Origin of the sequence: Demequina litorisediminis (genome assembly GCF_030161615.1) — a bacterium.
GTDB classification, from domain to species: domain Bacteria; phylum Actinomycetota; class Actinomycetes; order Actinomycetales; family Demequinaceae; genus Demequina; species Demequina litorisediminis.
On the sequence record NZ_BSUN01000001.1, the window covers coordinates 776,594 to 830,342 of the forward strand.

The 53,749-nt window shown below is 69.5% G+C and carries 63 protein-coding genes and 18 pseudogenes; 37 read left to right on the forward strand and 44 right to left on the reverse strand.

Translation table 11 applies throughout. From position 1 onward, the window contains the following. Positions 1–25 precede the first annotated feature (25 nt). The gene (locus tag QQK48_RS04720; protein ID WP_284329306.1) at positions 26–538 is read left to right on the forward strand and encodes an S-layer homology domain-containing protein; all 513 of its coding nucleotides are present in this window, start codon (positions 26–28) and stop codon (positions 536–538) included. Positions 539–611: 73 nt separating this feature from the next. Here the strand turns inward: QQK48_RS04720 and QQK48_RS04725 are convergent, their stop codons facing one another. Beyond that, complete coding sequence (locus QQK48_RS04725; protein WP_284327651.1) at positions 612–2,048, reverse strand: helix-turn-helix domain-containing protein; 1,437 nt, start codon at positions 2,046–2,048, stop codon at positions 612–614. 125 nt (positions 2,049–2,173) lie between these two features. Here QQK48_RS04725 and QQK48_RS04730 point away from each other — a divergent pair. Both QQK48_RS04730 and QQK48_RS04735 read left to right on the forward strand, forming a co-directional pair. Next, positions 2,174–3,966, forward strand: a pseudogene (locus QQK48_RS04730) (phosphoenolpyruvate carboxykinase (GTP)); the annotation flags it as partial. 81 nt (positions 3,967–4,047) lie between these two features. After that, a complete protein-coding gene (locus QQK48_RS04735; RefSeq protein ID WP_284329307.1) occupies positions 4,048–4,386 on the forward strand; it encodes a DUF952 domain-containing protein in 339 nt (112 codons plus the stop codon). 215 nt (positions 4,387–4,601) lie between these two features. Here the strand turns inward: QQK48_RS04735 and QQK48_RS04740 are convergent, their stop codons facing one another. After that, positions 4,602–5,498, reverse strand: a complete 897-nt coding sequence (locus QQK48_RS04740; protein ID WP_284327652.1) for an EamA family transporter — start codon at positions 5,496–5,498, stop codon at positions 4,602–4,604. Positions 5,499–5,660: 162 nt separating this feature from the next. On the opposite strand from QQK48_RS04740, the gene QQK48_RS04745 reads away from it, so the two are divergent. Next, positions 5,661–6,110, forward strand: coding sequence for a CGNR zinc finger domain-containing protein (locus QQK48_RS04745; protein ID WP_284327653.1), 450 nt, complete (start codon positions 5,661–5,663; stop codon positions 6,108–6,110). A gap of 36 nt (positions 6,111–6,146) precedes the next feature. On the opposite strand, the gene QQK48_RS04750 is transcribed toward QQK48_RS04745, so the two are convergent. The 3 genes from QQK48_RS04750 to QQK48_RS04760 are packed head-to-tail and all read right to left on the reverse strand — an operon-like array spanning position 6,147 to position 7,466. Further along, positions 6,147–6,983 (reverse strand): DUF4097 family beta strand repeat-containing protein, encoded by an 837-nt coding sequence (locus QQK48_RS04750; RefSeq protein ID WP_284327654.1) that lies wholly within the window; start codon positions 6,981–6,983, stop codon positions 6,147–6,149. Beyond that, positions 6,980–7,180, reverse strand: a complete 201-nt coding sequence (locus tag QQK48_RS04755; RefSeq protein WP_284327655.1) for a toxin-antitoxin system HicB family antitoxin — start codon at positions 7,178–7,180, stop codon at positions 6,980–6,982. Before QQK48_RS04755 ends, QQK48_RS04750 begins: the two co-directional genes overlap by 4 nt. Beyond that, positions 7,164–7,466, reverse strand: a complete 303-nt coding sequence (locus tag QQK48_RS04760) for a hypothetical protein (protein WP_284327656.1) — start codon at positions 7,464–7,466, stop codon at positions 7,164–7,166. The genes QQK48_RS04755 and QQK48_RS04760 overlap by 17 nt, the downstream gene beginning before the upstream one ends. A gap of 352 nt (positions 7,467–7,818) precedes the next feature. On the opposite strand from QQK48_RS04760, the gene QQK48_RS21250 reads away from it, so the two are divergent. Beyond that, positions 7,819–7,905 (forward strand): hypothetical protein, encoded by an 87-nt coding sequence (locus QQK48_RS21250; RefSeq protein WP_431308398.1) that lies wholly within the window; start codon positions 7,819–7,821, stop codon positions 7,903–7,905. 2 nt (positions 7,906–7,907) lie between these two features. Here QQK48_RS21250 and QQK48_RS04770 read toward each other — a convergent pair whose 3' ends face one another. Beyond that, the gene (locus QQK48_RS04770) at positions 7,908–8,447 is read right to left on the reverse strand and encodes an SDR family NAD(P)-dependent oxidoreductase (RefSeq protein ID WP_284327658.1); all 540 of its coding nucleotides are present in this window, start codon (positions 8,445–8,447) and stop codon (positions 7,908–7,910) included. Continuing rightward, positions 8,414–8,674: an SDR family NAD(P)-dependent oxidoreductase gene (locus tag QQK48_RS04775; protein ID WP_284327659.1), complete on the reverse strand. Its 261-nt coding sequence runs from the start codon at positions 8,672–8,674 to the stop codon at positions 8,414–8,416. Before QQK48_RS04775 ends, QQK48_RS04770 begins: the two co-directional genes overlap by 34 nt. Positions 8,675–8,798: 124 nt before the next feature. Between QQK48_RS04775 and QQK48_RS04780 the strand changes: the two genes are divergently transcribed. Next, a complete protein-coding gene (locus QQK48_RS04780) occupies positions 8,799–9,647 on the forward strand; it encodes an MmyB family transcriptional regulator (protein WP_284327660.1) in 849 nt (282 codons plus the stop codon). Positions 9,648–9,657: 10 nt separating this feature from the next. Here the strand turns inward: QQK48_RS04780 and QQK48_RS04785 are convergent, their stop codons facing one another. Then, entirely contained in the window at positions 9,658–10,158 is a 501-nt protein-coding gene (locus QQK48_RS04785; protein ID WP_284327661.1) for a P-loop nucleotide/nucleoside kinase family protein, read from the reverse strand. Positions 10,159–10,161: 3 nt separating this feature from the next. Further along, entirely contained in the window at positions 10,162–10,551 is a 390-nt protein-coding gene (locus tag QQK48_RS04790) for a DUF2510 domain-containing protein (RefSeq protein ID WP_284327662.1), read from the reverse strand. A 222-nt stretch (positions 10,552–10,773) separates the two neighbouring features. Here QQK48_RS04790 and QQK48_RS04795 point away from each other — a divergent pair, with 222 nt between their 5' ends. From QQK48_RS04795 to QQK48_RS04805, 3 genes are read left to right on the forward strand one after another with little or no spacing between them, the layout of a single operon-like run. Further along, positions 10,774–11,163: an iron chaperone gene (locus QQK48_RS04795; protein ID WP_348523455.1), complete on the forward strand. Its 390-nt coding sequence runs from the start codon at positions 10,774–10,776 to the stop codon at positions 11,161–11,163. A 53-nt stretch (positions 11,164–11,216) separates the two neighbouring features. Continuing rightward, positions 11,217–11,666, forward strand: coding sequence for a pseudouridine synthase family protein (locus QQK48_RS04800; protein ID WP_284327663.1), 450 nt, complete (start codon positions 11,217–11,219; stop codon positions 11,664–11,666). After that, positions 11,602–12,072, forward strand: coding sequence for a pseudouridine synthase (locus QQK48_RS04805; protein WP_284327664.1), 471 nt, complete (start codon positions 11,602–11,604; stop codon positions 12,070–12,072). Before QQK48_RS04800 ends, QQK48_RS04805 begins: the two co-directional genes overlap by 65 nt. Here QQK48_RS04805 and QQK48_RS04810 read toward each other — a convergent pair. The 4 genes from QQK48_RS04810 to QQK48_RS04825 form a co-directional block, all read right to left on the reverse strand. Continuing rightward, positions 12,069–12,281: a GNAT family N-acetyltransferase gene (locus QQK48_RS04810; protein WP_284327665.1), complete on the reverse strand. Its 213-nt coding sequence runs from the start codon at positions 12,279–12,281 to the stop codon at positions 12,069–12,071. The two genes, QQK48_RS04805 and QQK48_RS04810, sit on opposite strands and share 4 nt — an antisense overlap. After that, positions 12,251–12,583: a GNAT family N-acetyltransferase gene (locus tag QQK48_RS04815; protein WP_284327666.1), complete on the reverse strand. Its 333-nt coding sequence runs from the start codon at positions 12,581–12,583 to the stop codon at positions 12,251–12,253. Before QQK48_RS04815 ends, QQK48_RS04810 begins: the two co-directional genes overlap by 31 nt. A gap of 10 nt (positions 12,584–12,593) precedes the next feature. After that, complete coding sequence (locus QQK48_RS04820; protein ID WP_284327667.1) at positions 12,594–12,734, reverse strand: hypothetical protein; 141 nt, start codon at positions 12,732–12,734, stop codon at positions 12,594–12,596. 67 nt (positions 12,735–12,801) lie between these two features. Continuing rightward, positions 12,802–13,017, reverse strand: a complete 216-nt coding sequence (locus QQK48_RS04825) for a hypothetical protein (RefSeq protein WP_284327668.1) — start codon at positions 13,015–13,017, stop codon at positions 12,802–12,804. 224 nt (positions 13,018–13,241) lie between these two features. Here QQK48_RS04825 and QQK48_RS04830 point away from each other — a divergent pair, with 224 nt between their 5' ends. The 4 genes from QQK48_RS04830 to QQK48_RS04845 all read left to right on the forward strand — a co-directional run bounded on the left by QQK48_RS04830 (position 13,242) and on the right by QQK48_RS04845 (position 15,355). Beyond that, entirely contained in the window at positions 13,242–13,772 is a 531-nt protein-coding gene (locus QQK48_RS04830; RefSeq protein WP_284327669.1) for a phosphotransferase family protein, read from the forward strand. 46 nt (positions 13,773–13,818) lie between these two features. Further along, entirely contained in the window at positions 13,819–14,193 is a 375-nt protein-coding gene (locus QQK48_RS04835; RefSeq protein WP_284327670.1) for a phosphotransferase, read from the forward strand. Positions 14,194–14,370: 177 nt separating this feature from the next. Beyond that, positions 14,371–14,694: a hypothetical protein gene (locus QQK48_RS04840; RefSeq protein WP_284327671.1), complete on the forward strand. Its 324-nt coding sequence runs from the start codon at positions 14,371–14,373 to the stop codon at positions 14,692–14,694. A gap of 52 nt (positions 14,695–14,746) precedes the next feature. Further along, positions 14,747–15,355 (forward strand): class I SAM-dependent methyltransferase, encoded by a 609-nt coding sequence (locus QQK48_RS04845; RefSeq protein ID WP_284327672.1) that lies wholly within the window; start codon positions 14,747–14,749, stop codon positions 15,353–15,355. Positions 15,356–15,870: 515 nt separating this feature from the next. Here QQK48_RS04845 and QQK48_RS04850 read toward each other — a convergent pair. From QQK48_RS04850 to ychF, 3 genes and pseudogenes are all read right to left on the reverse strand, one after another. After that, positions 15,871–16,193 (reverse strand): annotated as a pseudogene (locus QQK48_RS04850) (HigA family addiction module antitoxin). Between the two features lie 77 nt (positions 16,194–16,270). After that, a complete protein-coding gene (locus tag QQK48_RS04860) occupies positions 16,271–16,450 on the reverse strand; it encodes a type II toxin-antitoxin system RelE/ParE family toxin (RefSeq protein ID WP_284329460.1) in 180 nt (59 codons plus the stop codon). Between the two features lie 33 nt (positions 16,451–16,483). After that, positions 16,484–17,571: pseudogene (ychF, locus tag QQK48_RS04865) on the reverse strand (redox-regulated ATPase YchF). A gap of 118 nt (positions 17,572–17,689) precedes the next feature. Here ychF and QQK48_RS04870 point away from each other — a divergent pair. Next, entirely contained in the window at positions 17,690–17,857 is a 168-nt protein-coding gene (locus QQK48_RS04870) for a hypothetical protein (protein ID WP_284327673.1), read from the forward strand. A gap of 169 nt (positions 17,858–18,026) precedes the next feature. Here QQK48_RS04870 and QQK48_RS19135 read toward each other — a convergent pair whose 3' ends face one another. The 10 genes and pseudogenes from QQK48_RS19135 to QQK48_RS21255 all read right to left on the reverse strand — a co-directional run bounded on the left by QQK48_RS19135 (position 18,027) and on the right by QQK48_RS21255 (position 23,605). Continuing rightward, the gene (locus tag QQK48_RS19135) at positions 18,027–18,242 is read right to left on the reverse strand and encodes an ABC transporter ATP-binding protein (RefSeq protein WP_348523456.1); all 216 of its coding nucleotides are present in this window, start codon (positions 18,240–18,242) and stop codon (positions 18,027–18,029) included. Then, on the reverse strand, positions 18,236–18,556 hold the full coding sequence (locus tag QQK48_RS19140) for an ATP-binding cassette domain-containing protein (RefSeq protein ID WP_348523457.1): 321 nt from the start codon (positions 18,554–18,556) through the stop codon (positions 18,236–18,238). The genes QQK48_RS19135 and QQK48_RS19140 overlap by 7 nt, the downstream gene beginning before the upstream one ends. A 104-nt stretch (positions 18,557–18,660) precedes the next feature. Further along, positions 18,661–18,972: pseudogene (locus QQK48_RS19145) on the reverse strand (ATP-binding cassette domain-containing protein); the annotation flags it as partial. Beyond that, the gene (locus QQK48_RS19150; RefSeq protein ID WP_431308290.1) at positions 18,860–19,492 is read right to left on the reverse strand and encodes an ATP-binding cassette domain-containing protein; all 633 of its coding nucleotides are present in this window, start codon (positions 19,490–19,492) and stop codon (positions 18,860–18,862) included. The gene QQK48_RS19150 and the pseudogene QQK48_RS19145, both read right to left, overlap by 113 nt. Positions 19,493–19,532: 40 nt before the next feature. Then, positions 19,533–19,778 (reverse strand): ATP-binding cassette domain-containing protein, encoded by a 246-nt coding sequence (locus QQK48_RS19155; protein ID WP_348523458.1) that lies wholly within the window; start codon positions 19,776–19,778, stop codon positions 19,533–19,535. Between the two features lie 30 nt (positions 19,779–19,808). Continuing rightward, positions 19,809–20,711, reverse strand: a complete 903-nt coding sequence (locus QQK48_RS04880) for an ABC transporter permease (RefSeq protein ID WP_348523459.1) — start codon at positions 20,709–20,711, stop codon at positions 19,809–19,811. After that, entirely contained in the window at positions 20,704–21,315 is a 612-nt protein-coding gene (locus QQK48_RS04885; protein WP_348523755.1) for an ABC transporter permease, read from the reverse strand. The genes QQK48_RS04880 and QQK48_RS04885 overlap by 8 nt, the downstream gene beginning before the upstream one ends. A gap of 142 nt (positions 21,316–21,457) precedes the next feature. Then, positions 21,458–21,628, reverse strand: a pseudogene (locus QQK48_RS19160) (ABC transporter permease); the annotation flags it as partial. Positions 21,629–21,717: 89 nt separating this feature from the next. Then, the gene (locus QQK48_RS04890; RefSeq protein ID WP_284327674.1) at positions 21,718–21,879 is read right to left on the reverse strand and encodes a hypothetical protein; all 162 of its coding nucleotides are present in this window, start codon (positions 21,877–21,879) and stop codon (positions 21,718–21,720) included. Between the two features lie 58 nt (positions 21,880–21,937). Further along, positions 21,938–23,605: pseudogene (locus QQK48_RS21255) on the reverse strand (peptide ABC transporter substrate-binding protein). A gap of 269 nt (positions 23,606–23,874) precedes the next feature. Between QQK48_RS21255 and QQK48_RS04900 the strand changes: the two are divergent. Beyond that, complete coding sequence (locus QQK48_RS04900) at positions 23,875–24,465, forward strand: hypothetical protein (protein ID WP_284327675.1); 591 nt, start codon at positions 23,875–23,877, stop codon at positions 24,463–24,465. After that, positions 24,375–25,343 carry a DNA recombination protein RmuC gene (locus tag QQK48_RS04905; RefSeq protein WP_431308291.1) on the forward strand — a complete coding sequence of 323 codons (969 nt, stop codon included), beginning with the start codon at positions 24,375–24,377 and terminating at the stop codon, positions 25,341–25,343. Before QQK48_RS04900 ends, QQK48_RS04905 begins: the two co-directional genes overlap by 91 nt. A 230-nt stretch (positions 25,344–25,573) precedes the next feature. On the opposite strand, the pseudogene QQK48_RS04910 reads toward QQK48_RS04905, so the two are convergent. Next, positions 25,574–26,556: pseudogene (locus tag QQK48_RS04910) on the reverse strand (4-hydroxy-3-methylbut-2-enyl diphosphate reductase). 22 nt (positions 26,557–26,578) lie between these two features. On the opposite strand from QQK48_RS04910, the gene xseA reads away from it, so the two are divergent. From xseA to QQK48_RS04955, 10 genes and pseudogenes are all read left to right on the forward strand, one after another. After that, positions 26,579–28,069: an exodeoxyribonuclease VII large subunit gene (gene xseA, locus QQK48_RS21260; RefSeq protein ID WP_431308292.1), complete on the forward strand. Its 1,491-nt coding sequence runs from the start codon at positions 26,579–26,581 to the stop codon at positions 28,067–28,069. 377 nt (positions 28,070–28,446) lie between these two features. Continuing rightward, a complete protein-coding gene (locus QQK48_RS04925; RefSeq protein WP_348523462.1) occupies positions 28,447–28,680 on the forward strand; it encodes a hypothetical protein in 234 nt (77 codons plus the stop codon). Beyond that, on the forward strand, positions 28,677–28,850 hold the full coding sequence (locus QQK48_RS19180) for a PfkB family carbohydrate kinase (protein WP_348523463.1): 174 nt from the start codon (positions 28,677–28,679) through the stop codon (positions 28,848–28,850). Before QQK48_RS04925 ends, QQK48_RS19180 begins: the two co-directional genes overlap by 4 nt. 4 nt (positions 28,851–28,854) lie before the next feature. Then, complete coding sequence (locus QQK48_RS04930; RefSeq protein WP_348523464.1) at positions 28,855–29,610, forward strand: PfkB family carbohydrate kinase; 756 nt, start codon at positions 28,855–28,857, stop codon at positions 29,608–29,610. Between the two features lie 103 nt (positions 29,611–29,713). Next, positions 29,714–31,118: pseudogene (locus QQK48_RS04935) on the forward strand (class II fumarate hydratase). A gap of 239 nt (positions 31,119–31,357) precedes the next feature. Then, a pseudogene (locus QQK48_RS19185) lies at positions 31,358–32,023 on the forward strand (NAD(P)/FAD-dependent oxidoreductase); the annotation flags it as partial. 127 nt (positions 32,024–32,150) lie between these two features. Further along, positions 32,151–32,456, forward strand: coding sequence for a hypothetical protein (locus QQK48_RS19190; protein ID WP_348523756.1), 306 nt, complete (start codon positions 32,151–32,153; stop codon positions 32,454–32,456). Positions 32,457–32,714: 258 nt separating this feature from the next. Beyond that, positions 32,715–32,924, forward strand: coding sequence for a hypothetical protein (locus QQK48_RS04945; protein WP_284327677.1), 210 nt, complete (start codon positions 32,715–32,717; stop codon positions 32,922–32,924). A gap of 515 nt (positions 32,925–33,439) precedes the next feature. Next, complete coding sequence (locus QQK48_RS04950) at positions 33,440–33,616, forward strand: hypothetical protein (RefSeq protein ID WP_284327678.1); 177 nt, start codon at positions 33,440–33,442, stop codon at positions 33,614–33,616. Then, positions 33,606–34,175, forward strand: coding sequence for a siderophore-interacting protein (locus QQK48_RS04955; protein WP_284327679.1), 570 nt, complete (start codon positions 33,606–33,608; stop codon positions 34,173–34,175). The genes QQK48_RS04950 and QQK48_RS04955 overlap by 11 nt, the downstream gene beginning before the upstream one ends. Before the next feature lie 43 nt (positions 34,176–34,218). Here QQK48_RS04955 and QQK48_RS04960 read toward each other — a convergent pair whose 3' ends face one another. From QQK48_RS04960 to QQK48_RS05000, 8 genes and pseudogenes are all read right to left on the reverse strand, one after another. After that, complete coding sequence (locus QQK48_RS04960; protein ID WP_284327680.1) at positions 34,219–34,536, reverse strand: enterobactin/ferric enterobactin family esterase; 318 nt, start codon at positions 34,534–34,536, stop codon at positions 34,219–34,221. Beyond that, a complete protein-coding gene (locus QQK48_RS04965; protein WP_284327681.1) occupies positions 34,499–35,122 on the reverse strand; it encodes an enterobactin/ferric enterobactin family esterase in 624 nt (207 codons plus the stop codon). The genes QQK48_RS04960 and QQK48_RS04965 overlap by 38 nt, the downstream gene beginning before the upstream one ends. Further along, positions 35,088–35,513: an enterochelin esterase domain-containing protein gene (locus tag QQK48_RS04970; RefSeq protein WP_284327682.1), complete on the reverse strand. Its 426-nt coding sequence runs from the start codon at positions 35,511–35,513 to the stop codon at positions 35,088–35,090. Before QQK48_RS04970 ends, QQK48_RS04965 begins: the two co-directional genes overlap by 35 nt. Next, a pseudogene (locus QQK48_RS04975) lies at positions 35,510–36,305 on the reverse strand (ABC transporter ATP-binding protein). The gene QQK48_RS04970 and the pseudogene QQK48_RS04975 overlap by 4 nt, the downstream one beginning before the upstream one ends. After that, a complete protein-coding gene (locus tag QQK48_RS04985) occupies positions 36,305–37,219 on the reverse strand; it encodes a FecCD family ABC transporter permease (protein WP_284327685.1) in 915 nt (304 codons plus the stop codon). Before QQK48_RS04985 ends, QQK48_RS04975 begins: the two are co-directional and overlap by 1 nt. Then, positions 37,125–38,384, reverse strand: coding sequence for a FecCD family ABC transporter permease (locus tag QQK48_RS04990; RefSeq protein WP_284327686.1), 1,260 nt, complete (start codon positions 38,382–38,384; stop codon positions 37,125–37,127). The genes QQK48_RS04985 and QQK48_RS04990 overlap by 95 nt, the downstream gene beginning before the upstream one ends. A gap of 5 nt (positions 38,385–38,389) precedes the next feature. Further along, entirely contained in the window at positions 38,390–38,914 is a 525-nt protein-coding gene (locus QQK48_RS04995; protein ID WP_284327687.1) for an ABC transporter substrate-binding protein, read from the reverse strand. After that, a complete protein-coding gene (locus tag QQK48_RS05000) occupies positions 38,850–39,431 on the reverse strand; it encodes a hypothetical protein (protein WP_284327688.1) in 582 nt (193 codons plus the stop codon). Before QQK48_RS05000 ends, QQK48_RS04995 begins: the two co-directional genes overlap by 65 nt. A gap of 202 nt (positions 39,432–39,633) precedes the next feature. Between QQK48_RS05000 and QQK48_RS05005 the strand changes: the two genes are divergently transcribed. Continuing rightward, positions 39,634–39,954 carry an AraC family ligand binding domain-containing protein gene (locus tag QQK48_RS05005; RefSeq protein ID WP_284327689.1) on the forward strand — a complete coding sequence of 107 codons (321 nt, stop codon included), beginning with the start codon at positions 39,634–39,636 and terminating at the stop codon, positions 39,952–39,954. 16 nt (positions 39,955–39,970) lie between these two features. Beyond that, the gene (locus QQK48_RS05010; RefSeq protein ID WP_284327690.1) at positions 39,971–40,339 is read left to right on the forward strand and encodes a helix-turn-helix transcriptional regulator; all 369 of its coding nucleotides are present in this window, start codon (positions 39,971–39,973) and stop codon (positions 40,337–40,339) included. A 118-nt stretch (positions 40,340–40,457) separates the two neighbouring features. Here QQK48_RS05010 and QQK48_RS05015 read toward each other — a convergent pair whose 3' ends face one another. The 3 genes and pseudogenes from QQK48_RS05015 to QQK48_RS05025 form a co-directional block, all read right to left on the reverse strand. Next, positions 40,458–41,765 carry an NtaA/DmoA family FMN-dependent monooxygenase gene (locus QQK48_RS05015; protein ID WP_284327691.1) on the reverse strand — a complete coding sequence of 436 codons (1,308 nt, stop codon included), beginning with the start codon at positions 41,763–41,765 and terminating at the stop codon, positions 40,458–40,460. Between the two features lie 182 nt (positions 41,766–41,947). Continuing rightward, positions 41,948–42,209: pseudogene (locus QQK48_RS05020) on the reverse strand (metal-sensitive transcriptional regulator). Between the two features lies 1 nt (position 42,210). Beyond that, entirely contained in the window at positions 42,211–42,372 is a 162-nt protein-coding gene (locus QQK48_RS05025; RefSeq protein ID WP_284327692.1) for a DUF8730 family Cys-rich protein, read from the reverse strand. Between the two features lie 123 nt (positions 42,373–42,495). Between QQK48_RS05025 and QQK48_RS19195 the strand changes: the two are divergent. The 4 genes and pseudogenes from QQK48_RS19195 to QQK48_RS19210 form a co-directional block, all read left to right on the forward strand. After that, a pseudogene (locus QQK48_RS19195) lies at positions 42,496–42,963 on the forward strand (FAD-dependent oxidoreductase); the annotation flags it as partial. A gap of 97 nt (positions 42,964–43,060) precedes the next feature. Beyond that, positions 43,061–43,798 carry an FAD-dependent oxidoreductase gene (locus QQK48_RS19200; protein ID WP_348523466.1) on the forward strand — a complete coding sequence of 246 codons (738 nt, stop codon included), beginning with the start codon at positions 43,061–43,063 and terminating at the stop codon, positions 43,796–43,798. Beyond that, entirely contained in the window at positions 43,773–43,997 is a 225-nt protein-coding gene (locus QQK48_RS19205) for a hypothetical protein (RefSeq protein ID WP_348523467.1), read from the forward strand. The genes QQK48_RS19200 and QQK48_RS19205 overlap by 26 nt, the downstream gene beginning before the upstream one ends. Positions 43,998–44,003: 6 nt before the next feature. Continuing rightward, entirely contained in the window at positions 44,004–44,135 is a 132-nt protein-coding gene (locus QQK48_RS19210; RefSeq protein WP_348523468.1) for a hypothetical protein, read from the forward strand. A 152-nt stretch (positions 44,136–44,287) separates the two neighbouring features. Here QQK48_RS19210 and QQK48_RS05035 read toward each other — a convergent pair. The 6 genes and pseudogenes from QQK48_RS05035 to hemE form a co-directional block, all read right to left on the reverse strand. Beyond that, positions 44,288–45,487: pseudogene (locus QQK48_RS05035) on the reverse strand (ferrochelatase). Next, a pseudogene (gene hemQ, locus QQK48_RS05040) lies at positions 45,484–46,160 on the reverse strand (hydrogen peroxide-dependent heme synthase). The pseudogenes QQK48_RS05035 and hemQ overlap by 4 nt, the downstream one beginning before the upstream one ends. 147 nt (positions 46,161–46,307) lie before the next feature. Next, entirely contained in the window at positions 46,308–46,940 is a 633-nt protein-coding gene (locus QQK48_RS05045; RefSeq protein WP_348523469.1) for an FAD-dependent oxidoreductase, read from the reverse strand. After that, on the reverse strand, positions 46,928–47,398 hold the full coding sequence (locus tag QQK48_RS05050; RefSeq protein ID WP_284327694.1) for a hypothetical protein: 471 nt from the start codon (positions 47,396–47,398) through the stop codon (positions 46,928–46,930). The genes QQK48_RS05045 and QQK48_RS05050 overlap by 13 nt, the downstream gene beginning before the upstream one ends. A gap of 31 nt (positions 47,399–47,429) precedes the next feature. Further along, positions 47,430–47,594 (reverse strand): annotated as a pseudogene (locus QQK48_RS21265) (FAD-dependent oxidoreductase); the annotation flags it as partial. After that, a pseudogene (hemE, locus tag QQK48_RS05055) lies at positions 47,587–48,680 on the reverse strand (uroporphyrinogen decarboxylase). The pseudogenes QQK48_RS21265 and hemE, both read right to left, overlap by 8 nt. A 72-nt stretch (positions 48,681–48,752) precedes the next feature. Between hemE and QQK48_RS05060 the strand changes: the two are divergent. From QQK48_RS05060 to QQK48_RS05080, 5 genes and pseudogenes are all read left to right on the forward strand, one after another. Continuing rightward, entirely contained in the window at positions 48,753–50,054 is a 1,302-nt protein-coding gene (locus QQK48_RS05060) for a glutamyl-tRNA reductase (RefSeq protein ID WP_284329310.1), read from the forward strand. 252 nt (positions 50,055–50,306) lie between these two features. Next, complete coding sequence (locus tag QQK48_RS05065) at positions 50,307–51,281, forward strand: FecCD family ABC transporter permease (RefSeq protein WP_284327695.1); 975 nt, start codon at positions 50,307–50,309, stop codon at positions 51,279–51,281. An 83-nt stretch (positions 51,282–51,364) separates the two neighbouring features. Then, a pseudogene (locus QQK48_RS05070) lies at positions 51,365–52,195 on the forward strand (FecCD family ABC transporter permease); the annotation flags it as partial. A 129-nt stretch (positions 52,196–52,324) separates the two neighbouring features. Further along, positions 52,325–53,121 (forward strand): annotated as a pseudogene (locus tag QQK48_RS05075) (ABC transporter ATP-binding protein). Continuing rightward, positions 53,118–53,633 (forward strand): hypothetical protein, encoded by a 516-nt coding sequence (locus QQK48_RS05080; RefSeq protein WP_284327696.1) that lies wholly within the window; start codon positions 53,118–53,120, stop codon positions 53,631–53,633. The pseudogene QQK48_RS05075 and the gene QQK48_RS05080 overlap by 4 nt, the downstream one beginning before the upstream one ends. Positions 53,634–53,749: the final 116 nt, after the last annotated feature.

Below are 53,749 nucleotides of genomic sequence, written 5' to 3' on the forward strand. Positions count from 1 at the left end.
GTCGGATCAGTTCTACACGGAGATCGTGTGGCTGGCGAAGAAGGGCATCACCACCGGTTGGCCGGACGGCACCTTCCGGCCTCGCGACAACATCTCACGCGAGGCCATGGCCGCCTTCCTCTACCGGGCCTCGGGCGACAGCCACTGGTACGAGGGCGCGGCCCTGTTCACCGATGTCCCCAGGTCCGCCAAGTTCTACCGCGAGATTGACTGGCTGGCTACCGAGGGCATCACCACCGGAAACGACACCGGGTATGGCTGCCGCGAGTACCGCCCGAAGGACGCCATCTCACGCGAGGCCATGGCGGCCTTCCTGTACCGCTACGACACCGGCAAGGGCACGCCGCTGTACTCGACGAACTGCAACCCGCCCGCGTCGACGCCGTCGCAGCCGTCGATGCCTGCCGACAAGGACTGCGCGGACTTCGCCACCCATGCGCAGGCCCAGGCGTGGTTCCTCAAGTACTACCCGTATTACGGCGACTTCGCGCGGCTCGACGCGGACGGCGACATGTCTGCCTGCGACACCTTGCCCTAACAGTGGTTCCCACGACGCATGGCGCGTCACCCCGCATGGGGTGGCGCGCCATGCGTCGTTCAGGGGCGGCGTCCTAGGCGTCCAGACCGGCGTGAGACTCGAGAAACTCGTACAGTTCACGGTCGTCCACTCCCGGGTAGGTGCCATGCGGGAGAGGCGCGAAGAGGTGGCTTCGTACGCGAGGACTCGCCCAGCCCTTGCCCTCCCAGCGCTCCGCGAGGCCATCCTCGGGGCGCCGGCAGCACGCCGCATCGGGACAGGCTGACGTCTCCCTCCACGGCGTCTCGCGCCCGCGGAACCACCGCGACTCCCGGTACGGCACCCCGAGGGTGATCGAGAAGTCGTCGGGGTTCCCCGTCCCGGTCTGCGTGGACTCAAAGAACGTTCCGGCGGGGGTGTCCGTGTACTGGTAGTGCTCCGTGGTTCTGGTGCGCCGCGCGAACGCCCGGCGAGCGCTCCAGAAGCGACACACCACTTCGCCCTCCGTGGATCCCGTGGCGTCGAGCGGCAAGGGGAGCCCGTCGTTCTCGTAGGCGCCGGTCACGGTCCCGTCGCCGCTGACGCGCACATAGTGAAGGGTGAGGCCGAGGTGCTCGGTGGCGAGGTTGGTGAACCTCAGCGCGGCCGCCTCGTGCGTGACCCCGAACGCGTCCCGCAGGTCCTCGATGGCGATGTTGTGCTCACGCTTCGCCTCCACGAGGAACGCCACCGAGGCCGCCCTCGGCATCAGGCATGCCGCGGCGAAGTAGGCGGCCTCCAGTCGTTGGCGCAGAAAGTCGCCGTAGTCCTCGGGCGGCCGATGCTCGAGCACCTGATGCGCGATGGCTTGCAGCGCGAGGGAGCGGAGCCCGTGGCCCCCGGGGATGGAGGCAGGCGGGATGTAGATGCGCCCCCTGTCCATGTCGACCACGCACCGCGCGGAATGCGGGAGGTCATCGGTGTGGACGATGCTGAGGCCCACCTGGTCGGCCATCTGTGCCACCGTCCGATGCGTGAGGGCACCCGCGTGGTGGCCCACGCGGGTGGTCGCCTCCTGGGCGAGCACCTCGACCTCGGGCAGGTAGTTGTTCACCTCTCGCATGTCGTGGCGCAGGCGGGTATTCGCCTGCCGCGCCTGCTCGGGAGTGGCGATGGCCCGGCGCGCGCGGCGGTCCAGTTCGCGGTGAAGCCCCACCACGGCTCGCAGCGTCTCATCCGTCATCGCTCGGGTGGGCCGAAGGTGCGGCAGCCCGAGTTCGCGGTAGGCGGGAGCCGCCTGCGCCCGCTCGAGCTCGATCTCCAGGGCGGCGCGGGCGCTGGGAGGCGAGGGATCGAGCAGGGCGGCCGCGCTGACCCCGAGCGCCTCCGCGATCGCCTCGAGGAGAGACAGCCGCGGCTCGCGCCTGCCGTTCTCGATGAGCGACAGGTGGCTGGACGCGGTGCCCGTCGCATCGCTCACCTGATCCAGCGTGAGGCCCGCCTCCGCGCGAAAGTGCCGAATGCGCCGTCCCAGCGTGGTCAGATCCGCCATCACTTCACGGTAGGCCAAGAATCGCGAAAATTCATGGTCAACGATCACGACAGTCGACCACGAGGGCTGCTTACGGTGAAGACACGGCCCATCTTCACCAGTACGGAACTCAACGAGGAGTGACCATGACCGTGACCGCCGCCGACGTCTTGACCTCGGCTCCCGCATCGGCCCCCTCCAGCGTGACCGCGTGGGTCGAGCGCCTCGCCAGCCACCTGCTCCCGGACAAGGTCCACTGGTGCGATGGGTCCGAGGAGGAACGGCAGGGCCTCACGGCCGTCCTGGTCGCGGCGGGCACGCTCGTTGCCCTCAACCCCAGCCTGCGGCCCGGCTCCTACCTCGCGCGCTCGCATCCCGACGACGTCGCCAGAGTCGAGTCACGCACCTTCATCTGCTCGCGCGTGCGGGCCGATGCGGGCCCCACCAACAACTGGGTGGACCCGGAGCAGATGCGCGCCACCCTCGACACGCTCTTCGCGGGCGCCATGCGCGGGCGCACCATGTATGTGATGCCGTTCTCGATGGGGCCGGTCGGCAGCGATCTCGCCCGGCTCGGCGTGCAGGTCACCGACTCCCCTTACGTGGTGCTCTCGACCGCGACGATGACCCGCATGGGCGAGGCAGCGCTCGCGCAGATCGGCCCCGACACCCCCTGGATCCCGGCCGTGCACACGGTGGGCGCCCCGCTGGTGGACGGGCAGCCCGACGCGCCGTGGCCCTGCAACCCCACCAAGTACATCGTGCACTTCCCCGAGTCGCGCGAGATCTGGTCCTACGGCTCCGCCTACGGCGGCAACGCCATCCTCGCAAAGAAGGCCTTCGCGCTGCGCATCGCGTCCGTGCTGGGGCGCGACGAAGGCTGGCTCGCCGCCCACATGCTGCTCCTCAAGGTCACCACCCCCGCGGGGCGCGCCTTCCACGTCGCCGCAGCCTTCCCCAGTGCGTGCGGCAAGACCAACTTCGCGATGCTTCAACCCACCATCCCCGGCTGGATCGTCGAGACCATCGGCGATGACATCGCGTGGCTCGCGCCCGGCCCCGACGGCAGGCTGCGCGCCATCAACCCCGAGGCCGGCTTCTTCGGCGTCGCCCCCGGCACGGGACCCGACACGAACCCCGTGGCGGTGGACATGCTGTCGCATGACGTGATCTTCACCAACGTGGCGCTGACCGACGACGGTGACGTGTGGTGGGAGGGCCTCACGGACCAGCCGCCCGCTCACCTCATCGATTGGCGGGGTCGCGACTGGACGCCCGACTCCCCCACGCCGGCCGCCCACCCCAACTCGCGCTTCACCGTCGCGGCCGCGCAATGCGCCACCATCGCCGAGACGTGGGACGACCCCGCAGGCGTGCCGGTCGACGCCATCGTCTTCGGGGGCGGCGCGCCACCAACGTGCCGCTCGTCGCCCAGGCTCGGGACTGGGAGCATGGCGTCTACCTTGGCGCGACGCTCGCGTCAGAGCGCACCGCGGCGGCCGAAGGCACCGTCGGCGAACTTCGCCGCGACCCCTTCGCCATGCTGCCGTTCTGTGGCACCGACATGGCCGACCACTGGCGGCATTGGCTCGACGTCGGCGCCCGCCTGGGGGCTACCGCGCCGGCCATCTTCCAGGTCAACTGGTTCCGCAAGGGGGCAGACGGCCGCTTCCTGTGGCCGGGATTCTCCGAGAACGCGCGGGTGCTGGCGTGGATCGTCGGCCGCGTGGAGGGCGCCCTGGACGGCGTCAACTCACCCCATGGCGTTGTCCCGGTCGACGGTGACATCGACCTGCGCGGCGCCGCGGTCTCGCCCGAGGACTGGGCAGCACTGTTCGCCATCGACCGCGCGGCGCTCGCCGAGGAGGCCGACGACACCGACGCGTTCCTCACGCGGTTTGGCGCCACGGTTCCTGCGGCCGTGCGCGCGCAGCACGCGGAGCCTTCGCCAGCGCATCGGCTAGACACCGGTGCACCACGCGCTCGCACCGTCTCCCACGAGGCCTGCCACACTGGCACGGTGACGATTCTTCATGTGACGCGCCGCACCGACTGGGAGGCGGGCCGCGACGCCGGCGCCTACGAGCTCTCGGGCCGCGACCTCACACTCGCGGACGAGGGGTTCATTCACTTCTCGTATCCGCACCAGTGCGCGGCCACCGCGGCGCGCATCTGGCCCGACCAGCCCGCGGACCTCGTGGTCCTCGTCGTGGACGAGTCGAAGGCACGCGCCGCGGGCGTCGAGGTGATCGATGAGGGATCCGCAGAACTGTTCCCCCACCTGTACGGCGCCCTCCTCCCCGCGTGGGTGGATGACGTGCTTCCCGCCACCTGGGTGGAGGGCGCCTTCACCTGGTGAGCGTCGGGTAGCACTGCTCCCCGGCAGTACGCCGTCGGATCGGCACGACAACACCCAGGGAATAGAAAGTGGCGGCCCGGGCGGCGCGCAAGGAGGGGAGTGCGCCGGCCCGGACCGCCAGGTCTAGGGGGTGGTGTCAGACAGCCACGGGTGCGGGGGGATCGGAGACCGCGGGCGGCTCGAGGAGCGACTCGAGAGGAGTCTCGGCCGGTCGTTCACCGAGCCTTGACCACCACCACGCCCGCCACCACCAGGAGGGCGCCGCCAATCTGCATCGGCCCCGGCACCTGCCCCAGCAGGAACCAGGCGAACAGCGCGGCCGCGAGGACCTCGGTCAGCGCCACGAACGAGCCCAGGCGGCTGCCCAGGCGGCGGTTGGCGGCGATACCCGCCACATACGAGACGCTGGCGGTCACGATGCCGAGCACCAGCACGACGGCCCACCACGGGACCGCGAAGGGCACGAACTCGACGGTTCCGGTGGCGAAGGTGACGGGCAGGACACCCGCGAGCGCGGCGATCGAGAGGATCGCGAGCGCGCTCAGCATGCCGCCCGCCGCGAGGGTGAGGGGCGGAAGACCGTTGGAATCGTCTCCGGAGAGGATGAAGTAGACCGAGGCGCCGACCATGGCGCCCAGTGCCCACAGGATGCCCACGATCGAGATCTCGCCACCGCCGAGGACGTCCAGCAGCAGCACGAGACCGGCGAAGGCGATGCCTGCCCCGCCCAGAGTGAGTCGGGTGGGGCGATGTCCGTGGCGCAGCCACATGAACAACACCACCACCACGGGCGCGAGGTACTCGATGAGCAGCGCGACCGAGACGGGCAGGTGTTGCACCGCCATGAAGTAGAAGAGTTGAGCGCCGGCCACCGCGAAGGCACCGTAGGCCACGATGGTCGCCCACGAGCGACGCACCAGTTCCCAGCGACCGCGAAGCGCGATGATGCCGGGGATCAGCAGGACGGCGGCAGCAATGGCGACGCGCACAAGCGTCGCAGCACCCGCGGTCCAGCCGAGGTCCATGAGCCCGCGACCGAGCGACCCTGACAACCCAAAGGATGCCGATGCCACGAGCGCGAAGGCAAGGCCGGAGCCGAGTCGCGGCGCCACAGTGGGCGCGATCGTGTCATGAGTCAAAGTCGCCATGACTGATGACAGTAGACCCCAAGTGGTAATGTGTCAAAATGGTCTTCGCAAGTGACACAGCCGAGGCGCTGGAGTCCGGCGTCTTCCTTGCCAACTCCGAGCCTGAGCCCGATACCCTCACGGAACTTGGGCAGGCTCGAGGCGTTCTTTGACGACTTCCACTACACCGGCCACCGCCCCACCGCGGCGGACCTCGAACCGGTCCGAGCGATCCGCACGCGCCTGCGCGAAATGTTCAAGGCGAGCCGCGACGGCGCCGTTCCCCTGGTGAACGCCATCCTGTCCGAGCAGCAGGCACTTCCCCAGGTGGTGCGCCACGGTGACGTCGACTGGCACATCCACGCCACCAACGAGGACCGGCCGTTCCACGAACGCATCCTCGTGGAGACCGCCATGGGCATGATCGACGTGATCCGCGCCGACGAGATGCGGCGCTTCGATCGCTGCGCCATGGAGGACTGCGACGGCGTGGTCTTCGACCTGTCGCGCAACCGCTCGCGCAAGTACTGCACCACCACGTGCACCAATCGCGCCGCCGTTCAGGCCTACCGGGCGCGCCAGGCCGACGAGGACTGACGCGCCGGCGTCCTACCTCGCGACCTACCCTGCGCCCTACCCTGCGCGGTAGACGTTGATGGAGCCGTAGCCGGTTCTGGCATGCAACTCCACGGTGCGCTCGCCCTGCGCGGGGCCGTGATCGGCATCGAGTTCGGTCCGCACCTCGCCGTGCGACGAACTCGCGTCGAGCCACACCGCGGCGCCCCTGCGCACCCCCACCTTGACGGAGCCGTGCGTGGCCTCAAAACGAGAGACGCCCTCCACGAGCGCGTCCACCTTGATGGACCCATTGGTGGAACGCGCCACGACTCCCCCGGTGGCGCTTCCCACCTGGATCGAGCCGTTCGTCGTCTCGAGGCTCGCGGCACCCGCCACGTCCTCGACCCGCACGGAACCGTTGGTGCTGCGCACGGCGAGGGTGCCGCCCACGCGGCCCACTTTCGCGGCGCCGTTGGTGAGTTGCACCTGCGCGGCGCCCACCACGTCACCCACCTGAACGGAGCCGTGTCCGCCTGTCACCTCGAGGGCATCGGCCCGCTCCACCCGGATGGCGCCATACGTGGCGCCGAGGCGAGCCGTGCCGAGCCGTCCGACCAGCCGCACCTCGCCGTACTTGGTGGAGGCGTCCACGTGAAGCCCTTCGGGGCCTTCGACGATGACGTCGACCGCGTCGGGCCTGCCCAGCATGGAGGTACGGACAGGCACCGTCACCACCACAATGTCGCCGATGCGCTCCACGTTGGCGTTCTCGGCCGCCTCCCTGTCGCCGGAGCGCAGCCGGTTGGACGGGTTGACCACGACCGACACCTCGGCGCGGCCGGCGACACCCACGACCTCGATCCGCCCGGCCGGGATCTCGACCCTGACGCCGGTGATCTCACGCGCGGTCATCGGACCCACCCCTGGTAGGACGCGGCGGAGCGGCCACGTCGCGACTGCGGTCCGGGGTTGACCGCCGCGGCGACCGCCCTCACCAGCCACGTATTCAGCGACAGTCCCTCCGCAGCGGCGGCGCCCTCGGCCTGCTGCTTGAGGGCGTCGGGAAGTCGCAGGGTGGTGCGCGAGGTCGCCTCATCGTCCGCGGCCACCTCGGGAGCGGCCGATGCGGCGGGCGCAGGCTTCCGTCTCGGGCTCGGGTCGCGTGACCACAAAGGCGACGTCCCTGCCCCTGACGCGGAGGTCGACGGAGCCGGGCGCGAGGTCGCGGGTGATCTCGCCCGCGGCTTCCGAGAGCGCCTCGACGAGCACCAGTCGCGCGGCGGCGTCGAGTGCGGCGGCGAGGCGTTCGGCCGTCTCACGCGTCTCGTCGGTGCCCGCTCCCGCCGCGGCAATCAACTGACGCTGAAGCTCTTCGGTGTAGTGCACAAGTTCCATGACGTCATGGTGACACCACTTCGACACCATCGCAAACGCAGTGCGACGCAGCGGCGCCGCGACACGCCGGGTCACGCGCACCCGCCGGCGTCACGTACACTCGTCACAGGACCTAGGTCCTACCCCCGCACGCGAGTGTGGCCGCCGGGGCTCATCACCCCGGATCATGCATCGGCGGCCGCACCGCGCAGCGCGATCCATCGCCTACAGTGCGACAGTGGTCCTCTTCCTCAGCCTCGTGCTCCTCATCAACGCCGTCTTCTCGTTCACGGTGTGGCCCCCGTTCCTCTAGCGCATCGCCGCGGACGAACGCTCCACCGATGCCGCGGGTGCACGCACACGGTTCTTCACCGTGCATCTGGTGCTGATCTCGACCGCACTCGTGCTCGCCGCCGTGGCCTTCGTCGCCGCGGTCATCGGTTTCGCGTCTCTCGCGTAGGACTACAGGCGGTACCCGCCCGAGGCCTCGATACGCTGGGCCGTCACCCACGCGGCACCGCTATCCAGCACGCCAGCGATGACGCCCGCGATGTCATCCGCCGTCGCCGACCGCCCCAGCGCCGTGCCGTCGGCAAACACCCGGCGCACCTGCTCGTTGCCCTCCCAGCCAGAGAAGGCGGTCTCGACGGGACCCGGCGCCACCTGATTGACGCGGATCCCGCGCGGGCCGAGCTCCTGTGCCCAGTAACGAGTCAGCACGTCCACCGCTCCCTTCATGGCCGCGTAGGCGTCGCGACCCACGTGCACAAAGCGCGTGAGGCCCGTACCCAGCAGCACCACCGCGCCGCCGTCCGCGAGCAGCGCGCCGCCGTTCTCTGGTGCCGTCAGCGCCTGGGTCAGGAGATAGACGCCGCGCACATGAGTCGCGTACAAGGCGTCCAGCGTGTCTGCGTCGGTGGTCGCCAGCGTGGTGTCCGCTCCCTGGCCCGCGTTGTTCACGACCGCCGTCAGGGGTGCGCCCGCCCACTGCTCGGCAAGCACCGACCTGAGCGCATCCGCGAACGGAGCGATGGACGCGGCGTCCGCGACGTCGAGCCGACCGCGGCGGCGCGGCGTCCCATTGCCACGATCTCGGCGACCACGGCATCGGCCTCCTGCCCGTGCGAGCGGTAGGTCAGGATCACGTCGTAGCCGCGCCTGGCAAGTTCCAGCGCAGTTGCGCGGCCGATACCTCGGTTGGCTCCGGTGATCAGGGTGATCTCAGTCATGGCTTCCTCCTCGATGGGTTGGTGATACCCACCCTGAGGCGGCCCGGCTGCAGCAACCAGGCGGCGCTCACCCTGGGGATGACGTCCCCAGGGTGAGCGCGCGAGCGCGCCGCATACTGGGGACATGGACCTCTCCGGACTCGGCACGTTTCTGCGCACCCGCCGCGACCGCCTCACACCCGCCGCCGTGGGCCTGGTGCCCGGCCCGCGACGCCGTGTGCCTGGATTGCGGCGCGACGAGGTCGCGGTGCTCGCGGGGGCATCGGTCGAGTACTACACGGAACTCGAGCAGGGCTCGAAGGCGCAGCCGTCGGAGCAGATGCTCGCGGCGCTCGCCCGCGCCCTGAGGCTCTCCGTTGACGAGCGCGACCACCTGTTCCGCCTCGCTGGCCGCCCCGTGCCCGCACGCGGGGACGACGCCCACGTGGACCCCGCCATGCTCGCGCTGCTCGACCGGCTCGATGACACTGCCGCCGCGGTCGTGAACGACCTGGGTGAGGCCCTGGTCACCAACCGGCTCGCCGTCGCCCTCATGGGCGAAAAGGTCGGCATGGTGTGGCCGCGCTCTTCGCAGATCTACCGCTGGTTCGTCACCCCTGAGGTGGGGCGCTGGATGCATCCGGAGCACCAGCACGCGCGGCTGTCAGAATCGCTCGTCGCGGACCTGCGCGTCGCCGCCGGCAGGCGCGGCCCCGACGACCCGCGCCTGGCAAGGCTCGTCGCCGACTGCGCCGAGGCATCGGCCGAGTTCCGTGACCTGTGGGAGGCGCACGAGGTGCGCCTGCGACGAGCAGACGCCAAGGTGTTCGTGCACCCGAGCATCGGCGAGTTTGACCTGCTGTGCCACAGCCTGCACACCGACGACGGCTACCAGCGGCTCCTGTGGTTTAGCCCGCGCGAGGGCACCGATGCCGCCGAGAAGATGGCGCTACTTGCGGTGGTGGGCGTCGAGGACGTGGTGACGCCGGGGTGAGTGTGGCGGCTCACCCGCGCAGTGCACCGAGCATCGCCTCCGCGTCGGCAGCCCTGATGACGTCCGTCTCGTCTGGCTCCGGCCACTCGAAGCCTGCCGCAAACTCCGTCAGCAGGCTGGCAGGCACCTCGATCGCGTCCGGTCCGGGCTGACCGTCCGCCCTCGCGGCCAGGCGCACCTCGAGCGCGGGGCGCGGAACATCCAGGAACGCTACCGTCACCGCGGCGCCTGCGGTGGCCGCGAGCGCGCGGAACTCCTCGCGCATGGCACGCGACCAGAACGCGTAGTCGACCACCACGTCGACGCCTCGCGACAGGGCATCGATGAGGCGCGCGCGGTGCGCGTCGACGATCCGGTCACGCACGTCGCGCGGGAGCGGATGCACCGTGAAGCCTTCAGCCCACGCGTCCACGTCGATCGACAGCCGGAGCCAGCCGTCGGACTCCAGTGCACGCGCGACGGTGGACTTGCCTGCCCCCGCGAGGCCACACATGAGGACGCAGCGCGCCATGGCTCAGGTAAGGCGCTCGAACACCATCGTCGCCTGAATGCGGTCACCCCCACCGAAGCCCTGCGAGCCCCCGCCGACGTGGTGATGGTGTGCAGCCGGTAGCCGAGCGCCGCCTGCTGATTGATGACGCCTTCGAGCCTCGGTGAGGTTGTTCGAGCCCGAGCCCCACATCTTCTCCTTGAGAACCACCTGGAGGACCACGTAGTTGGCGCCCGCGGCGCCGGGACGGGGCTGCGCGCCAGCGGCAGCATCGGCCTGCGCGCGACCGATCATGCCCGAGACTCCGCCGCCCTCAGGCGCCTTGTCACGGGTGGTCTCGGTCCAGGCCTCCCCGTCCCACCAGCGCTCCTTGCCAGAGCCGTCGTCGTACCAACCTGCGACTGCGTTTGCCATGCTTCCCCCACAAGTCCTGGCCGCCCCTCGTGGGCAACCCTCGGAGCCTACCGACCGCCGCGGCCGCGCGCGACGTAGCATCTGGGTCAGGACGATACGAGGGAGATGTCATGGCCGAGAGCGGATGGACCGAAGCGGAAAAGGCCGCGATGAAGGAGCGCGCCGACGAGCCTCAGGTCGGAACGCGGGGGCAAGAAGAAGGCCGATGCCCTGGCTGACCTCATGGCCAAGGTGGCCGAGATGCCCGACGCGGAACGCCTCATCGCCGAGCGCATTCACAGCCTGGTCACGGCGGCTGCGCCGGACCTCGAGCCGCGCACCTGGTACGGGATGCCCGCCTGGGCGAAGGACGGAAAGGTGTTGTGCTTCTTCCAGCCCGCCACCAAGTTCGAGTCGCGCTACTCGACGTTCGGCTTCCAGGATGTCGCCGCGCTCGACGACGGCGTCATGTGGCCGGCATCGTTCGCGCTCACCGCACTGGGGCCGGCCGAGGAGAAGCAGATCACGGAGCCTGGTCACGCGCGCGGTGGGGTGACGAGCGCGGCCCCGCGCCGCGTGGCGGTCCGTACGATGGGCGGCGTGCTGACCCACGTCCTCCCGGCATCGGCCTGATGCCGCGCTCGCCGCTACCCCAGCGACACGGGCTCGATGCTGCATGGGTACGCATGCCGGGCCCCGCCGAGGCCACCCAGGAATGGGCCACGGTGGGTGAGTTTCTCCACGACCGCCTGCCCGCTCGTGCCGAGGTGGCACGGATGCTTGGCGCGGGCGAGTTCGTCGATGAGGCGGGCATCCCGCTGTGGGGCGACGAGCCGTTCCGGCCTCACCGTTTCGTATGGTTTCACCGGCCAGTGGTGGCCGAGCAGGAGATTCCGTTTCCCCTGACCGTGCTCGACCACGACGAGAACATCGTGGTGGTGGACAAGCCACCGTTCATGGCGACCACTCCGCGCGGCGCCCACGTCACCCAGAGCGCGCTGGTGCGCCTGCGGGTCCAGTTGGGGCTTCCTGGTGGCGCCCGCGCATCGGCTCGACCGGCTCACGTCCGGCGTGCTGGTGTTCACCACCCGACGCGAGGTGCGGGGCGCCTACGCGGGGGTCTTCCAGTCGCGTGACGCGGCGAAGACCTACGAGGCGATCGCGCCGTTCGACCAGGCGCTCACCTTGCCGATGCGCCTCGTGGGCCGCATCGAGAAGGCACGCGGCAGCCTCCAGGCCGCACTGGTGCCGGGCGAGCCGAACGCCGAGACGCTCGTGGAACTCGCCGAGGTTCGCGGGTCCTGGGCGAGGTATCGCCTTTCCCCCGTCACAGGCAAAACGCATCAGTTGCGCTTGCAGATGGCCGATGCCGGGTTGCCGCTCGTGGGCGACCCCCTGTATCCCGTGGTCGCGGCCGATGCGCCGGACGACTACAGCGCTCCCCTCCAGTTGGTGGCGAGGAGGCTGCGTTTCACCGACCCGCTCGACGGCACAGCGCGCGACTACGAGAGCCGCTTCTCGCTGACGTGGCCCCCTGGCTAGGTGGTCAGCCGGACCATGCGAGCCACCTCCATCGGGTGGCCCGCGAGCGGGTGATCCTCCACGACGCCGTCGAGTTCGAAGCCGTGCGAGCGGTAGAACGCGATCGCGTGACGGTTGCCCGTCCATACCCAGAGGTACGCGTCGTGGGTGCCGATGGCTGCGGTGAGCAGGCGCGACCCTAGCCGTTCGCGGTGGTGTGAGCCGAGCACGTAGATGCCCTCGGCTCGCGCGCCACGGGCGCGTCCGCGTCACGCCCGGGACCGGCGTTCGCGAACCCGACCACGGCATCGGCCGCCGTGGCGACGTGCGTCGTCGAACCTTCGCGCGCCAGGATGCCTTCCCACCGCTCGACTCGCGCCTCAAGGTCGAGACCGGCCAATACGGCGGCGGGGACGGCGTCGGCATAGGTCTCGCGCCAGGACTGCACGTGCATGCGAGCAATCTCGGGGGCGTCGGCCACGGTGGCGCGGCGGATCACGGTGGCGGGAGCGCCGTCGACGGGGAGCCTCATGCGGGCAAGGCTAAGCGGTGGTGGGGACCGTTGACGAACTCCCCGCGTAGTCCATGCCCGGCGCGTCTGCCGGTCGCGCGGTGAAGCCGCCGCGCTCGTAGAACGGTGCCCGGTCCCGCGCGGCGAACAGGCTGGACGTCCTCGACGCCACGGGCGCGTGCTTCCTCGACCAAGCGGGCGAGGATGCGCGCGCCGATGCCCCTCCACGCACGCGCTCGTCAACGATGAGGCTCCGTGACGAACGCGTGAAGCACACCATCGCTGATGAGGCGACCCATGCCGACAAGCCGTCCGGCATCGTCCCTAGCGGTGCACACCACCCATGACGAGGCGAGCGCTCGCTCGCAGCGCTCGAGAGTGAGGACCGCCCAGCCGGTCTGCTCGTAGAGGTCCTTGAACTCACGCGCCGTGGGTGCCTCGAGCGATAGGTGCATGCCCGGATGGTAATCCCCGCGTCCTTCACCCCGGACTCGGGGATGGCGCCCCGAGCCGCCCGGCGCGTCAGCGTGCCGGGGCACGGGACCCGAGTCCCCAGGTCCGGGCCGCGAGGTGTGGGACTATCACGCGAACCACGGATGTCGGGAACACGGGAGGCGCCAGTGCAGAGCCGCACGAAGGTCGAGGCGGACGCGCGTCAGTTGGCGCGTGCCGTGAGCGAGTGTCTGGGCGACCAGGTGGCGCCGGAGTCCTTCACCCCCTCACCGATGGAACCTACAACGCCGCCTATCAGGTGAGCCTGGGGGCGGGGCGCATGGCCGTGGCAAAGGTCGCCCCGCCCGACGACGCTGCGATTCTCACCTACGAGCGGGGCCTGATGGCGGCCGAGGTCGAGTTCTATCGCCGCGCCGGGGGCCACCTTCCGGGCCCCACCGTCCTCGGCGTCGATTTCTCACGTCGGTTCATCGACCGCGATCTCCTCATCATGTCGTGTCTCCAAGGCGAGCCGCTCACGCGTGTGGGCCGCTCGCTCGATCGCACCGAGCGCTCTCGAGTACGCACGGCACTCGGGGCGGTGGTGGCGGGACTCGGTCGGGTCACCGGGGTGAAGTTCGGGTACGACCGTCCAGGCGACGCACTATCGGCTGACACCTGGTCCGCAGCGCTCTCGCTCATGGTCGAGGCAGTGCTGCAGGACGGTGACACCTACGGCGTGCACCTCCCCGCTCCGCGTCGCAGTTGCCGGACCTGATCGCGCGCGCCGCGGGTGAGCCAACCGCATCGCCACGCCGACGCTGGTGCACTTCGACCTCTGGGATGGCAACGTGTTCGTCGCCAACGGGCCACACGGGCGACAGTTCGAGGGCGTCATCGACGGGGAGCGGACCTTCTGGGGCGACCCGCTGGCCGAGTTCGTGTCGACATCGCTGTTCAAGGACCCTCGCAAGGCGATCGACGTCAACGCGGGCTACGCCGCCGTCACTGGAGCACCTCCCGACTTCGGCGACGACGGGATGCTCCGGTTATCGCTGTATCGGTCGTATCTGGACCTCATCATGCTCATCGAGGGTGCTCCCCGTGGCTACGGCGGTCCCGAACACGCCGGCGTACGCGCCCTCGCGACCTACGACCTGAACCGTCAGGTGCGAACGGCCGCACGCTTCGTCGGATGAGGCGGACCGCCTCGCGCACGTCTCCTGTGCTTCACTGAGGACGGGTCTCGCTACGGTCGCCCTGTGTCGCACACGAGTCGCCGGGGCCAGCGGTCACGTGAGGGTGGGGGTGAGTCATGGTCGGGCGCCAGACGAAGCCTAGCGCTGGCGAGCGGCGGCGTCGCCCTCGCCTTGTTCGTGACCTGGCGCGCCGCATCGGGCGGGGACGCGTGCGAATCGTTCATCTACGAGATCGCCCCCGAGTCCGGCGGGGAGGCGACCGCGGAGGACGCCATCGCGGCGTGGGCCGAGGGTGACCGCGCGCGCGAGTACGGCGAAGTGGAGTCCACGGGGTGGGTGCTGACGTCCGAGGGCAACGGCATCCAGGCTCTTCAGCCACGGGGATTCAGAGCTCTACGTCAGCGCCATCGACGTGGCAGGCACCACCGAGTGGTTCGTCAGCCAGGGCACGATCTGCGGGTAGGCGCGGCGACAGTTGTCCCGTGCCGCGCGCTGTCGTGACGCGTGGTGGCGAGTGCGGCGGCCCACTGCACAAGGTTCTACGCTCTCAGTCATGCGCGCCACTACCGTCGTCGAGGCCTATGCCGCGCGATCCGCGGAGTACGTCGAGCGCTTCGGGCAGATCGAGTCCGCAGCCGCCGACGACCGGAGGTCCGTCCTCACCTGGGCGCGTCAGTACGCCGGGCCGATTCTCGACGTCGGGTGTGGCCCCGGACAGTGGACCCGCTATCTGGCAGAGCACGGGCTCAGCGTCACAGGCATCGATCCGACTCCCGAGTTCATCGCGGCGGCGCGCCGGCACCACCCTGACGGGTCGTTTCGCCTCGGAAGCGCCGAGCACCTGGGCGCCCGCGACGGCGAGGTCGATGGAGTCCTGGCGTGGTACTCACTCATCCACACCCCGCCCGAGGAGATCGATGCGCCGCTGGCCGAGTTCGCGCGCTGCCTACGCCCCGGAGGAGGGCTCGCAATCGGGTTCTTCGCCGGCGAGGAGTGCGCGCCGTTTGATCACGCGGTGGTGACCGCCTACGAGTGGCCAGTGGAGTTGCTGGCGAGTCGCATCGAGGCGCAGGGGTTCTCGGTCACCGGCGCCCAGGCACGGGTCGAGTCCGCAAGCCGCACGCACGGGTTCATGACCGCTCGTCGCCGACCTGCGCAGTAGCAGAGACCGTGCGGACTGCGGCTCCACGTTGACGCGGAACTGGACAACGTTCCGTAGCCGATGAACGTCTGACTTCGCACCGAAGCGGGTCCGACTCGCAAGCACGATCACGCTTCGCAATGGCCAATTCAGGAGTGTCGACCCTCGACCTCGAGCCTCGCGGCCAGTGACCCCATCGATCACTGCGCGCTCCACCAGCGGGGCGTCGAGTTCCACCTCGACGTACTCAGCGCAACTCGCTTGCTGACCACTCGTCGCCACCAGAGTCAGCGTGACCGTGACAGCGCCCTCCTCGACTGTGACCTCCGGATCGCCGCCGCAAGAAGGCGACGGAATCCACAGCGTCGAGGCGTTGTCGTCGGGTCCCTCTCTGGAGAGCATCACCACCGAATCAATGGGGACCTCGCCTCGATGCGTGAAGGAGCCTGCACGCGGCGAGCGCCAAACCCAGAGCAGCCATCGCGGCTACGCCTCTGGGTGAAACACGACGTAGCCCATGCCCCAAGACGAGTCACCTACGCGACCTGCAGAGGAGTGATCGCGGCGACCTGCTCGCGCAGGGCGCGGCGCTCAAGCCGCAGGCTCGTAGTGAGACTGCAGGTTCATCCAGAACTCCGCTGTCGTTCCGAAGTAGGCGCTGAGGCGCACCGCAGTGTCTGCCGTGATGCCACGCTTACCGTGGACGATCTCGTTGATGCGCCGCGGCGGGACACCGATGGCGACCGAGAGCCTTGTTCTGGGTGATCCCAAAACCCTCGATGAAGTCCTCCATGAGGATCTTGCCCGGATGGATCGGTGGGATTAGGTCGTCCTCAGTGGTAGTCGACGAGTTCGACATCATCCGCACCTCCGTCCTTCCATCGAAAGCAGATTCTCCATGGGTCGTTCACGCGGATGCTGTGCTGGCCTGCACGGTCACCCTTGAGCAGGCTCGAGACGGTTTCCTTGCGGGATCCGCAGGTCGTCCACCTCAGACGCAGCGTGGAGCATCTCAAGTTTGCGAAGCGCGGCGCGCTGAACTCGACGATCGATCGCCTTCACGAACTGCTCGCCCCAGATCCTTTCGGCGTTCTTGTCGCCGAAGGATCTGATCACACGAGCATCGTATAACGGATGGCGTCAATAACGCTAGACGTTAAAGCGGAACTCCACCACGTCGCCATCGGCCATGACGTAGTCCTTGCCCTCCATGCGCACGCGACCGGCCGCCTTGGCGTCAGCCATCGTGCCGTGCGCCATCAGGTCATCGAAGGCCACGATCTCGGCCTTGATGAAGCCCTTCTCAAAGTCCGTATGAATGACTCCGGCGGCCTGCGGCGCGGTCCATCCCTTGCGGATGGTCCAGGCGCGCGCCTCCTTGGGGCCAGCGGTGAGGTAGGTCTGCAGGCCGAGCGTGTCGAAGCCCACGTGCGCCAACTGGTCGAGGCCCGACTCGGTCTGGCCAGTCGACTCGAGCATCTCGCGGGCCTCGGCCTCGTCGAGTTCGATGGCTCCGACTCGAACTTCGCATCGAGGAAGATCGCCTTCGCGGGCGCCACGAGCGCGGCGAGGGCGGCCTTGCGGTCCTCGTCCATGAGGCCCGCATCGTCCGTGTTGAAGACGTAGATGAACGGCTTGGTGGTCAGCAGGTTGAGCTCGCGCAGCTGCGCGACGTCGATCCCGGCGGCCTCGGCACCCGCGAACAGCGTCTGGCCGGCCTCGAGGACCTCCTTCGCCTGCTGCACGGCCGCGAGCCTGCTCGGGCGAACCCCGCTTGATCTTGACCTCCTTCTCGAGGCGCGGCAGCACCCTCTCGATGGTCTGGAGGTCGGCGAGGATGAGCCTCAGTCGAGATGGTCTCGAGGTCGCCCGCCTCGTCCACGGAGCCGTCGACACGAGTCACGTCGGAGTCGGCAAAGGCCCGGGTCACCTGGCAGATCGCGTCCGCCTCACGAATGTTCGCGAGGAACGCGTTGCCCAGGCCCTCGCCCTCGGAGGCACCCTTGACGATGCCTGCGATGTCGACGAACGACACGGTCGCAGGCACCAGCCTTCTCCGAGCCGAACTTCTCCGCCAACTGGCCCAGGCGGACATCGGGCAGCGGAACCACGCCGACGTTGGGCTCGATGGTCGCGAACGGGTAGTTCGCTGCGAGCACCTCGGCGCGAGTGAGGGCGTTGAAGAGGGTGGACTTGCCCACGTTGGGCAGGCCGACGATTCCGATAGTGAGAGCCACGGTCAACGATTCTAATGGGGTTGGCCGATGCGCGGGTCCGGCGGGCAGCCGAGGTCGCCGCGGCGTAGCGTGTCAGCCATGAGCGGACTCGAGGAAGCGTTCCTTCCAGGAGCGGCCGATGCCATCGACGAGCCTGGCGCGCGAGAAGGTTCTGCCTGCACCCGTCCACGCCCCAGGACCGCCCCTCGTGACAGACGACGGCTGCGAAGTGGTGATCCCCGTCATCGGCGTGACCGACGCGGCGATCCTGCCCGAGCCGCCGCGCGTGCGGCGCGGCGAGGACTGAACCCGGGCATCGGCCAGCCGTGCTTCCTGGGAGTCACTGAGTGCTCGGTTTCGCCCAAAGGCGGGCACTCAGCGACTCGTAGGGCGCCCAGGGCTGGCGCCACAGCGGGAAAGCGAACGGCCCGGCACCCCCTGACGGGGGCACCGGGCCGCATCACTCGTGCGAGAGGCTATGCGCCCCACTCGATGCCAGCGCCGGGGATGGCGTCCAGCAGTCGCTGCGTGTACGGCTGGCGAGCCGACTCGAAGATCTGGTCCGTGGTACCGGACTCCACGATCTTGCCCCGCTCCATCACCGCGACCGAGTCGGCGATGACACGCACCACCGCGAGGTCGTGCGTAATGAAGAGGTAGGTCAGACCCAGGCTCAGCCTGCAGGTCAGCAAGGAGCCTGCAGGATCTGCGCCTGGACCAGCACGTCGAGCGCCGAGACGGCCTCATCGAGCACCACCACGTCGGGCTTGAGAGCCAGCGCACGGGCGATCGCGACGCGCTGTCGCTGACCACCCGAGAGCCTCGTTCGGGTAGCGGTTGAACAGGCTCGGCAGGCAGCGAGACCTGGTCCAGCAGGCTCGAGCACCCGCGCGCGACGGACCGACTTCTCGGAGATACCGTGCACACGCATCGGCTCGGCGATGGACGACGCGATCGAACGCTGGGGGTCCAGCGACGAGTACGGGTCCTGGAACACCGGCTGCATGCGAGAGCGCAGGCTTGAACAGATCCTTGCGCGACACGCCCGTCAGAGCCTGTGCCACCCACGGTGATCTCACCGCTGGTCGGGGGCTCGAGACCCAGGATCATCTTCGCTGCCGTCGACTTACCCGAGCCCGACTCGCCCACCAGCGCGAGCGTGGTGCCCTTGGGAATATCGAACGAGATCGAATCCACCGCGCGGAAGGGCTCCGAGCGGAACCCCTTCTTGCGGATCGAGAAGTCCTTCGTCAGGTTCTTGACCGAGATCACCGGCGCGGCGTTGGCGTCAACCACCTCGGCACGCTTCTCAGCCATCTCCGCCATGTCGAACTGCTCCGCGCCATCGGCGAGGTCCACGCTGGACTCGAGACGACGCGAGGCCAGCGACGGTGCCGCGGCGATGAGACGCTGCGTGTACGGGTGCTGCGGGTTGCTCAGCAGCGCCTTGCTCGGACCAGCCTCGACGATGCGACCCTGGTGCATCACGATGACCTTGCTGGCGCGCTCCGCGGCCAGGCCCAGGTCGTGCGTGATGAGCAGCACGGCGGTGCCCTTCTCGCGCGTCAGCGACTCGATGTGGTCGAGGATGACCTTCTGCACCGTCACGTCGAGCGCAGAGGTGGGCTCGTCCGCGATCAGCAGCCTTCGGGTCAGCGCCAAGGCCGATACCGATCAGCACACGCTGACGCATACCGCCCGAGAACTGGTGCGGGAACTGGCGCAGACGCCGCTCCGCATCCTGCAGGCCGGCCTGCTGAAGGACCTCGATGGCGCGAGCCTCGATCTCCTTCTTACCGTGGGCGACGCCGTTGGCACGAATCGCCTCGCGCACCTGGAAGCCCACCGACCACACGGGGTTCAGGTTGGACATCGGGTCCTGAGGAACGTAGCCGATGATGCCACCACGGATGGCGGCCATCTTCTTCTCGTCGTGGCCCACGATGTCGGTGCCCTCGACGAGAACCTCGCCACCGGAGATGTCACCGTTGCCGGGCAGCAGGCTTCATCAGCGCGGTCGCGGTCGTGGACTTTCCGGACCCCGACTCGCCCACAATCGCCACGGTCTCGCCGGGGAAAATGTCGAACGAGACACCGCGGACGGCGTGCACGGGGCCGTTCTGCGTCCGGAACGTGACCTCAAGGTCACGCACCGACACCAGCGGCTGGTTCGGGTCGGTCACCGGAACGGTGCCGTGGGAATCGGTCACGGGAATGGTCTCGGTCATCGTCGAGCCCTCGCCTTCGGGTCCAGGGCGTCACGGATGAGCCTCACCGAGGAAGGTGAAGGCGAGCACCGTGAGGGTCAGCGCGAGCGACGGCCAGAACAACACCGAGGGGTTGGTGCGGAGCGTCTGCTGCGCCTGCGCGATGTCGTTACCCCACGAGACGTATCCGCTGAGGCCGATACCGAGGACCGACAGGGTCGCCTCCGCGGTGATGGCCGCACCGAGCGACAGCGTGAGGGCCACGATCACAGGACCCATCGAGTTGGGAAGCACGTGCCTGAGCAGCGTGGAGCCGCGCGAGCGACCCACCGCCTCCGACGCCATGACGTACTCGAGGTTCTTGTTGCGCAGGACCTCAGCACGCACGATGCGCGCCAAAGATGCCCACGCAAAACCACCGATCGCGAAGGCGATCACCAAGGGGTTCCGGTAGTCGCTCAACACGCTCATCACGACCACGGCCGCGAGGAAGTAGGGAATCGAGAAGAAGATGTCACCCACGCGGGACAGGAGCGAGTCGACCCAGCCCCCGTAGTAACCGGCGATGGCACCCATCGGGACGCCGATGACGCCGGTGATGAGCACGGTGAGCAGACCCACGGTCAGCGACGTCCTCGCACCGTAGACGATGTGCGACCAGACGTCGTAGCCCTGGCGGTTGAAGCCGAGCGGGTGGCCGGGCTCTGCGGGACCGTTGCTGTCAGACAGCTGCGCGAAGTTGGGGTCCGCGCTGGTGAACAGCGAGGGGAACAGCGCCATCGCGAGGAACACGAGCGACAGCGCGAGCGCCACGTAGAACAGGGGACGACGACGCAGGTCGCGCCACGCGTCGATCCACATGTTCGACTTGCGCGACGAGAGCCTGACCTGGTCGACCGCGCCCGGCTGGGTCTCGTCGACAGGGGCGACGTAATGTGCGTTGCGGTCAGACATAGCGAATCCTCGGGTCGAGCACGGCGTACAGCAGGTCCACCAGGATGTTCACGATGATGTACATCACCGTGAGGATGGTGACGAACGACACGACCGTGGGGATCTCGCCCTTGATGATCGCGTCGTAGAGCACCTTGCCGATGCCGGGAATATTGAAGATTCCCTCAGTCACGGTGGTACCTGCGATGAGTGCACCGAAGCTCGCCGCCGTGTTCGTGATCACGGGAATCAGCGAGTTGCGGGCGACGTGCACCGGCACCACGCGCTTGGACGTGAGGCCCTTAGCGTAGGCGGTGCGCACGTAGTCACCCTCGCGGGCATCGATGACCGAGCCGCGCATGAGGCGCATACCGACCACGTAGATGGTCAGGGCGATGGTGACACCCGGAAGCAACAGCGCTCCCCAGGTCGCGTTCGCTCCCACGGTCACGGGGGCCCACCCCAACTTGATACCGATGAAGTACTGCGCGATGAAGAGCGCAACGAACGGCGGGATCGAGTTGAAGATCAACGCGACCAGCAGCGAGGCGTGGTCGGCGAACTTGCCCTTGCGCAGACCCGAGAGCAGACCGAAGCCCACAGAGAGCGCGAACTCGACGACCACCGCGATGGTCACGAGCAAGGGTGATCGGGAAGGCGCGAGCAAAGACCTCGTTCACGGACTGGCCGGAGAAGGTCACGCCCAGGTTTCCGGTGAGGAAGTCCTTGATGTACAGGAAGTACTGCACGATGAACGGCTGATCAAGGTTGTACTGCTCGCGCAGAGCATCAACCACCGCCGGGTTCGGCGTGCGATCGCCGAACATCGCCAGGATGGGATCTCCAGGCATGGAGAACACCATGAAGTAGATGATGAACGTCGTTCCGAAGAACACGGGGATGGCCTGGAGGAGGCGTTTGACCACGTACAGGGTCATGGTTCACTCCTCGGGCTCGAGTCGGTGAATGCATAGGGTGCCGATTCTAGTGTGAACACGCACGCGGGTAACGCGTGCTGTCAGCGAGATTACCCGCACGTGAGGCCACGACGCGCCTTCGTGGCACTGTCGGAGGGCTCGAGCGGGTCGGCCAGCGCCGGGGTGCGGCGGCCTGAATGCCCTGGTCTGGGCGGGGTAAGGGCCGATGCGGTCTGGTCACCGTGGCATCGGCCCGACGTGAGTGAAGACATGCGGACGGGCCCGTCGCGCCTGGGGCGAGGCGGGCCCGTCCGTGTCGATCTCTAGGGCTTACTCAGCCTTGGTGATCTCGTAGAACAGCGGGACCGAGTGCCAGTCGAACACGACGTTCGAGACGGACTCGGAGTAACCACCGGTCACGTTGGAGTACCACAGCGGGATGGCGGGCAGGTCCTGGAAGAGGACCTCCTGCGACGCCTGGAACTTCTCGATCGCGGTCGCGGAATCGGTGGCGGTCTTACCCTCGTCGATCAGGGTGTCGAACTCCTCCGAGGAGTAGTCGCTGTCGTTCGAGCCAGCGCCCGTGTAGTACAGCGGGCCGAGGAAGTTCTCGAGCGACGGGTAGTCCGCCTGCCAGCCGGTACGGAACGAAGCCTCGATGGTGCGGTTGGTGACCTCTTCACGGATCTCGGCGAAGGTCGCGTAGGGCAGGCCCGTCGCGTCGATGCCAAGGGTGTTCTTGATCGAGTTGGCAACCGCGTCGACCCAGGCCTGGTGGCCGCCGTCGCTGTTGTAAGCAATCTCGAACGAGCCCTCCCAGGGGGAGATCTCCTCGGCCTGGGCCCAGAGCCTCAACGGCGCCCTCGGGGTCGTACTCGAGAACCTCGGAGCCCGGGATGGAGTCCGACCAGCCGTCGATGACGGGCGAGGTGAAGTCCGAGGCGGGGGTACGGGTGCCGTCGAAGATCACGTCCGTGATCTCTTCGCGGTTGATGGCCTTCGAGAGGGCCTGACGACGCAGGATGCCTGCCTCGCCCTGGAAACGCTCGTCGTTCGAGGGGATGGTGAACGACTGGAAGATGGCCGCGGGCTGGTTCACAGCGCGGTCGCCCAGGTCAGCCTCGTAGGTGGCGAAGGCCGAGTCCGGGATGCCGTCGATGACGTCGACGTTGCCGGCGAGCAGGTCGGCGTACGCCGCGTCCTGGGTCGCGTAGAACGTGATCAGGAGACCACCGTTCTGGGCGACGCGCTCACCCGCGTACGAGTCGTTGACCGAGAGCCTTGATCTGGACGTCGTGCTGCCAGTCGTCGGCCGAGGCCAGCGTGTAGGTGCCGTTACCGACGGGAGCCTTGCCGAAGGCCTCGGGGTCCTCGAAGAAGGAGTCGGGCAGCGGGTAGTAGGCCGAGTAGCCGAGCGCGAGGGGGAACTCCGAGTTGGGAGCCGTCAGCGTCACCGTGAAGGTCAGGTCGTCAACGACCTTGAGGCCTTCCATCTCGGGGTTCGAGGCGCCCTCGTCGGTGTTGTAGCCGTCGAAGCCCTCGATGGGCTCGAGGAAGTAGGAGTTGAGCGCGGTCGCGGCGTTGGCCGGGTCGGCGCCCCAGTTCCAGGCATCCACGAAGTTGTGCGCGAGGACAGGCGTGCCGTCGGTGAACGTCCAGCCTTCCTTCAGGCTTGATCGTGAACGTCTGGTTGTCTTCGGTCTCGATCGACTCGGCGACCTCGTTGTGCGCAGCGCCGTCACCGTCGTAGTAGACCAGGCCGGCGAACAGAGCGTCGATGATCTTGCCGCCACCGGTCTCGTTGGTGGCGACGGGGATCAGGGGGTTCTGCGGCTCCGAGCCGTTGGTGCTGATGACCGCAGCCGAGCCGCCCTCGGTCGCGCCGTCGCTGGCGCTGGGCGAGGTCTCTGCCGGGTCCTCCGACGAGCATCCGGCGAGCACGAGCGACGCGCTGAGCGCAGCCGCCACACCACCCAAGATGACCTTGTTCTTCTTCACTATTCCTCCTTGCGCCCCGCTGGAATGGCGGGACTGGATCCGTCGCTCCGGGTCTCGGAACGACGCACAGGCACCCCACGGACGTCCCCGTGAGGTTGAGCCAGAATAAGCAGGCGCGAATTGCGAGTGTGTTTCGTGTGGTCAGTTCGGGGCCGTTTTGTTCCCGAATCGTGACGTTTCGGGCCCTCACTGTGACCGATCTCACAAACACGCCGTCTCGCCATGTGAGACACGTATCGATGTCAGAGGTCCGTGGCAGGCTCGGCGTCATGATTGAGATCCTCCTCGCTGCCGTGTCGCTCATCGCAGGCGCCGCGGCCGGTTACGCCGTCGCGTCTCGTCGCTCCTCGACCGCAGTTCGCGAGGCCGCACACGCCACGGCACAGGCCGCGGCCGCCACCGAGTCGCTGCGTCAGCAGCGCGTCGATTGCGCGTCTCACATGTTGGACATCGCGGATTTGCGCGACGCGCTCGCACGTGCTCAAGCCGATGTCGCGGCGACCTCCGCGAGGCATGAATCCCTGCGCGAACAGTGGGCCCTCGACACCCGTGCCGCCTCTCAGCGCGAGGAGCAACTGATCGGTGCCCACGAGCAGCGCCTCCTTGAGGTTGCAGCCCAGCACGAGCGCTACATCGCTCAGGTCAAGGCGGACCACGAGACCCTGAGGCGCGAGTTCGAGGCGCTTTCAGCAAAGGCACTGCGGGGGTCGCAGGAGGCCCTGCTGCAGGCTCGCGCAGGAGCGGCTTGGCAAGGAGCGCGTTGCGGCCGATGCGGAACTGGCCAAGCGCGAGGAGGCCGTGCGACAGATGGTCGAGCCCGTCGCAAAGGCGCTCGCCGAGGTGCAGCGCCAGACCAGTGAGGCGGACCGTTCGCGGGCAGCGGGCCAGGCGCAGGCTCACCGAACAGGTACGCCAAATGCTTGAGGCGTCGGCTCAACTCGATAAGCGCACCTCGGACTTCATCAACACCCTGCGGCGCTCGGACGTGCGGGGTAACTGGGGCGAGGTCCAGTTGCGTCGCGTCGTGGAACTCGCGGGCATGCTGCCCCATGTCGACTTCACCGAGCAGGACTCCGTGCGAGACGCGGACGGCAACGTGTTGCGCCCGGACATGACGGTGCATCTTGCCGGCGGGCGCACGGTCGTGGTCGATTCGAAGGTGGCGCTCGCCGCACTGCTGGAGGCCTTCGAGACGGACGACGAGGCGGTCAGGGCAGAGCGCCTTGCCGCGCACGCTCGGCACGTCAAGAAGCACGTGGACGATCTGGCGGGCAAGCGGTACTGGGACCAGTTCGACGCCGCACCGGAGTTTGTCGTCATGTTCGTGCCGTCCGAGGCGTTCTATCAGGCGGCCCTCGAGCAGGACGCGAACCTCCAGGAGTACGCGTACGGCAAGAGGGTGTTCATCGCCTCCCCCACCACGCTCGTGGCGATGCTGCGCACCGTCGCCCACGCCTGGCGCGAGGACGCTCTCGCCAAGAACGCTCAGCAGGTGCTGGTCGCAGGCAAGGAACTGCACTCCCGGCTCAGCGTGCTGGGCGAACACCTCGCCAAGGTGGGCCGATCGCTCGAGGGCGCGACCAAGGCGTACAACGCGACCGTGGCGTCACTCGAGTCTCGGGTGCTGGTCAGCGCGCGCCGGTTCGGACAGATGCAGCAGATCGAGGCCGAGCTCGAGTCGCCGGCCCAGGTCTCTGCCGAGCCGCGGATGATCGCGGCCCCCGAACTCACCGACTGACGTCTGGTCTCCGGCGTGCGGGTGTGCGCTGGTGGATGGTGAAGGCGGGTTCAGGCGCCCGGGTGCATCCTGGTGGACGGTGGAGTTCTGGGTCGCCCGGCGAGTGGACACCACCCTGAGCGACCACTGGGAATCACCCAGGTGCGCACGGCCACCCTGAGCGACCACCAGCGCGCGCGGCGCGGACCAGACACACTCGCAGGCACCCACTGTTCCAGCGCAGCCCAGATCTAGGACGCGGCGGCCTTCGCCTTCATGTCCGCGCGGATCTCTCGCGGGAGCGAGAACATCAGGTCCTCGGTCGCGGTGGTGACCTCCTCGACGGAGCCAAAACCCAGGCCCGCAAGGCGGTCGAGCAGGTCCCGCACCAGAATCTCCGGCACCGAGGCGCCCGAACTCACACCGACGGTGGTGACGCCGTCGAGCCAAGACTCGTCCAGCCTCGGCGGCACGGTCGATGCGGTAGGAGGCACGCGCCCCCGCCTGCAACGCGACCTCCACCAGGCGCACCGAGTTCGACGAGTTCGCCGAGCCCACGATGATCACGAGGTCACATTCGGGAGCGAGCCTTCTTGACCGCCACCTGACGGTTCTGCGTCGCGTAGCAAATGTCGTCGCTGGGCGGGTTCTGCAGATTCGGGAAGCGCTCGCGCAGCCGGCGCACCGTCTCCATCGTCTCGTCGACGGACAGTGTGGTCTGGGACAGCCACACCACGTTGTCGGGGTCCGGCACCTCGATGGTGTCGGCCTCCTCGGGCGAGTTCACGATGATGGTGTGCTCTGGCGCCTCACCCGCGGTGCCCTCAACCTCCTCGTGGCCCTCGTGACCGATGAGAAGGATGGTCTGCTCCGACTTCGCGAAGCGCACCGCTTCCTTGTGAACCTTCGTCACCAGGGGGCACGTCGCGTCGATGGTGAGGAGGTTCCGCTCGGCGGCACCCTCCCGCACCGCGGGCGACACACCGTGCGCCGAGAAAACCACGCGCGCCCCCTCGGGCACCTCGTCGGTCTCGTTCACGAAGATCGCACCACGCTCCGACAGCGTCTCGACCACATACTTGTTGTGGACGATCTCCTTGCGGACATAGATGGGCGCACCGTGCAGTTCGAGCGCCTTCTCGACGGCAATGACAGCGCGATCGACTCCGGCGCAGTAGCCGCGAGGCGCGGCGAGCAGGACTCGAGTGGCGGTGGTGTCAGGCATATGGTCCATCCTACGTGGCAGGCTGAGGGGCGTGACCGACGCCCCCTTCGACAACGACCGAGGATCCGTGACGCTCCCGGCGACGGCCGCGGAGACCTCTCCGGAGCGCCCCTGGCCGGTGCGCCACCTCTCCCCCAAGATCCGCGACTTCATCGCACGGCTGCCGGAGGTGTGGGTCGAGGGGCAGGTCCTCAACGTGAAGCGCTGGAAGCACATGGTGTTCCTCACGCTGCGCGACACGGACGAGCAGATGTCGCTCAAGGTCACCGTGCCGGCCAGCGAGGTGGACGCACTCGGCGGAAACCTCGCCGATGGCTCCCGGGTGGTCATCCACGCCAAGCCCACCTGGTGGACGAAGAACGGCGACCTTCAGATGGTGGGCGACGCGATGCGCGCCGTCGGCCTCGGCGACCTCCTGGCACGCATCGAGGCACTCAAGGAGGCGCTTGCGCGTGAGGGCCTCTTCGACGCCGACCGCAAGCGCGATCTGCCGCTGGTGCCGACCCTCGTCGGGTTGGTGTGCGCCAACCAAGGCGATGCGGAGCACGATGTCGTCGAGAACGCCCAGCGCCGCTGGCCCGCCGTGAGGTTCGAAATTCGGCGCGTGACGGTCCAGGGCGCCCGCTGTGTCCCCGAGACCACCGCCGCGTTGCGCGAGCTCGACGCACATCCCGAGGTCGACGTCATCGTGGTCGCTCGCGGCGGCGGTTCCTTCGAGGACTTGCTGCCGTTCTCTGACGAGGAACTCATCCGCGTCGCCGCTGCCACCACCACGCCCCTGGTGAGTGCCATCGGCCACGAGAAGGACTCGCCGCTCCTTGACCTGGTCGCCGACTATCGAGCCTCAACCCCCACCGACGCAGGCAAGCGCATCGTGCCTGATGCCGCCGTGGAACGCGACACGGTCGCCGCCCTGAGAGCCGATGCCGCGCGCGCCGCCACCGCGCTCGTCACCCGCGAGCGCACAGGCCTGGCGCAATTCCTCTCCCGCCCGGTCATCGCGCACCCGGAGCGCATGCTCGACCCCTTTGTCGAGCATCTCGGCCGCGTCCACGATGCCTCGGGCCGCGCCCTGGTGGCCATCTTGACCGCCGCAGACGCCGCCGCGCGCGAGCCTGTCCTCGCGCCTCACCGCGCTTTCGCCCCAGGGCACGCTCGACCGCGGCTACGCGGTGGTGCGCACTGGCGAGGGCGCCGTCATCCGGGACGCAGCGACGCTTGCGGCTGGCGATGCGCTGCACCTGCGCTTTGCCGCGGGCACGGCCGATGCCGCGGTGACCCGCACCCACGCCTAGCGAGGTCGCGCGTCGGGCTCGGCGCCGGGCCGGGTCAGCGCGCGATGCCGACGCGGCCGAGCAGTCCCGCGGCGCCGCTCTTGCTCGACAGCCGCTCGCGCGCGGCGCCCGAGTACTCCTTGTGGAACTGGCGCCCCAGGCTGGCGATCAGCGCGTCGGGCACCTGCGGGTTGGCGATGAGCGCCAGCACCACCTCGACCACCTTGTCGCCCGCGAGGTCCTGGTAGACCTGCTCGGGCATCTCGGGCCGTCGGTTCTTCGCGACGCCTGCGCGAACGGTGGGCGACTCGTCCCGCGCAAGCGAGCAGGGTGGTCAGTGGCGTCGAGGGGCGCTCGGCGACGGCGGCGCGGACCATCGCCTCCTCGGACTTGGCGTAGGTGACGAGGTCGCGGTCGGACAGGTCCGCGTCAAGGTCCTTGAGGCTGGCCAGCGCGGTCTGCCGGGAGTAGTTCTCGCTGAACATGGCATTCACTCCATTGTGATGTCGATGGTGCACGTGCACTCTATGGGAGGGACGGCACCCGGGACTATGACGCGGTATTTTGACCGACATGGCCGGACACGACCCTGACATCGCCTCGTTGACCTACGAAGAGGCGCGCGATGAGGCTCGTCGCGATCGTCGCGAAGCCTGGAGGCTGGCGCCGCGACCCTCGAGGAATCGCTGGAGCCTGTGGGAGCGCGGCGAGGCCCTCGCCGCCCGCTGCCAGGAGCCTCCTCGACGGCGCTCGCGACCGCATCACCGCGACGCGTGGCAGTAACGACGAGGTGGCCGACGGCCTCGCCGACGCCGGCGTCATCGGCATCATTCCCGCTGACCAGGGGGACAACGCATGAGCGACCACGCGCTCGTCATCGGAGAGGCGCTCATCGACGCGGTGCGGCGCGCCGACGGCTCGCTGACCGAGCACCCCGGCGGGTCGCCTGCCAACGTGGCGCTCGGGCTGTCGCGCCTGGGCCGCGACGCCGAGCCTGCTCACCTGGATTGGCGACGATGCCCACGGTGAGGCGGTGCTGGCACACCTGTCCGGTTCGGGCGTGCGCCTCGCGGCCGGCTCAGATGCCGCGCCCGCCACCTCGGTGGCGACGGCGACGCTCGACGCCACGGGTGCCGCCACCTATGAGTTCGATCTCACCTGGGATATCGCCGAGTCGGCGACTCCCCGCCCCACCCCGGTGGTGGTGCACACCGGTTCCATCGCTGCTGTCCTCGACCCTGGCGCCGACGCGGTCCTTGCGCTCGTCCACTCCGCGCGTGACCACGCCACGGTGACGTACGACCCGAACGCGCGCCCCACTCTGATGGGCGACCCCGCGACGGCGCTGGCGCGGATCGACAACGTGGTAGCCGCGTCGGACGTGGTCAAGGTTTCCGACGAGGACCTGGCGTGGCTGGCACAGGCCACCGACGGCGACGGTGAGGACCTCGCCAAGCGGTGGACCACCGCCGGCCCTGCGCTCGTTGTCGTCACTCGCGGTGGCGAGGGCGCCACGGCGATGCTGCACGACGGCCGCGAGGTGGGCATCGTCGCGCCGAAGGTCAGCGTGGTGGACACCGTGGGCGCAGGCGACTCGTTCATGGCGGGCCTCATCGACGGCCTGTGGTCCGCCCGGCTCCTGGGTGCCTCGCAGCGTGACGCGCTCCGCGCGATCGATGACGCCACGCTCAGCGGCATCCTCACCCGCTGCGCGCGTATTGGCGCCATCACCGTCTCCCGCGCGGGAGCCAACCCGCCCACGGCCGCGGAGCCTCGACACCCTCCCTAACCCGTCACATGGATCCATGTGGTTCTTCTAGCGCCTTAGACGATCCAAATGGATCCATTTGACGGGTAGGGAGATGCGGTGGGGCACTGACACAATGTGCGCCATGAGCAACGACGCACTCCCCGGCTTCCGCATCGAGCACGACACCATGGGCGAGGTCCGCGTTCCCGCGGACGCCCTGTACCGCGCGCAGACCCAGCGCGCCGTCGAGAACTTCCCCATCTCCGGCATCCGCCTGGAGCGCCGCCACATCGAGGCGCTCGCACGAGTCAAGAAGGCGGCGGCCCGCGCGAACGCGGAGCCTCGGCGTGCTGGATCAGGATGTGGCCGACGCGATCGTCGCCGCCGCGGACGACGTCGCCTCTGGCGCCCATGACGCCCACTTCCCCGTCGACGTCTTTCAGACCGGCTCGGGCACCACTCAACATGAACACCAACGAGGTCATCGCGACGCTCGCGACGCGCACCCTTGGCCGCGACGTCCACCCGAACGACCACGTCAACTGCTCCCAGTCGTCCAACGATGTGTTCCCCACCTCCGTGCACGTCGCCGCCACGAGTCGCCTCGTCAACGACCTGCTCCCCCAGGCTCGACCGTCTGGCGCGGTCGCTCGAGGCAAAGGCCACCGAGTTCGCCGAGGTCTACAAGTCCGGCCGCACCCACCTGATGGACGCAACCCCCGTCACGCTCGGCCAGGAGTTCGGCGGCTACGCGGCCGCGATCCGCTACGGCATCGAGCGCCTGAACGCCGCCCTGCCTCGCGTCGCCGAGGTGCCCCTCGGCGGCACCGCGGTCGGTACCGGCATCAACACGCCCGATGGCTTCCCGCAGCGGGTCATCGCCCTGCTCGCCGAGGACACCGGCCTTCCCATCACCGAGGCGCGCGACCACTTCGAGGCCCAGTCCGCCCGTGATGCCCTCGTCGAGGTCTCCGGCGCGCTCAAGACCATCGCCGTGTCCCTCACCAAAATCTGCAACGACCTGCGCTGGATGGGCTCGGGCCCCAACACGGGCCTGGGCGAGATCGCCCTCCCCGACCTCCAGCCGGGCTCGTCGATCATGCCCGGCAAGGTCAACCCCGTCATCCCCGAGGCGACCCTCATGGTCTGCGCGCGCGTCATCGGCAATGACGCGACCGTGGCCGTCGCAGGAGCCTCGGGCTCATTCGAGCTCAACGTCCAGATCCCCGTCATGGCGCTGGGCGTGCTCGAGTCGATGCGCCTGCTGGGCAACGCGTCCGAGGTCCTCGCCGAGCGCACCATCGACGGCATCACCGCCAACGTCGAGCGCGCGCGCCGGCTCGCCGAGGCGTCGCCGTCGATCGTCACCCCGCTGAACCGCGTCATTGGCTACGAGAACGCCGCCAAGATCGCCAAGCACTCCGTCAAGGCGGGCCTCACCGTCCGCGAGGCGACCATCGACCTGGGCTTCGTGGAGCGCGGCGAGATCACCCTCGAGCAGCCTTGACGCCCTCCTCGACGTCACCACCATGGTGGGCAAGCGCTAAATCCCGCGCGGCCGATGCGGTGGCCGAGCCCCGTACGAGGGCTGGTCACGGCATCGGCCGATTGCCGTTCACCCTGGGTGAAGGCAGGGTGACGCGGGCCGCGTCACTCACTAGGCTGGGGTCACGGCCGCGACCCGTCCCACCGCCTGGCCCGCGCACTGGCGCGTCCCCTATTTCCCGACCCCACGCACGGAACAGGGTGTGGCCGCGCGTGGTTGCACCCTCATGGAGGTGCATTCATGACCGCGACCCGAGTCCTCATTCTTGGCGGCGGCTACGTGGGCCTGTACACGGCCCTGACGCTGCGCAAGAAGGCAGGCAACCACGTCGACATCACGCTCGTCGACCGCCGCCCGTATATGACGTATCAGCCGTTCCTGCCCGAGGCGGCGGCCGGTTCCATCGAGCCGCGTCACGTGGTGGTGCCGCTGCGCCGCGAACTCAAGGGCGTGCGCATCGTGCAGGGCAAGGTCACGGAGATCTCGCACGCCGAGCGGCGCGCCCGCGTGGAGACCGATTTTGGCGACACGCAGGACCTCGAGTACGACGAGGTGGTCATCGCGCTGGGCGCCATCCCGCGCACGCTCCCGATTCCGGGTCTCAAGGAGATCGGCGTGGGCTTCAAGTGGGTGGAGGAGGCCATCGGCCTGCGCAACACCATCCTTGGCCGCATCGCTCGCGCCGCCTCCACGAGCGACCCGCACCTGCGCCGTCGCCTGCTGACCTTCGTGTTCGTGGGTGGAGGCTTCGCCGGTATCGAGGCGTTCGCCGAGACCGAGGACATGGCGCGCGCTGCGCTGCGCCACTATCCCGAACTTCAGCCCGCCGATCTCCGGTTCGTGATGGTCGAGGCTGCCACCCGCATCCTTCCCGAGATGGGAGAGGAGATGGGCGGCTACACCCTTGAGGTGTTGCGCAAGCGCGGCATGGAGATCTACCTGGCCACCCGCCTCGAGTCCTGCGAGGAGGGCCGCATCAAGGCTCTCCGATGGCCAGGAGTTCGATGCCGACACCGTGGTGTGGACGGCGGGCGTGAAGCCCAACCCGGTGATCGCCGAGTCCGATCTGCCCACGGGCCCCCGCGGACACGTCAACACCCTGCCCACCCTGCAGGTGGCAACCGAGGACGGCGAGGTGGTCGACGGTGTCTGGGCCGCAGGCGACAACGCGCAGATTCCCGACCTCGCGAAGGGCGAGGGCGCCTGGTGTGCCCCGTCCGCGCAGCACGCCGTCCGCCAGGCACGGCTGCTGGGCGCGAACATGGCCGCCAGCTCGCGGGCCGTCCCGTCAGAGAGTACAAGCACGCGCACCTGGGCACGGTCGCGTCGCTCGGCCTGAACAAGGGCGTCGCTCAGATCATGGGAGTGAAGGCTGCGCGGCTGGCCCGCGTGGTTCATGCACCGGACCTATCACATGGCTCAGATCCCGTCCTTCAACCGCAAGGCACGGGTGGTGGTCGACTGGACCACAGCGCTGTTCTTCCGTCGCGACCTGGTGTCGATGGGCAGGCTCCACGAGCCGCGCCGCGCCTTCAAGGAAGCGGCAGACAGTAGGCCGTCGGCTCTGGTGAGCCTCGGTCACGACTGATGGCGGGTCGTGACCGAGGCTCGCTCGAGCGGACGGGGCTGCGGACGATGCCGTCAGGCGGCGGTAGCGGCGAGCAGCAGATGCTCGGTGACGCAGGCGGCGTACGCCTCGGTGGCGAGCCTCGTCGAGAGCCTCGGCCGTCAGCGTGGTGGAGGCGAGCCGCACCACGGAAACACCCAGCACGGAGTCGAAGCGGACCTGTGCCTCCGCGCCACGTGAGCGCGGACCAACGGTGCGAAGGGCCGTCACCGTGGCCTGCGCGGCCAACTCCGAGACGAACCAGCGCGCCTCGCCCTGGGCGAGCACCGCGCCGCGGCCCTCGGCTCCGTCGAAGTGAATCTCGTCGACACACGGCTGGTGACCGCCGTGGGCGGGCCAGTTCGCGACCACGTGGCGGAAGGCATGAGTGCACATCGACGCCTCGGGGAAGTCGCCGACGATGACCGTGGTGCCACCGTCGGTGTCCAGCGACACCGTGAGCCTGGGGGACGGCAGCGGCGAGGGCTGAGACCTGGACGAGGGTCGACACCGGGATGGTCATGCGGTTCTCCTAGTCACTGGCGGGCCTCGCGCACGAGGCAATGCGGCAACGGTAGCCGCGCTTCGTCAATTATGCAATGCTCATGTTTCGTAAACGCGAACGCCCCCGAAGCACGGAAGCGGATGGCGCGCCGCAGGGCGCGTGACGACCGCCATCCACCGCACCGGGGCATCGGCCCTCCCGAGGAGCAACCATGAAGCCGTCCTGGCACCGTCCGGTCAACCGCCTGTACCGCATCCGCAACCACCCGGCCACGGTGACCCGCGTCGAGGACCTCACCGTGCGGTACCGCCGCATCTGGTTCCATGCCCCGGGCGCCGTCGCCGAGGCTCGAGGTGTTCCCGACGCTGTGGTTTCGGTTGTGGGCTGAGCACCTGACGGACGGCGTACCGGTGCAGCGCGGCTACACGTTCGTGGATCTCGACGTCGCGGCCGGGACGTTCGCGGCAGACTTCGTGCTGCACGAGCCTCACGGCGCCGCCAGCGCATGGGCCGCGGCCGTGACCCCCGGCACCGAGGTGGAGATCGCGCTCACGCCAGCGCGGCCCAAGGTCCCCGAGGGAACCGAACGGCTCGTCCTCGCCGGAGACATCACGGCGCTTCCCGCCATCAACTCGTGGGTGGAACAGGCGCCCGACGACATGCCCATCGAGGTCTTCGTCGCCGACGACGGGCACGATCACGCGGGCCTTCCTCTGTCCACGCGCGACGGCGTCTCGGTCACCTGGACGGCTGCCGACGAGGGCGGCCACGCGCTGGCGGCGACCATCGCCGATGGCGGCGTCAGGCCCGGCGCCGTCTACGCCTGGGGCGCCGGCGAGAAGGACCTCGTGAAGGCGTTGCGCGGCGCCTTCACCGACGGGCTCGGACTCACCAAGAAAGAACAGTTCAGTCAGTTCTACTGGTTCCGGGGCCGCAGTTCCGACTGAGTCCGCCCAGTCCGGTGCGGTTGATTTTGTCTCCTTCAAGCGCTTACACGAGCCAAATGGATCCATTTGACGATGAGGTGGAGAGGGTCGCGAGCGCGTCGAGAAGGCCCGTGCGCCACCAGGCGTAGTCGTGACCACCGGCGTAGACGCGCGTGGTGACGCGTGCGCCGGCGTCCCGCAGGGCATCGGCCGCCTGACGTCCCACGGCACCGAGCTCGCCCTCCTCGGAGCCCCACTGCATCGCCACCTCGATGCCGTCCGCGACCCCGGCGGCGCGAATCCGCCGCACCAGGTCGCCGACGATCCTGTCGTCGCGGGCCATCTCACGCCCGTGCTTGTACTGGAACGACCCCGACTGCACGATGGCTCGGGTGGCGATATCGGGTCGCGTCACGACCACGCCGGCAGCCGCCAGGCCGCCGAAGGCTCTGACCCGAGACGACCGTCCCGTCGGGCCCCGGCAGCACCCCGAGCACGCCACGGACCGCGGGCAGGACGGCGTCCGCCAGGAGCGAGCCCACCGCCTCGGGGTCGGGCAGCACGCGCCGCCGCGCCTCGGGTGAGGTCGACGACACCATGACGACCGCCGTGCCGCTTCCCTGTGGCGTGCCTGTCAGGGCCGAGGCAAGGTCCAAGCCTTGATGCCAGGTGTCGCCATCGAATGCGATGAGGACCTGTCCGGGATCACGCGGGCCCGCTACCCAGACCGTGCGGGTCCCGCCCACGACAGGATCGGGCACGTCGAGCCGGGCCACCGGCTGAGGCGTCCGAGCGGCGCGCAGCCAGGCCGGATGCACCCGGCCGCGAGGCCCCACCAGCACCGAGGACTCGTGGCCCAGCGGATTGGGGAGTCGATGCGGGTTCAGCGGATCGGGCCTGCCGCGCTCGTGCACCCGCAACCAGCCCGGCCGATCACGCCCCACGTCGTCGGCGAACGGCTCCCCCACGGCGATCCGGTAGGCTCGCGACCAGGTCCGACGGCACCCACCAGGTGCGATGCCACAGATCCGTCCCCTCAAGGCGCTCCATGACGGCAGGCGCAATGTGGGTCCGATGGCGGTCCGTGAGCGAGTTCACGTGCACCAACACCTGGGCGGAAGGGTCCGCATGCACCGCGAGGAAGGTCACCGCCACGCACGCGACACCGTCGACCTCCGCCTCGCCCTCCACCACCGGCGTGGAGGCGAGTGCCGCGAGAGCGGCGGCCACGGCATCGGCCCGCCGTTCTTGCGGCAGGCGAGCGAGGCTCGCGACCATCGCCGATGGCGCGGGCAACGGCGCGCCGTCCGCACCCACGGGAGTGGGCTGCGCCGTCCGGTCAGTGGGCTGCGCCGTCACGGCCTGCCTACCAGGCCCAGCGGGATCATGAGCGGCGCGCCGGTGACGGGCTCCGTCGAGATCTGGGCACGCACGCCAAACACCTCAGCGACAAGGTCCTCGGTGATGACGTCCTTGGGCGCACCCTGCGCCACCACCCGGCCACCCTTCATCGCCACCAGATGCGTAGCGTAGCGCGCCGCCTGGTTGAGGTCGTGAAGCACCGCGACGATGGTGCGGCCGCCCTCCTGGTGCAGCGCTTCGCACAGGTCGAGCACCTCGATCTGGTGGGCGATGTCCAGAAAGGTCGTGGGCTCGTCGAGGATCAGCACGTCGGTGTCCTGCGCCAGCACCATCGCGAGCCACGCCCGCTGCCGCTGGCCGCCCGAGAGTTCGTCGACGCCGCGGTTGACCAGGTCGGCGACGCCCGTGGCCGCGAGCGCGCGCTCCACGACCGCCTCGTCCTCGACCGACCACTGCCGCAAGAAGCGCTGGTGCGGGAAGCGTCCGCGCGCCACCAGATCGCCCACGGTGATGCCGTCGGGGGCCTGCGACGACTGCGGCAGCAGCGCCAGGGCACGCGCAAACTCTTTCTGACCGAAGTCACGCACCGCCCTGCCATCAAGCGTCACGGTTCCCTTGCGGGGAGTCAGCAACCGCGACAGAGCCTTCAGGAGGGTGGACTTGCCGCAGGCATTGGGGCCGATGACCACCGTGAGGCTCGCCGTGCGGAATGCCGACCGTGAGGCCCTCGGCAATCACCAGGTCGTCGTACGCGAGGGTGGCGTCCCTCGTCTCCAGCGTGGTGGCCATCAGATCCTGCTCCTTCCGAGCAGCCAGGCGAGATAGATACCGCCTAGCAATCCAGTCATCGTCCCCACCGGCACCGCGTAGTCCCACGGGATGAGGAGGGTCAGGGCGTCAGCGCCAGCCAGCAGCAACGCGCCCATGAGCGCCGAGGATCCCAGCCCCGGCGCCGGGTGCCGCGTCAGGCGTTTCACGAGTGGCGGCGCCGCGAGCGCCACAAAGGAGATGGGGCCCGCGGCCGCCACCGCGACGGCGGCGAGCGCGACGGCGAGCGCCAGCGTGATGAGCCGCACCCACTCCGCGCGGATGCCCAACTGCCGCGAGGCCTCGTCGCCCATCTCCATGAGGGCGAGGCGACGCTGGAACCACAGCGCGGCGGGCCCGAGCAGTCCCACTCCCACGAGAACCGGCCCCACGTAGTCCCAGGTGCGCACGTTGAGGCTGCCAGAGAGCCACACCTGAGCGGAGATAGCGGTGTCAATGTCCGCGCGCGTGACGAGTAGCGAGTTGACCGCCTGCAGCATGGCGGCCACGCCAATGCCCACGAGGATGAGTCGGTAGCCGCCGGTCGCGCCCGCGCGGAACGAGAGCGTGTAGACCAGGAGCGCGCACACGACGCCACCCACCACGGCGGACGTGCCGGTCGCGAGCGCTCCCCCGCCGAACACGATGATCTGGACGATCGCGCCGGTCGCGGCGCCGGTGGTGAAGCCGATGACGTCGGGCGAGCCGAGCGGGTTGCGAGAGATCGACTGGATGATCGCGCCGGACATGCCAAGGCAGGCCCCCACGAGCGCCCCGGTGACGAATCGGGGCAGGCGCAGGTCACGCACCACCGTCACGTCGCGCGGGTCGCCCTGCCCGAAGATCGCCGCCACCACATCGGGCAGCGGGACGGTGATGGTGCCGGTGGACAGCACGAGCGCCCCGACCGCAGCGATGGCAAGCAGGAGGCCCAGCCCCACGGCGACGACGCGGGGACTCCACTGCACGGACAGTCGGCCCATGCGGGTGCGGCGGACGCCTGCAGGCGTGCGGGCGCTCATGCTTCGCCAACCGTCGACGGCGCGCGATCGCGATGAAGACCGGACCGCCGATGATCGCGGTCATGATCCCCGACTGCAGTTCCGCAGGGGCGGCGATGACCCGGCCAATGACGTCGGCGCCAAGGAGGAGCACGGCGCCGAGGAGGATGGAGTAAGGCAGGAGCCAACGATGGTCGGCACCGACGACCGCGCGTGCGAGGTGCGGCGCGGCGAGGCCCACGAAGGCGAGAGGCCCGGCTGCGGCGGTGGCGCCTCCCGCCAGGAGCATGACCGCGATGGCGGCAACGATGACGGTGGTGCGAGGGTTGGCGCCGAGCGCCCTACCCATCTCATTTCCTAGTGCCATGACGTTGAGCCGCGGGGTGAGCGCGAGCGCCAGCCCGAGTCCCACCACGATCGCCGGGGTGACGGCGGCCACGATTGACAGGTCGCGGCCCTGAATGGTGCCCACGTCCCAGTAGCGGAACACGTCGAAGACGCTGGGGTAGTTGATGAGCAACGCGGTGGTGAACGACGACAGCACCACGGCCACGGCGGCGCCGGCAAGGGTCAGGCGCACCACGGAGCCGTTGTTGCCGAAGACCCCACCGATCGCGTAGACGACCACGGCCGCGACCCCTGCGCCCGCGAAGGCGAACCACATGTAGACGCCGATGTTCGTGGCTCCCGCGAAGGCGATGCCAGCGGCCACGGCGGCCGCGGCCCCGGCGTTGACGCCGAGGATGCCGGGTTCCGCAAGCGGGTTGCGGGTGATGGCCTGCATGAGGGCACCCGCGGCACCGAGCGCGGCGCCGGCGACAACCCCGAGGATGGTGCGGGGGACCCTCAGGGTGGTGACGATCAGCGCCTCGTCACCTGTCGCCTCGGGCGAGGTGAGGGCATCCCACACGGCCGATGGCGCGATGGAGCGGGTGCCCCAGGCGAGGCTTGCGATGATGGCGAGCGCCAGCACGATGACGGCGAGCCCGAGCCCGAGCGCCATGCGCCGGGTCCGGGCTCGCCGTGCGGGTGCCGCGCTCGTGTCGAGCGTGGCGGTCACAGGTGTCAGCCGCCGAAGTAGCCCTCGACCGTGTCGACGATATCCAGGGCGGAGTAGTAGTCGATACGGAACGACGTGGCGCCGAGCGGGTAGATCTGCTCGTTGACCACGGCGGGGATCTCCTGGAGAAGCTCGGTGGAGGCGAGCGCTTCCTTCTCGGTGTCCGTGCCGTTGACCAGGAACAGGGTCTCGGCCGTGAAGGCGGCGGAGAGGTTCTCGGGGGCGACGAACGCGAAGTCGTCACGTGCGGTGTCGGAGGTGTCAAGCGCGGGGTCCGCCTCGATCACGTCGAAGCCGAGGTCGGCCAGGAGCGTCGCGTGCGCGCCGGTCTCCTTGGCGACGGCCGAGTCCCACTCGAGGTTGTTGAAGACGACGGCCTGGGCCGAACCCTCGGGCACCGTGATCGCATCGGCGACCTCGGCGACCCTGGCATCGAAGTCCGCGATGGCGGTCGCGGCCTGGTCCTCAAGCCCGGTCCACTCGCCCGCGAGCGTGGCAACTTCCTGCCACGTCTTGTCGGAGTAGTTCACCACGACGGTGGGGGCGATCGCCGAGAGCCTCGTCGTAGTAGTCCGCGGCGGCATCGGCACCGGTGGTGGAGGCGATGATGAGGTCGGGGTCGGCGGCGATGACGGCCTCGATGTCGAACTCAAGGTTCGGGTACAGGACCTCGACGCCCTCCTGGGCGGCGACATCGGCCCACTGCGCGAAGAAGCCGAGGTCATCGGTGAGGCCCTCGTCAGGGGTTGAGGCGGCCGAGGCCACCACGGGTGCGCCGATGGCCAGCAGGTTGCCCGTCACCGTCAGGGCGGTCGTGACGACGCGCTCGGGCTGCTCCTCGATGACGGTCTCGCCGAGCTCGTGCGTGATGGTGCGCGGGAACGCCGCCTCCTCGGACGGAGTCTCCTCCACGGCTGCTGCCTCGGCACCGGCGGTGGTCGCGGCGGTGGCGGTCTCCTCGGGCTCGGTGTCTGACGAGCAGCCAGCCATGGTCACCACCGCTGCGGCGGTGATGGCGACGGTGGCGGACAGGTGGCGCAGGGCCATCGGAACTCCTTCGTGGGCGCGCCCGTGCGTGCCCGGCGTGTGGGATGAGAGGGGTGGCGCATCGGCGCCGTGACAGGCGCGACCTCGCACCTTCATTACGAAACGGTAGAGTTGCGTTTTGATGAGTCATGTTGAGCAACGCTCACGCGATAGCGCGCAGCGGTCAGCCACGCGAGGGTCCGATCCGGCCCTCGCGGACGACGTGGTGCCCGTGCTCTCCTGGGGCCACACCGATCACTGGCACCAGTGGGGCGAGGTGCTGGCCGTGGTTGCGGGGGACGTCGTCGCACGGCTCGAGGACGGCTCGGAGCGGCACGTCACCGAGGATTCGGCGCTATGGCTGCCCGCCCACTGCGTCCACGCGGTGCGGATGTCCGAGGACGCCGTGCTCCTTCCGGTGATCTCCGGAGACGACGGGTTCGACGGGACGATGCCGCCGCACCCCATCGGGATCGCCATGACCGGGATGTTGCGGCGAGCCGTGACTCGCCAGTTGCGCGCACAGGCTCTTCGACTCCCCTGAGTGCTTCATCCCTGACGTGCTCGACGAGGTACGCGCGAGCCTCGACGGCGGCATGGGGGCCGTGCTGCCGCGCTCGGGCCCCGCGCGCTCGGTGGCGCAGTCATTGCTCCGCGATCCCGCCTCGCACGTGTCGCTCGAGGAGTGGGCCGCGCGCACGTTCACCTCCGAGGCCACCCTGCGTCGGGCGTTCGTCGACCAGACAGGGATGACTTTCACGCACTGGCTGCGGCGCCTGCGGCTGGCGCAGAGCAGGACGATGCTCGACCGCGGGCTACCGGTCGCAACCGTCGCCTCCAAGGTGGGATACACGAGTACCTCGGCGTTCGTCGCAGCGTTTCGCCGGGAGTTCGGCCACACGCCGGGGCGCCACGCCGTGCCGGCTTAGGCCAGCATCGGCCTGGCCCAGCCCCGTCGTCGCCGCCGCGGCCGCGCAGCCGCGCCGCCGCGGTGGATTTTGTCTCATCCAAGGGCTTAGACGAGTCAAATGGATCCATTTGACGGGGTTAGGAGAGGCCCAGGTGTCCCGCGAGTGTCGCACTGTCGTAGCGTTCGCGGAACAGTCCCGCGTCAACGAGGGCCGGCACCACCTCGTCAAGAAACAGCGCGAACGATCCCCACGACCCCGCCGGGAGCGCGATGAAGCCGTCGATGGCGCCAGCGCGGGCCCGCGCCACGATCTGAGCCACCGCATCGGCCGGCGTACCGATGACCGTCCAGTGCAGGCTCGCCGCCCCTTCCGCACTGCGCGCGAGGGCACGGGGCGTGATGCCCGCGGCGATGAGCGCGGCGATTGCACCCACCGGACCCTGCTCACGCTGCAGGCCAGCCGCGAGAGCGGCGGGAATCCTTTCGTCGAGCGGTAGTGCCACGAGGTCAATCCCGAGCAGCCGCGACAGGCCTGCCAGGCTCTGCGGCAGGTCTGATGCGTCGAGGCTCGCGGCGTGGAGGGCGAACGCCTCGTCGCGCGTGTGCGCGAGGAACAGCGACAACCCCGGCAACACTCGCACGTCGCCTGGCGCGCGGCCGCGTGCCTCCGCTCGCGCGCGCAAGTCCTCTCGCTGTGCGGCGGCGCTGTCAGTCGTCGCGGCGGCGGCGAACACGGCATCGGCATACTGCGAGGCAAAGTCCTTGCCCGCCGGAGAGCCGCCTGCCTGCAGAATCGGAATCCGCGCACCTCGGCGACTCGGGACGTCGATCGGGCCCCTCGGGCGCCCAGGCCGGTCGGGCAGCGCGTGAATCGCGGACACGTCCGCGAACGCGCCTGTGTCACGATCGAGGGCCAGCGCTTCTCCCGGAAAGGTCGCCCAGAGCGCGCGGACGTCGTCGAGCCAGGCGTGCGCTGCGGCAAACCGCTCGTCGCTGGGCGGCATGTGCGCGCGCCCAAAGTTCTGCTGACCGCCGAGTGACATCACGACGTTCAGCCCCGCCCTGCCGCGCGAGACCCGGTCGAGGCTCTGAACCTCCCGCGCCACCAGGTACGACGGAGCAAACGTGGCCGATGCGGTGGTGACCAGGCCGATGCGCTCGGTGCGGGCCGCGACGGCGCTGAGCAGCACCGTCGGGTCGAGTGTCGCGAAGCCGAGGGCGCTTGCCAGGACTGTGGGATCGAGCGTGAGGGCATCGGGCTTGAACACGAAGTCGAGATGAGCCGCCTCGGCGCGACGGGCAGCGTCAACGGAGAAGTCGAGATCAAAGACTTCCTCGATGCGGCTGTCCAGACGCCGCCAGGCGGCGGCCCTCACCCACGTGGGCGACAGCGACAGTCCAATGACGAGGGGTCGATCGGTTTCGGGCGCGGCGAGGGTAGGCACGCCCGCCACCGTAGGCGCCTGGCAAGCGGCCCTCGGCAACCGTGAGCGCCCCGCGCCACCGCCTGCGCGCTCGGCGCTACTCGGCGAGGGCGGCAACACCAGCACGACGCGACGTGCGCCGCCGCGGTGAATTTTGTCTCATCCAACGGCTTAGACGAGTCAAATGGATCCATTTGACGGGGTTAGGCGAGGGAGAGGAACACCTTCTCCAGGCGTGCGAGGTCCGCTTCGCGGTCACCGTCGCCGCTCAGGCAGTCGCGCACTCCCGCGGAGATGATCATGAAGCCCGCGCGGTCGAGCGCCTTCGAGACGGCGGCGAGTTGGGTGACGGTGGGCTCGCAGGCCTCGCCCTCCTCGACCATGCGGATCACCGCGTCGAGCCTGGCCGCGGGCCCTCTTGAGACGGTTGAGCGCGGCGCGCTGCACCTCGGCATCGGCCGCCATGTCAGCGCCTGCGCAGCCACGGGAGGAACGAGCGGGTGGCGGGCTCGTCGTGTCCGCCGCACCACTGGGACGCGAGCACGGTGGCCTTCACGGAGTCGACGTGCTGGCCACACCCGCTCCAGGTGGTCTTGCCGCACTGGCGACAGGCGATAGGTGAGCACATGGGGATCCTCCTCGGATGGGGTTCGGTTGCGACGACAATACCCCCTGGGGTATGTTGCATGCAACACCCAGGAGGAAACCCATGACCCACAAGGTCGTCATCATCGGCGCGGTGGCAGCGGGAATGTCTGCCGCCACGCGACTGCGCCGCCTCGACGAGGCCGCCCACATCGTCGTACTGGAGGCGGGCGACCACCCCTCGTTCGCCAACTGCGGCCTTCCGTACTACGTGGGCGGCGTGATTCCCGAGCGAGACTCCCTGCTGCTGCACACCCCGCAGTCACTGGCCGCCCGGTTTGCCATCGACGTGCGCGTCCGCTCCCGCGTCACCACCATCGACCGCGCCGCCCGCACCGTCACCGTGACCCTCGCCGATGGCAGCACCTACGACGAGGCCTACGACTCCCTCGTGCTGAGCCCCGGCGCCTCGCCCATCGTCCCCGCCATCCCCGGCGCCTCCCGTGCGCTGACCTTGCGCGACGTCGGCGACGTGGACCGCCTCGCTGCCGCGACGGCCGATGCCGGCACGGCCGTCGTCATTGGCGCCGGCTTTGTGGGGCTCGAGGTTGCCGAGAATCTGGCACACCGCGGCCTGGACGTCACCGTCGTCGAGCGCGCACCGCAGGTCCTCACCGCACTGGACCCCGAGCCTCGCGATTCGCGTCGAGCAACGGCTCATCGACCGCGGCGTGCGCGTCCTGACCGGCGCCAGCGTCACGAGCCTCGGCGCGGCCGATGCCGTGGTCACCACCGCGGACGGCACCACCGAGGACGCCGCGGCAGCCGTGGTCGTCGCCGCCATCGGCGTGCAGCCGGAAGGCTCCCTTGCGGCCGAGGCGGGACTCGCGCTGGGTCCGCGCGGCTCGATCCTCGTCGACCAGGACATGCGCACGTCCGACCCGGCCATCTTCGCGGTGGGCGACGCCGCCACGAAGACCGACGCGTTCGGCGCCGAGCCCACCCTGATCCCCCTCGCCAACCTCGCCAACCGCCACGGGCGCAGGGTCGCCGACGTGATCGCTGGCCGCCCGCATCGTGCCGCCGCCTCCGTCGGTACCGCGGTGGTGGGCGTCTTCGGACTCACGGCGGCCGCGACGGGACGTTCCGAGCAGCGCCTCGCCGCGGAAGGCCGGCCCTACCGCGCCATCCACACCCATCCGCTCGACCACGCCGGCTACTACCCTGGCGCCACCCAGATGGCCCTCAAACTCCTGGTAGACCCCGCCACCGATCAGATCCTTGGCGCGCAGGGCGTGGGCGAGGCAGGAGTCGAACGCCGCATCGACGTGATCGCGACGGCGATGGCCGGAGGCCTGACCGCATCGTCCCTGGCCGATCTTGAGCCTCGCCTACGCCCCCGCCTACGGCTCGGCCAAGGACCCGGTCAACATGCTCGGCTACGTGGCAGAGAATCTGGCGTCGGGTGAGACCCCTGCCGTCCAGTGGCATGAATTGGTGGACGCGGAGGATGAGCCCGTGGTCCTCGACGTGCGCACGGCTGCCGAGCACGCACGCGGCACCGTGACGGTGCCGTGGCAAGAGCCGCTGGTGATGGCGCTCGACTCGCTGCGCGAGCGTCACCACGAGCGCCTCGCGATCGCCGCATCGTGGTCCATTGCCAGGTAGGCCAGCGTGGCCACACCGCGACCCGCCTGCTCCGCCAGGCTCGGCTACGACGCCGTCAACCTCGACGGCGGCTGGCTCACGTGGCGTGACGCCCAGGCGAGCCTCACGCGCGAACCCGCGCCCGCATCGGCCGCCTGACCCCTCCTCCCCGACAGTTTGAACCAGAACTGACAGCGACGCGCCGGTGGCGTCCCCCTCGCGGGACGATGCCACCGGCGCGTCGCGTCGTTCTTGGTTCAAAGTGGGGAGCGGTGCGCCCGGGAGTGGCGCACCGGGCAGAGGGGCGGAGCCTAGGCGCCCACGCCACCGTTCGCCGCGGCCGATGCGATGGTCGGCTTCTTGGCGCGGCTCATGCAGCAGTCGGCCGGGCATACGTCCTGCCACGGACCCATCTCGGTCAGCGCCGCACGCTCGCGCGGGACGTCTCCCTCGGCGGCCACGTGGCGCTCCTCGACCAGGTCGATGAGACCGGCGACGAACGCGGGATCCACGCCGACGGTGGGGACGCGCACCATAGGAAGGCCGCGCTCCTCACAGGTTTCGAGCGCCTCGTTGTCGAGGTCCCAGGCGACCTCCATGTGGTCGGACACGAAGCCGATGGGCGACACCACCAGGCCGGTGGTGTCCTCACCAAGCGCCTCGATGGCCAGGTTGATGTCCGGCTCGAGCCACGGAATCGACGGGTCGCCGGAGCGAGACTGGAACACGAGCGACCACGGCACACCGGGGAACTCCTGAGTCACGGCATCCATGACAAGAGACGCGACGGCACGCTGCTGCGCGACGTACCAGCCGCCGCCCTCGTACCACTCCTCGCCGTCGCTCACCGGCACGGGCGAACCGTCAGGCAAGGCCTCGCGCGGACCCGACACGTTGGCCGCCGCGGACGGAATCGAGTGGGTCGCGAACATGACGTGCGCGCCCTCGGCCTTGCCCGCCGCGGCGAGCCTCGCGCAGGCCGGACAGCACCGCGTCGATGTTGGGCTGCACAAAGCCGGGGTGGTCGAAGTACTGGCGAACCTTGTCCAGGCGCAGGCTCGCCGGTCAGGCCGGTCTCCTCAAGGGCCTCGGCGAGATCCTCACGATACGCACGGCAGCCGGAGTACGAGCCTGAAAGCGGTGGTCACCAAGACCAGGACCTTGCGGTGCCCGTCGGCGTGCAACTCCTTGAGCGCGTCCGTGAAGTAAGGCGCCCAGAAGCGGTTGCCCCAGTACACCGGGAGGTTCAGGCCACGCGCGGCAATCTCCGCCTCGAGCGCCACCTTGAGGTCGCGATTCTGCTGGTTGATGGGGCTGATGCCGCCAAAGTGGCGGTAGTGGTGCGAGACCTCTTCGAGGCGCTCGTCCGGCACCCCGCGACCGCGCGTGACATTGCGCAGGTACGGGATGACGTCATCCTGACCCTCGGGCCCACCAAAGCCGGCGAGCAGGATGCAGTCGTAGGTGGTCGCGTCGAGCGTGCGCTCGGCCGCGGCAAGCGTCTCCGTCACGAGGCGAGCACCTCGACAGCCTCGGCAGTCTCGATGCGGCGTCCCGTGTAGAACGGCACCTCTTCGCGCACGTGGCGGCGCGCCTCGGTGTAGCGCAGGTCACGCATCATGTCGACCAGGTCGGTCACCTCGTCTGCCTCCATGGGCAGCAGCCACTCGTAGTCACCCAGGGCGAAGGCGGCGACCGTGTTCGCCACCACACCCTTGAACTTGGCGCCCTTCATGCCGTGGTCTCGCAGCATGGCGCTGCGCTCTTCCTCGCTCAGCAAGTACCACTCGTAGGAGCGCACGAACGGGTAGACCGTCAGCCAGTCGCGGGCACGCTCGCCGCGCAGGAAGCCGGGCACGTGGGCACGGTTGAACTCGGCGGCGCGGTGCACGCCCGCGGCAGACCACGTGAGCCTTGGTGTCGGCGAGCAGGCTCGGTGGCGCGCAGTTCACGCAGCGCCAACTGCAGGTCCGCAAGATCGGGGCCGTGAAGCCACAACATCACGGTGCCGTCGGCACGCAGGCCGGACACGTCGTAGATGCCGCGCAGGACCACGTCGTGTTCGGCGAGCTCCTCGACCGCGGCGTCGAAGTGCTCCACCACTTCACCGAGTTCCTCATCAGGAGCGTCGAGGAAGCCGTCGAGGACAGAGAACAGGGTGAAACCGTGAGGCTGTTCGGTCATGGGTCCATTCTCACCACGGCGCGCGTCTGAGGGAAATCCGTGCTCGCCCGCGACGGCCGGGTACCGGCCGCCAGGCGAGGCGGCGCGGGCATCGGCCCCACTAAACCAGGACCAAGGTCCTAGATGGCCGATGCCGCGGCGGGCCGGCTACGCACCAAGAGTGGAGCGCTGGTCGTCGTCCACGATCGCGGCGAGGCCGGAGAACCCTGCGGCCGCTCCGACCAGGTGGAGACCGGGTGCGGGCTCACGGTGGCCAGGTTTGGTGGGCGACGCGTCGTGCCACACCACCTGCACGAGGTCGCGCACCTGGGCGTCCCTGAGAGGCACCCCCAGCAGGCGAGAGGCGTCCGCGAGCGCGTGGGGCGCCAGGTCCTCCGCCGTGTCGAGGGCGTATGACAGCCGGACGATGTGCCGGTCCGGCGCAGCCTTCGCCACCCACTCCCACTTCGCGGTCGCGTGCGTGAGCGCCTTGGCGCGGGTGACGCCGTCGATGGCGAGGACCCCGGAACCGCGCGGGTGCGAGTCGAGTTCGGGGGCATCCAGCGACAGCGTCACGAGCGCCACCTGGCGGTCGGGGGCGCGCCGCACCTGGGGCACCAGCGCGGCCGCGGCGGGCCGGGACGATGCCACCACGACCTCGTCGGCCACTAGCGTGCCGTCCGCGGTGCGCACCTGCCAGCGCCCGCGGTCCTCGCGCAGGGACGTCACCACCGTGGAGGTGAGGATGTGCGCGCCGCGGCTGACCGCATCGGCCGCGAGGGCGTCTGTCAATCCCGCCACTCCCCCACCAGGCCCAGCACGGCGGACCCGGCCGGCGCCTTGGCGCGACGACGAGCGGCGGCTCGCGTCAGTCCCAGTTCGGAGATCTCCGCGGCGAGTCCCGCTGCGGCAGCGTCAACCCGGAGTTCGTCCACGGGACGCGAGAAGATTCCGCGCGTCACGGGAGCGATCAGGCGGTCGACGGCCGCGTCGCCGAGGCGACGCCTCGCCACCTCGCCCAGCATCGCGTCAGGCTCCACCGGCTCGCGCGGAATCCATCTCTCGACGGCGGCGCGCAGGGCGCCCTTGACGCCGAGCGCACGCACCACGTCGGGGGCAAACGATGCCGTAGGAATGCCGAGCCAGCCCGCTGCGGGCATCGGGTATTCGCGCTCGGGCCCCACGACCCACGCGGGGCCGCCTGCGGGAGCGACCAGCCGGTCGCCAAGGCCCAGGCTCGCGCACGAGCGTCTCGACATGGCCCCCGCGCGTCGCAAAGGACTCGGCGCCGGCGTCAAGGTCGAGCCCATCGACTCGCACCCGCGACACCCTGCCACCCAGGTGATCCTCTGCCTCCAGCACCGTCACGCTGTGGCCCGCGCCCGCGAGCCTGCGCGCCGCAAGGAGACCCGCCGGGCCTCCTCCGATGACGATCCAGGCGCGCGGCTCAGCCACGCTCGTGCACCAACTCCACCACGCGCTTGACGACGTCTGGGTCCGCGTGAGGCGGCATGCCGTGGCCCAGGTTCACCACGTGTCCGGGCGCCTCGGAGCCGCGGTCAAGGACGTCCTGAACGTGGGCGGTGAGGGTACTCACCGGCGCGGCGAGCATGGCCGGGTCGATGTTGCCCTGCAGCGGGAAACGGCCGCCCACCGCGCGCGACGCCTCGTCGAGGCCCGTGCGGTAGTCCACGCCGAGCGCCGTGGCTCCAGCCGCCCCCATGGGGTCCAGCAGATGCCCCGCGTTCGCGGCGAAGTGGATGCGCGGCACTCCGAGATCCGCGACTGCGATCAGGGCGGCGCGCGAGCCTCCCGCGCACTTCTCGACGTAGGCGGCCTCGGACAGCGACCCCGCCCAGGAATCAAACAGCCTGCACGGCCGATGCCCCCGCGAGCACCTGCGCTCGCAGGAATAGGCCCGCGGCGCGGGAGGTCCACGACACGAGCGCCTCCCACACATCCGGCGCGGACCACATGAGCCTCGCGTGCGGCCATGTGGTCGCGCGAGGGGCGCCCCTGGACCATGTAGGCCGCCAGGGTGAAGGGCGCACCGGCGAAGCCAATCAGCGGCGTGGAGCCTAACTGCGCCACGGTGAGGCGCACGGCCTCGCGAATCGGGTCGAGCGCGAGGTCGACTGCGCTCCCGTCCCCAGGTTCCCCGAGCGCGGGCAGAGCATCCACATCGGCCATGGTGCGGATGGGGTGGTCGAACACGGGGCCCACGCCGGGTGCGATGTCGACCCCCACACCGGCCACCTTGAGCGGCACCACGATGTCGGAGAAGAAGATGCCCGCGTCGACCCCGTAGCGACGCACGGGCTGGAGCGTGATCTCGGCGGCGAGGGCGGGCTCGAGGCAGGACTCGAGCATGGTCGTTCCCTCGCGCACCTTGAGGTATTCGGGCAGCGAGCGACCGGCCTGACGCATGAACCACACGGGCCGATGCGTAGGGGTCCTGCCCTCGAGTGCGGCCACGAGCGCGGAGTCGGCGGTGGCTCCCGTCGCGAGGGGGTGGTCGGCTGGCAATGCGTCAAAGCTCATGGCTCGATTCTGCCTTGTCCGGCGTGCGTGTCAGAATGGTGAACGTGGTATTGATGTCTCTCGTCGCCAGCCATCACAACCGCGACCTCACCGTCCTCGAACAGGCTCAGCGTTGGCTCGGAGACTCTGGGGTCCGCCGTGGTGCAGGGCGACTCCCCCATCCGCGGTGCCGTCGTGCTCCCCACGTGCAACCGCTTCGAGGTGTACCTCGAAGTCGAAGATGTCGAATCCGGACGCACCGCGGTGATCGACGCCATCGAGCGGGCCACCTCCCTTGACCGTGCCGCGATCGAGCAGGCGCTCGCCACCTATGAGGGCGATGACGCCGTGCAGCACCTGCTCTCCGTCGCCTCCGGCCTGGAGTCAATGGTCGTGGGCGAGCGGGAGATTTCCGGTCAGGTGCGACGTGCACACAACGACGCCCAGTCGGCCCACCACCTCTCACCCGTCCTCGACCGCCTCTTCCAGTCCGCGTTGCGCACGTCACGCGTGGTGGCGTCCTCGACCGGGCTTGGCACGTCGGGACGCTCGGTGGTCTCGGTGGCCTTCGACCTCGCCTCCGCAACGGTGACCTGGGAGGGCTCGCGTGCGGTACTGATCGGGACCGGCGCGCTCGCCGAGACGGGCGTGGGCTCGTTGCTCGCCCGCGGTGTGGAGATCGCGGGGGTGTACTCGCCCTCGGGTCGCGGTGAGGAGTTCGGGCGCCGCCACGGCATCGCCTCCCTCAGCCTCGAGGACCTGCGCGCCTCGCTCGCCGACGTCGACCTCGTGCTCGCCTGTTCCGGCGGCGAGTCCATCGTCCTCACCCCCGCGATGGTGTCCGCCGCGCGTGCGGACGCGCTGCGCGACCTCACGATCGTGGACCTCGCCCTGCACCGCGACGTAGCGCCGGGCGTTGCGCAGATGCGCGGCGTGCATGTGGTGGATCTTGACTCCGTGGGCGCGACCGCTCCCGGCGAGTCCGTGAACTCGATTGAGGCCGCCCGCGCCATCGTGGCGCACGCGGTGGCGCGGTTCGGCGACGGCGAGACGGCCCGTGCCCTCGACCCGGCCGTGGTCGCGCTGCGCGAGCACGTCTTCGGACTGTTGGAGCGCGAACTGGCGAAGGTGCGCCCGGCCGCGGGCGCCACCGCGGAGGCCGTGGCGCAGTCCGAGGCCACCGAACAGGCGCTGCGTCGCTTCGCGCGCACCCTGCTCCATACCCCCACAGTGCGAGCCCGCGAGCACGCGCAGGCCGGCCAGACGGACCGCTACCTCGGCGCCATCCGCGCGCTGTACGGCATCGACGTCGACCTGCCTGCCGACGCCTGCCCCGCGGACCAGATCGACGCCGAGGCTGGCCACGACTCCGACGCCTTCGGGCACCACCACTGACGGTCGCCTGCCGCCTCGCGGGGCCCGTGCCACATCACGATCGGGCAACTTTCGTCCGTCCGGACACATCACTTGTCCGCCTCGGGAAGGCGAAGCGCCTGGTATCGCACCACGTATGAGGCGACCTACCACGGCATCCGCGCCGTCAATTACCAGATGCGCGCGTTGCTTTAATCGTCTGGGATGAACTAAGTTAGGTGAGCCTCACCGGCGCACCACGGCGTGCGCCCTCACCCCGTCCCAAGGAGCACGATGCCTCGGCGCGCCCTGATCGCGATCGCCGCCGCCGCGGCGCTGCTGATCGCCATCGCACTGTCGCTCGCCATCGGCGCCCGCTCGATCGACCTCGCGACGGTGTGGCAGGCCATCACGGACCTTGACCCGAACGATCCCGAGCAACTCATTGTCACGGACCTCAGGGTCTCGCGCACGGTGATTGGCGTGCTCGCCGGCGCCGCCCTCGGCATCGCGGGCGCGCTGATGCAGTCGCTGACGCGCAACCCCTTCGCCGACCCCGGCCTTCTCGGCATCAACGCCGGAGCCTCACTCGCGGTGGTCATCTCGCTCGCGCTCGGCGTCACCGGCTTTGCCGTTCAGGTCCCCTTCGCGTTCGTCGGGGCAGGGATCGCCGCCGTCATCGTCTACGCCATCGGCGCACGCGGAGCCGCGGCGGGTGCACCAGTGCGCCTCGCCCTCGCGGGTGTCGCACTCACGGCGCTGATCACCTCGGTTATCAACGCCGTCCTCCTGGTGGACGACGCAACGCTCGACCAGTACCGCCTGTGGGTCGCAGGTTCGCTCACAGGCCGCGACAGCGACGATGTCATGGCGCTCGTGCCCTTCGTGGTGATCTCGATCGTGGTCGCGCTCGTGGTCGCGAAGCCGCTCGAGGCGGTCGCGCTCGGTGAAGACGCCGCCCGGGCGCTGGGAATCAACATCACCGCCACCCGCATCGCCGTCATCGTCACCGTCACCGCGCTCGCCGCCTCGGCGACCGCCGCGGCCGGACCTCTTGTCTTCGTCGGCCTCGCCGTTCCCCACCTCGCCCGCGCCCTCATCGGCGCCTCGCTGCCGTGGCTCCTGGTGGTCAGCGGCCTCGGCGGAGCCGCCCTGGTGCTGGTGTGCGACGTCGTCGGCCGCGTGGTCGCTCCCCCGGCGAGATCGGTGTGGGCATCACGACCGCGTTCATCGGTGGCGCGATCTTCGCCATCATGGCCCGCCGCATGAAGGTGGTGGAGCCTGTGAGGATCCTCCGCATCGGGCCGCTTGGTATCACCACGCACCGCCGGACCTTCACGGTCGGCCTCATCATGCTCGCCGTCCTCGCGGGGCTGCTGGTCTTCGCCCTGGCATGGGGCAAGGCCGATGTCTCTGTCATCGACTCGCTCAAGGCGGCGGTCGGCATCTCGGTGGGTGCCCCTGGAGACTTCGTAGTCGGTGAGGTGCGCGCGCCCCGTGCGTTCACCGCCATCTTGGTGGGCGCCACGCTCGGTCTCGCGGGCGCCATCCTCCAGTCGCTGACGCGCAACCCGCTGGCCTCTCCCGACTTCATCGGCATCACCGCGGGTGCGAGCACCGGTGGCGTCGTGACCCTGTGGCTGGGTTTCGGCACGTCGCTGTGGTTCACCGCCGCCGGAGCCGCCATCGGCGCGCTCGTCACGTCTGCACTCATCCTGGCGCTGTCCTGGCGCCGCGGGATCGTGCCGCTGCGCCTCATCCTCGCCGGCATCGGCATCGGCTTCGTCGCCAACTCCGCGACCCAGTACATCCTGACGCGCATGGACGTCCACGACGCGGGCACGGCGCTGGGATGGCTCGTCGGTTCCGTCACGGGACGCACCTGGACCCACGTCACCGTCGCCGTGGTGATGCTGGCTGTCATCGTTCCGGTCATCCTGTGGCACGCCCGCTCACTTCGCACGATGGAGATGGGTGACGACACCGCCAAGGCGCTCGGTATCTCGGTGGGCTCCTCGCGGATCACGCTCGCGCTGTGCTCGGTGCTGCTCGCCGCTGGCGCCACGGCCATCACCGGTCCCATCGGCTTCATCGCCCTGGTCGCCCCCGCGCTCGCCCTGCGCCTCACGCGCAACGCCGGCGTCACTCTCATCCCCTCGGCGCTCATGGGCGCCCTGCTGCTGCTCGCCGCCGACCAGGCTCAGCCAGCTCATGCCCGCCACCCTTCAGTTCCCCGTCGGCATCTTCACCGCCGCGATCGGCGCCCCCTACCTGCTGTGGCTGGTGTGGCGCGCATCCCGAGGAGGTCCCTCATGAGCAGGCTCGAGACCCGCAAGGCCGTCATCGGCTACGGCGACAAGCCCATCGTCCGCGGCGTCGATGTCGACGTGCCCGACGGCAAGATCACGGCCATCGTGGGCCCCAACGGCTGCGGCAAGTCGACGCTCCTGCGCGCCCTGATCCGCCTGCTCACGCCGTCGGAGGGCACCGTCGCGCTCGACGGCCAGGACATTCACCGCATGCCCACCCGCGAGGTGGCGCGCCGCGTGGGCCTCCTTCCCCAGTCCCCCATCGCCCCCGCGGGCATCACGGTCAAGGAGCCTCGTCGCCCGCGGCCGCACCCCGCACCAGAAGGTGCTGCGCCCCTGGTCGAGCTCCGATGAGACGGCCGTCATGAGCGCCCTGCACTCGACGAACCTCACCGACATCCAGGACGAGGTCGTCGACCAGGCTCTCTGGCGGCCAGCGACAGCGCGCGTGGATCGCGATGACCCTCGCGCAGGACACCCCGCTGATGCTGCTCGACGAGCCCACGACCTACCTGGACATCGCGCACCAGTATGAGGTTCTGGAGCTCCTGCACCGCCTCAACGAGCGCCAGGGCCGCACCATCGTGATGGTGGTCCACGACCTCCACCAGGCCGCCAGGTACGCGCACCACGTCATCGCGATGCACGACGGCGTGATCGCCGCCTCCGGCACCGCCGACGAGGTCTTCACCGAGGACCTGGTGAGCCGCGTCTTCAACTTCGACGCGCGCGTGATCCCCGACCCCGTCACCGGGACACCCATCATCGTCCCGTCGCACCGCCCGGGGGTCACGCGATGACCGTCACGTCGCCGCAGATCCGCTCCGCCGCCGCGCTGCTGGGCGCCGTGCCTGGCCTCACCGCCCGCCTCAACGTGCCCGGGGCCGATGCCGTGGTCGCCGGGGCGGCGGACGACGCCACCATGTGTGGACACACCTTCCGCTCGCTGGTCCTCGAACGCCACCTCGACGGCGAGGGCCTCGAGGGCGCCACGCTCCACCTCGACGACGCCGACCACACGACGGGCCTCATCGCCCGCGGCACCGTGCGCTGGTTCGTCACTCCTCTCCCCGCCCCGCTCGCCGTCGCAGCGTTGCGGGACTCTGGCCACACCCGCGCCCCGCTGCAGTCCGTGGTGCGCGCCGACGCCTCGCTGGGCGTCTCCGTCGTGGCCGTCCGTGATCAGTCGGGTCGCGTGCCCGCAGGTGACCTCGACGATGCGGCCATGGCCGCATCGGCCGCCTGCCTTGTCGCCCACCTGCTGACCACGTCCGGCCTCATGTCCCACCCGACCCGCACGACTCACCCCTAGGAAAGGAACACCATGCACCAGCGCATCACGCGCGGCGCGTCCGCCGTGTCCGTCGCCGCAGCCGCGGCACTTCTGCTTGCCGCCTGCTCGTCGGACGCCGACACGGAGGAGACCAC

What these genes read in the sequence shown, in the direction of transcription:
- QQK48_RS04725 (WP_284327651.1), bottom strand. Translation starts at nt 2,048, where the DNA reads ATGGCGGATCTGACCACGCTGGGACGGCGCATTCGGCACTTTCGCGCG.
- QQK48_RS04750 (WP_284327654.1), bottom strand. Translation starts at nt 6,983, where the DNA reads ATGACCGCGCGTGAGATCACCGGCGTCAGGGTCGAGATCCCGGCCGGG.
- QQK48_RS04760 (WP_284327656.1), bottom strand. Translation starts at nt 7,466, where the DNA reads ATGGAACTTGTGCACTACACCGAAGAGCTTCAGCGTCAGTTGATTGCC.
- QQK48_RS04775 (WP_284327659.1), bottom strand. Translation starts at nt 8,674, where the DNA reads ATGACTGAGATCACCCTGATCACCGGAGCCAACCGAGGTATCGGCCGC.
- QQK48_RS04780 (WP_284327660.1), top strand. Translation starts at nt 8,799, where the DNA reads ATGGACCTCTCCGGACTCGGCACGTTTCTGCGCACCCGCCGCGACCGC.
- QQK48_RS04785 (WP_284327661.1), bottom strand. Translation starts at nt 10,158, where the DNA reads ATGGCGCGCTGCGTCCTCATGTGTGGCCTCGCGGGGGCAGGCAAGTCC.
- QQK48_RS04790 (WP_284327662.1), bottom strand. Translation starts at nt 10,551, where the DNA reads ATGGCAAACGCAGTCGCAGGTTGGTACGACGACGGCTCTGGCAAGGAG.
- QQK48_RS04795 (WP_348523455.1), top strand. Translation starts at nt 10,774, where the DNA reads ATGGCCAAGGTGGCCGAGATGCCCGACGCGGAACGCCTCATCGCCGAG.
- QQK48_RS04800 (WP_284327663.1), top strand. Translation starts at nt 11,217, where the DNA reads ATGCCGGGCCCCGCCGAGGCCACCCAGGAATGGGCCACGGTGGGTGAG.
- QQK48_RS04815 (WP_284327666.1), bottom strand. Translation starts at nt 12,583, where the DNA reads ATGAGGCTCCCCGTCGACGGCGCTCCCGCCACCGTGATCCGCCGCGCC.
- QQK48_RS04825 (WP_284327668.1), bottom strand. Translation starts at nt 13,017, where the DNA reads ATGCACCTATCGCTCGAGGCACCCACGGCGCGTGAGTTCAAGGACCTC.
- QQK48_RS04845 (WP_284327672.1), top strand. Translation starts at nt 14,747, where the DNA reads ATGCGCGCCACTACCGTCGTCGAGGCCTATGCCGCGCGATCCGCGGAG.
- QQK48_RS04870 (WP_284327673.1), top strand. Translation starts at nt 17,690, where the DNA reads ATGCCATCGACGAGCCTGGCGCGCGAGAAGGTTCTGCCTGCACCCGTC.
- QQK48_RS19140 (WP_348523457.1), bottom strand. Translation starts at nt 18,556, where the DNA reads ATGCAGCCGGTGTTCCAGGACCCGTACTCGTCGCTGGACCCCCAGCGT.
- QQK48_RS19155 (WP_348523458.1), bottom strand. Translation starts at nt 19,778, where the DNA reads ATGACCGAGACCATTCCCGTGACCGATTCCCACGGCACCGTTCCGGTG.
- QQK48_RS04880 (WP_348523459.1), bottom strand. Translation starts at nt 20,711, where the DNA reads ATGTCTGACCGCAACGCACATTACGTCGCCCCTGTCGACGAGACCCAG.
- QQK48_RS04890 (WP_284327674.1), bottom strand. Translation starts at nt 21,879, where the DNA reads ATGTCTTCACTCACGTCGGGCCGATGCCACGGTGACCAGACCGCATCG.
- QQK48_RS04900 (WP_284327675.1), top strand. Translation starts at nt 23,875, where the DNA reads ATGATTGAGATCCTCCTCGCTGCCGTGTCGCTCATCGCAGGCGCCGCG.
- QQK48_RS04905 (WP_431308291.1), top strand. Translation starts at nt 24,375, where the DNA reads ATGCGGAACTGGCCAAGCGCGAGGAGGCCGTGCGACAGATGGTCGAGC.
- QQK48_RS04925 (WP_348523462.1), top strand. Translation starts at nt 28,447, where the DNA reads ATGAGGCTCGTCGCGATCGTCGCGAAGCCTGGAGGCTGGCGCCGCGAC.
- QQK48_RS19180 (WP_348523463.1), top strand. Translation starts at nt 28,677, where the DNA reads ATGAGCGACCACGCGCTCGTCATCGGAGAGGCGCTCATCGACGCGGTG.
- QQK48_RS04950 (WP_284327678.1), top strand. Translation starts at nt 33,440, where the DNA reads ATGAAGCCGTCCTGGCACCGTCCGGTCAACCGCCTGTACCGCATCCGC.
- QQK48_RS05000 (WP_284327688.1), bottom strand. Translation starts at nt 39,431, where the DNA reads ATGGCCCTGCGCCACCTGTCCGCCACCGTCGCCATCACCGCCGCAGCG.
- QQK48_RS05025 (WP_284327692.1), bottom strand. Translation starts at nt 42,372, where the DNA reads ATGTGCTCACCTATCGCCTGTCGCCAGTGCGGCAAGACCACCTGGAGC.
- QQK48_RS05050 (WP_284327694.1), bottom strand. Translation starts at nt 47,398, where the DNA reads ATGTCGAGACGCTCGTGCGCGAGCCTGGGCCTTGGCGACCGGCTGGTC.
- QQK48_RS05065 (WP_284327695.1), top strand. Translation starts at nt 50,307, where the DNA reads ATGCCTCGGCGCGCCCTGATCGCGATCGCCGCCGCCGCGGCGCTGCTG.
- QQK48_RS05080 (WP_284327696.1), top strand. Translation starts at nt 53,118, where the DNA reads ATGACCGTCACGTCGCCGCAGATCCGCTCCGCCGCCGCGCTGCTGGGC.